At 47.7% G+C, this 42,492-nt stretch carries 43 protein-coding genes, 1 tRNA gene and 1 pseudogene; 9 read left to right on the top strand and 36 right to left on the bottom strand.

What is annotated here, in order from left to right; translation table 11 throughout:
* The 4 genes from ACTF7Q_RS02550 to dusB form a co-directional block, all read right to left on the bottom strand.
* The coding region (locus ACTF7Q_RS02550) for a histidine kinase dimerization/phospho-acceptor domain-containing protein (protein ID WP_438996286.1) at positions 1–1,689 on the bottom strand (1,689 nt) is incomplete at its 3' end.
* Between the two features lie 65 nt (positions 1,690–1,754).
* Complete coding sequence (ntrC, locus tag ACTF7Q_RS02555; protein ID WP_438996287.1) at positions 1,755–3,194, bottom strand: nitrogen regulation protein NR(I); 1,440 nt, start codon at positions 3,192–3,194, stop codon at positions 1,755–1,757.
* The gene (locus ACTF7Q_RS02560; RefSeq protein WP_438996288.1) at positions 3,194–4,363 is read right to left on the bottom strand and encodes a two-component system sensor histidine kinase NtrB; all 1,170 of its coding nucleotides are present in this window, start codon (positions 4,361–4,363) and stop codon (positions 3,194–3,196) included. Before ACTF7Q_RS02560 ends, ntrC begins: the two co-directional genes overlap by 1 nt.
* 5 nt (positions 4,364–4,368) lie before the next feature.
* Positions 4,369–5,355 carry a tRNA dihydrouridine synthase DusB gene (dusB, locus tag ACTF7Q_RS02565; RefSeq protein WP_438996289.1) on the bottom strand — a complete coding sequence of 329 codons (987 nt, stop codon included), beginning with the start codon at positions 5,353–5,355 and terminating at the stop codon, positions 4,369–4,371.
* Positions 5,356–5,585: 230 nt separating this feature from the next.
* On the opposite strand from dusB, the gene ispF reads away from it, so the two are divergent.
* The 3 genes from ispF to ACTF7Q_RS02580 are packed head-to-tail and all read left to right on the top strand — an operon-like array spanning position 5,586 to position 7,836.
* Positions 5,586–6,860 (top strand): 2-C-methyl-D-erythritol 2,4-cyclodiphosphate synthase, encoded by a 1,275-nt coding sequence (gene ispF / locus ACTF7Q_RS02570; protein WP_438996290.1) that lies wholly within the window; start codon positions 5,586–5,588, stop codon positions 6,858–6,860.
* A complete protein-coding gene (locus tag ACTF7Q_RS02575) occupies positions 6,857–7,342 on the top strand; it encodes a phosphatidylglycerophosphatase A family protein (RefSeq protein ID WP_438996291.1) in 486 nt (161 codons plus the stop codon). The genes ispF and ACTF7Q_RS02575 overlap by 4 nt, the downstream gene beginning before the upstream one ends.
* Positions 7,339–7,836 (top strand): CinA family protein, encoded by a 498-nt coding sequence (locus tag ACTF7Q_RS02580; RefSeq protein WP_438996292.1) that lies wholly within the window; start codon positions 7,339–7,341, stop codon positions 7,834–7,836. The genes ACTF7Q_RS02575 and ACTF7Q_RS02580 overlap by 4 nt, the downstream gene beginning before the upstream one ends.
* 16 nt (positions 7,837–7,852) lie before the next feature.
* Here ACTF7Q_RS02580 and ACTF7Q_RS02585 read toward each other — a convergent pair whose 3' ends face one another.
* The 12 genes from ACTF7Q_RS02585 to tpiA all read right to left on the bottom strand — a co-directional run bounded on the left by ACTF7Q_RS02585 (position 7,853) and on the right by tpiA (position 20,312).
* Positions 7,853–8,302 (bottom strand): type II toxin-antitoxin system RatA family toxin, encoded by a 450-nt coding sequence (locus ACTF7Q_RS02585; RefSeq protein ID WP_438996293.1) that lies wholly within the window; start codon positions 8,300–8,302, stop codon positions 7,853–7,855.
* On the bottom strand, positions 8,302–9,255 hold the full coding sequence (gene lipA, locus ACTF7Q_RS02590) for a lipoyl synthase (protein ID WP_438996294.1): 954 nt from the start codon (positions 9,253–9,255) through the stop codon (positions 8,302–8,304). Before lipA ends, ACTF7Q_RS02585 begins: the two co-directional genes overlap by 1 nt.
* A 53-nt stretch (positions 9,256–9,308) precedes the next feature.
* Positions 9,309–10,721, bottom strand: coding sequence for a dihydrolipoyl dehydrogenase (gene lpdA / locus ACTF7Q_RS02595; RefSeq protein WP_438996295.1), 1,413 nt, complete (start codon positions 10,719–10,721; stop codon positions 9,309–9,311).
* Between the two features lie 34 nt (positions 10,722–10,755).
* Positions 10,756–12,078, bottom strand: a complete 1,323-nt coding sequence (locus ACTF7Q_RS02600; RefSeq protein WP_438996296.1) for a pyruvate dehydrogenase complex dihydrolipoamide acetyltransferase — start codon at positions 12,076–12,078, stop codon at positions 10,756–10,758.
* A 2-nt stretch (positions 12,079–12,080) separates the two neighbouring features.
* Positions 12,081–13,481 carry a pyruvate dehydrogenase complex E1 component subunit beta gene (locus ACTF7Q_RS02605; RefSeq protein ID WP_438996297.1) on the bottom strand — a complete coding sequence of 467 codons (1,401 nt, stop codon included), beginning with the start codon at positions 13,479–13,481 and terminating at the stop codon, positions 12,081–12,083.
* A gap of 2 nt (positions 13,482–13,483) precedes the next feature.
* Positions 13,484–14,554: a pyruvate dehydrogenase (acetyl-transferring) E1 component subunit alpha gene (gene pdhA, locus ACTF7Q_RS02610; protein ID WP_438996298.1), complete on the bottom strand. Its 1,071-nt coding sequence runs from the start codon at positions 14,552–14,554 to the stop codon at positions 13,484–13,486.
* Positions 14,555–14,745: 191 nt separating this feature from the next.
* On the bottom strand, positions 14,746–15,066 hold the full coding sequence (locus ACTF7Q_RS02615; RefSeq protein WP_438996299.1) for an FtsB family cell division protein: 321 nt from the start codon (positions 15,064–15,066) through the stop codon (positions 14,746–14,748).
* A gap of 171 nt (positions 15,067–15,237) precedes the next feature.
* Positions 15,238–16,515 carry a phosphopyruvate hydratase gene (eno, locus tag ACTF7Q_RS02620; RefSeq protein WP_438996300.1) on the bottom strand — a complete coding sequence of 426 codons (1,278 nt, stop codon included), beginning with the start codon at positions 16,513–16,515 and terminating at the stop codon, positions 15,238–15,240.
* Positions 16,516–16,585: 70 nt separating this feature from the next.
* A complete protein-coding gene (gene kdsA / locus ACTF7Q_RS02625; RefSeq protein WP_438996301.1) occupies positions 16,586–17,401 on the bottom strand; it encodes a 3-deoxy-8-phosphooctulonate synthase in 816 nt (271 codons plus the stop codon).
* Positions 17,402–17,410: 9 nt separating this feature from the next.
* Positions 17,411–19,039 carry a CTP synthase gene (locus tag ACTF7Q_RS02630; RefSeq protein WP_438996302.1) on the bottom strand — a complete coding sequence of 543 codons (1,629 nt, stop codon included), beginning with the start codon at positions 19,037–19,039 and terminating at the stop codon, positions 17,411–17,413.
* A 138-nt stretch (positions 19,040–19,177) separates the two neighbouring features.
* Positions 19,178–19,489, bottom strand: coding sequence for a preprotein translocase subunit SecG (gene secG / locus ACTF7Q_RS02635; RefSeq protein ID WP_438996303.1), 312 nt, complete (start codon positions 19,487–19,489; stop codon positions 19,178–19,180).
* A 79-nt stretch (positions 19,490–19,568) separates the two neighbouring features.
* A complete protein-coding gene (tpiA, locus tag ACTF7Q_RS02640) occupies positions 19,569–20,312 on the bottom strand; it encodes a triose-phosphate isomerase (protein WP_438996304.1) in 744 nt (247 codons plus the stop codon).
* 258 nt (positions 20,313–20,570) lie between these two features.
* On the opposite strand from tpiA, the gene ACTF7Q_RS02645 reads away from it, so the two are divergent.
* The 5 genes from ACTF7Q_RS02645 (at position 20,571) to ACTF7Q_RS02665 (ending at position 28,202) form a co-directional block, all read left to right on the top strand.
* Positions 20,571–22,433, top strand: coding sequence for a peptidyl-prolyl cis-trans isomerase (locus tag ACTF7Q_RS02645; protein ID WP_438996305.1), 1,863 nt, complete (start codon positions 20,571–20,573; stop codon positions 22,431–22,433).
* Positions 22,433–23,929, top strand: coding sequence for an anthranilate synthase component I (gene trpE / locus ACTF7Q_RS02650; protein ID WP_438996306.1), 1,497 nt, complete (start codon positions 22,433–22,435; stop codon positions 23,927–23,929). Before ACTF7Q_RS02645 ends, trpE begins: the two co-directional genes overlap by 1 nt.
* A 170-nt stretch (positions 23,930–24,099) precedes the next feature.
* Positions 24,100–25,275, top strand: a complete 1,176-nt coding sequence (locus ACTF7Q_RS02655; RefSeq protein WP_438996307.1) for a hypothetical protein — start codon at positions 24,100–24,102, stop codon at positions 25,273–25,275.
* A gap of 137 nt (positions 25,276–25,412) precedes the next feature.
* Complete coding sequence (locus ACTF7Q_RS02660; protein WP_438996308.1) at positions 25,413–27,188, top strand: AMP-dependent synthetase/ligase; 1,776 nt, start codon at positions 25,413–25,415, stop codon at positions 27,186–27,188.
* Positions 27,189–27,236: 48 nt separating this feature from the next.
* Positions 27,237–28,202 (top strand): DMT family transporter, encoded by a 966-nt coding sequence (locus ACTF7Q_RS02665; protein WP_438996309.1) that lies wholly within the window; start codon positions 27,237–27,239, stop codon positions 28,200–28,202.
* 30 nt (positions 28,203–28,232) lie between these two features.
* Here ACTF7Q_RS02665 and ACTF7Q_RS02670 read toward each other — a convergent pair whose 3' ends face one another.
* From ACTF7Q_RS02670 to ACTF7Q_RS02710, 9 genes are all read right to left on the bottom strand, one after another.
* The gene (locus ACTF7Q_RS02670; protein WP_438996310.1) at positions 28,233–28,667 is read right to left on the bottom strand and encodes a hypothetical protein; all 435 of its coding nucleotides are present in this window, start codon (positions 28,665–28,667) and stop codon (positions 28,233–28,235) included.
* A 15-nt stretch (positions 28,668–28,682) separates the two neighbouring features.
* Positions 28,683–29,690: a sulfite exporter TauE/SafE family protein gene (locus tag ACTF7Q_RS02675; RefSeq protein ID WP_438996311.1), complete on the bottom strand. Its 1,008-nt coding sequence runs from the start codon at positions 29,688–29,690 to the stop codon at positions 28,683–28,685.
* A 457-nt stretch (positions 29,691–30,147) separates the two neighbouring features.
* Positions 30,148–30,224 (bottom strand) — tRNA-Pro (locus ACTF7Q_RS02680).
* A 98-nt stretch (positions 30,225–30,322) separates the two neighbouring features.
* Positions 30,323–30,757 (bottom strand): MerR family transcriptional regulator, encoded by a 435-nt coding sequence (locus tag ACTF7Q_RS02685; protein ID WP_438996312.1) that lies wholly within the window; start codon positions 30,755–30,757, stop codon positions 30,323–30,325.
* Positions 30,754–31,047 carry an integration host factor subunit alpha gene (locus ACTF7Q_RS02690; protein WP_013045046.1) on the bottom strand — a complete coding sequence of 98 codons (294 nt, stop codon included), beginning with the start codon at positions 31,045–31,047 and terminating at the stop codon, positions 30,754–30,756. The genes ACTF7Q_RS02685 and ACTF7Q_RS02690 overlap by 4 nt, the downstream gene beginning before the upstream one ends.
* A gap of 130 nt (positions 31,048–31,177) precedes the next feature.
* Positions 31,178–32,161 (bottom strand): beta-ketoacyl-ACP synthase III, encoded by a 984-nt coding sequence (locus ACTF7Q_RS02695; protein ID WP_438996313.1) that lies wholly within the window; start codon positions 32,159–32,161, stop codon positions 31,178–31,180.
* Positions 32,151–33,197, bottom strand: a complete 1,047-nt coding sequence (gene plsX, locus ACTF7Q_RS02700) for a phosphate acyltransferase PlsX (RefSeq protein ID WP_438996326.1) — start codon at positions 33,195–33,197, stop codon at positions 32,151–32,153. The genes ACTF7Q_RS02695 and plsX overlap by 11 nt, the downstream gene beginning before the upstream one ends.
* Before the next feature lie 21 nt (positions 33,198–33,218).
* Positions 33,219–33,731, bottom strand: coding sequence for a DUF177 domain-containing protein (locus tag ACTF7Q_RS02705; RefSeq protein WP_438996314.1), 513 nt, complete (start codon positions 33,729–33,731; stop codon positions 33,219–33,221).
* Positions 33,732–33,838: 107 nt separating this feature from the next.
* Entirely contained in the window at positions 33,839–34,393 is a 555-nt protein-coding gene (locus ACTF7Q_RS02710) for a ubiquinol-cytochrome C chaperone family protein (protein WP_438996315.1), read from the bottom strand.
* Between the two features lie 67 nt (positions 34,394–34,460).
* On the opposite strand from ACTF7Q_RS02710, the gene ACTF7Q_RS02715 reads away from it, so the two are divergent.
* Positions 34,461–34,934, top strand: coding sequence for an outer membrane protein assembly factor BamE (locus ACTF7Q_RS02715; protein ID WP_438996316.1), 474 nt, complete (start codon positions 34,461–34,463; stop codon positions 34,932–34,934).
* Positions 34,935–34,945: 11 nt separating this feature from the next.
* Here the strand turns inward: ACTF7Q_RS02715 and ACTF7Q_RS02720 are convergent, their stop codons facing one another.
* The 11 genes and pseudogenes from ACTF7Q_RS02720 to ACTF7Q_RS02770 form a co-directional block, all read right to left on the bottom strand.
* Positions 34,946–35,428, bottom strand: a complete 483-nt coding sequence (locus ACTF7Q_RS02720) for a transcription antitermination protein NusB (RefSeq protein WP_438996317.1) — start codon at positions 35,426–35,428, stop codon at positions 34,946–34,948.
* A gap of 4 nt (positions 35,429–35,432) precedes the next feature.
* Positions 35,433–35,864 carry a 6,7-dimethyl-8-ribityllumazine synthase gene (locus ACTF7Q_RS02725; protein WP_438996318.1) on the bottom strand — a complete coding sequence of 144 codons (432 nt, stop codon included), beginning with the start codon at positions 35,862–35,864 and terminating at the stop codon, positions 35,433–35,435.
* Positions 35,864–37,015, bottom strand: coding sequence for a 3,4-dihydroxy-2-butanone-4-phosphate synthase (gene ribB / locus ACTF7Q_RS02730; RefSeq protein ID WP_438996319.1), 1,152 nt, complete (start codon positions 37,013–37,015; stop codon positions 35,864–35,866). The genes ACTF7Q_RS02725 and ribB overlap by 1 nt, the downstream gene beginning before the upstream one ends.
* Positions 37,016–37,017: 2 nt before the next feature.
* The gene (locus tag ACTF7Q_RS02735; RefSeq protein WP_438996320.1) at positions 37,018–37,614 is read right to left on the bottom strand and encodes a riboflavin synthase; all 597 of its coding nucleotides are present in this window, start codon (positions 37,612–37,614) and stop codon (positions 37,018–37,020) included.
* 31 nt (positions 37,615–37,645) lie between these two features.
* Entirely contained in the window at positions 37,646–38,800 is a 1,155-nt protein-coding gene (gene ribD / locus ACTF7Q_RS02740; protein ID WP_438996321.1) for a bifunctional diaminohydroxyphosphoribosylaminopyrimidine deaminase/5-amino-6-(5-phosphoribosylamino)uracil reductase RibD, read from the bottom strand.
* Positions 38,778–39,230 carry a transcriptional regulator NrdR gene (gene nrdR, locus ACTF7Q_RS02745; RefSeq protein WP_438996322.1) on the bottom strand — a complete coding sequence of 151 codons (453 nt, stop codon included), beginning with the start codon at positions 39,228–39,230 and terminating at the stop codon, positions 38,778–38,780. The genes ribD and nrdR overlap by 23 nt, the downstream gene beginning before the upstream one ends.
* Before the next feature lie 45 nt (positions 39,231–39,275).
* Positions 39,276–40,544: a serine hydroxymethyltransferase gene (gene glyA, locus ACTF7Q_RS02750; protein ID WP_438996327.1), complete on the bottom strand. Its 1,269-nt coding sequence runs from the start codon at positions 40,542–40,544 to the stop codon at positions 39,276–39,278.
* 151 nt (positions 40,545–40,695) lie between these two features.
* Entirely contained in the window at positions 40,696–41,145 is a 450-nt protein-coding gene (gene rpiB, locus ACTF7Q_RS02755; protein WP_438996323.1) for a ribose 5-phosphate isomerase B, read from the bottom strand.
* Between the two features lie 442 nt (positions 41,146–41,587).
* Entirely contained in the window at positions 41,588–41,824 is a 237-nt protein-coding gene (locus ACTF7Q_RS02760; protein WP_438996324.1) for a DUF1467 family protein, read from the bottom strand.
* A gap of 8 nt (positions 41,825–41,832) precedes the next feature.
* Complete coding sequence (mce, locus tag ACTF7Q_RS02765) at positions 41,833–42,240, bottom strand: methylmalonyl-CoA epimerase (RefSeq protein ID WP_438996325.1); 408 nt, start codon at positions 42,238–42,240, stop codon at positions 41,833–41,835.
* A pseudogene (locus tag ACTF7Q_RS02770) lies at positions 42,237–42,492 on the bottom strand (MBL fold metallo-hydrolase); the annotation flags it as partial. The pseudogene ACTF7Q_RS02770 and the gene mce, both read right to left, overlap by 4 nt.

The following is a 42,492-nucleotide window of genomic DNA, read 5'->3' on the forward strand; positions in this document are numbered from 1 at the left end:
AAATGATGAAAATTCGTCAACCATGCGGCCTATATCGTCAACCTGACGTGAAATAATCGACACATATTCCTCAAAACGATCCGCTTCGACGGCATCCTTGGGTTTGAATTTCCGGCGCAATCTATCGGATGCAAGCTGAATAGGTGTTAATGGATTCTTTATTTCATGCGCGATACGCCGCGCAATATCAGCCCAAGCGGCTTTGCGCTGCGCAGTTAATAGATCAGTGACATCATCAAATGTTACGACATAACCGATAACCCGATCATCAACCAGTTCGCTGGCGATCCGCGCACGCAAGGTTAAACGGCTTGTGGGGCGCTCTAAAACCACTTGTTCTTCTATAAAGCGGCGTCTTTTCTGCCCAACAATCGATAACAGGTTATTAAATTCTGGTACTAGATTTTCCAGTTTTTTGCCTATCATGTCAACATCGGTCAGTCCAAGAAGATTACGAGCCGCCGCATTGGGTAAGTTAATGCGCCCCTCTTTATCAAGACCAATTACACCTGACGACACACCACCCAGAACCGCTTCTGTAAATTCACGCCGCCGGTCAATTTGCATATTAGCCTGAACAAGTTGCTGACGGCTTCGCGCTAACTCATCCAACATATTATTAAAAGACAGGCCAAGGCGTGATATTTCATCAATATTGGCACCACCTGGCACACGTTCGCGCAAATCGCCTCCCCGCACTTTATCAGCCACATTGATAACCGCCGATAATGGCCCAATAATCGCTGTTGCGAGATTGAGACCAACCCATAAAGCCGAAATCAACAGCAACAGAACCACGACGCCAAACAAAACCGCAAAACTTAACTGTAAATCAAATTGCTGAATGCCTAATTGTTGGTAATCAGACGCAGCCAGACGTGTACGGTCAACCGCGGCCAGGACATTCTGGTCAATGAACCGTCCCACCAGCAAATAAGCATCGATATAGCTATTCAATTTAACCACGGCGCGTATTTTGTTTGTATCGTCGGCGCGCAGAACCACGACTTCACCAGCGCGGGCTTTCTCAACCCAATCTTCATCAAGATTTGTGAAGGTCACAGCAAAGGCGAAACGTGACTTTGCAATCACCTCACCTGTACCATCGAGAATGATAGCCTCCGACAAATTACGCAAGGCAGTCTGATTGCTCAGATATTGACCCATGATTTCGGTATTATCACCAAGCTTGAGCGCTTCGCGATTGACATCATTCGCGATCGTCAACACATCACCAGTCACCGATTGGGCATGTTCCTGAAAATAGGAATCAGCAACCTTAACTGACTCATTAATCGCAACAGAAATTCTGTCAGCAAACCATCCGCGTAATGAATAATCGACAACAAATAGTGAGAACAGCGCAATGATCAGAACTGGCAAGGTCGTGATCCCGCCAAATAATACCGCAAGACGCCAATGCAGTTGGTGTCCTGCCACTTGCTGGCGACGATCAGCCCATAACTGCATAATATGACGAACGACAAAGAAGCTGAGAACCACCAAGGCAACAACATCGATTGCCAACAACAATTTTAGCGCACGTGGCCCTTCAGATAGATAATCAACCCGCGAAAGTGTAAAGGCGGTTGCAGCTCCCATACAAACGGTGAATAAAATTGATATATAGGCAAGACGGTTTTCGCTGAACAGACGCCGCCCTATATGTGACTGTTTATCTGCACTCATCACGTGATCCTGCAACCAAGTTCTTGGATGAACGTCCACCAAAATATTTAACAAAGCCTAACACGTCATCGTCCTGCCGTAATCCCAAGTTCTTTGATTTTCTTACGAAGCGTATTTCGGTTCATGCCCAGAATGTCAGCTGCCTTGACCTGATTACCGCGTGTTATTTCCAAGGTTGCGGTAATCAGGGGTAACTCAACCTCGTGCAAAATACGCCCATATAGTCCGGGGGCAGGCAATCCGCCTTTCAAAGCATCAAAATAGCGTCTTATATGCGCATCAACCGACTGTGATAAATTATCACTTTCATGATATTCTTCATCACCTTTATCTTGCTGGGATAATTCAGTAGCTACGGCATCAACATCAATAATATCTTCATTATGTAGCACCAAAAGCCGATGCACCATATTTTGTAATTCGCGCACATTTCCCGGCCAGTGCCATGTTTTCAATAATCTTTTCGCATCAGCCGAAAACATCTTATGAGGCAGGCCATTTTCTGAAGATTTAGTCAAAAAGTGATTAACAAGCGGGGCGATGTCTTCCAAGCGATCACGCAAGGGCGGCAAACGCAACGGCACAACATTCAACCTATAGAAAAGATCCTCACGGAACAGCCCTTGATCCATCAGATGTTGAAGATTCTTATTAGTCGCTGCAATAATCCGCACATTCGATGTTACGGGCATCGTCGATCCCGATGGCACATAGGTGCCGTCCTGTAAAACCTGGAGCAGGCGTGTTTGCGTTTCCAATGGCATATCCCCCACTTCGTCAAGAAACAAAGTTCCACCTACCGCCTGCTCAAAACGTCCAGGGTTGCTCATGCTTACAATGGCTGATTTGTTTTCAACGCCAAAGAGCTCGGCATCGACCTTCTCATGGGGAATTGTTGCCAAATTTACAGCTACAAAAGGATTTTGCCGTCGGTCACCAAGGTCATGAACAGCTTTCGCAACAAGCTCCTTACCTGTGCCACTTTCACCTGTTATGAGGACTGTCAGGTCAGTGCTAACAACGCGCGCCACCGCCTTGAAAATATCCTGCATCGAACGAGACCGCCCGACAAGGGGCCCCCCGTCCTCAAACTGTGGTGGCATCTCGCTTTGTGGGGCACCTGAAGAGCCTGAAATAACGGCAAGAGCCCGGGCGACGACATCCACGAGATTGCGCAATTCAAAAGGTTTCGGCAAATATTCAAAGACGCCAATCTGCTGGGCTTTGACCGCTGTGAGCAAAGTTGATCGCGCACTCATGACAATGACCGGCAAATCTGGCCGTTTTTCTTTTATGCGCGGCAATAAATCAAGCGCATCACCATCTGGCAAGGCCACATCAGTGATCAGAACATCCCCTTTGCCAGCTTCAATCAGTTTCCATAATCCAGACGCATTGCCACTGGAATGCACCGTATAGCCTTGACGCGCCAATGCCTGTTGCACCACAAGTCGAACCGACTTGTCATCTTCAGCCACCAGAATATGTTTTTGCGTATCAGCCATTATATGGTCGTGTCTTCATTCTTGGGTAAATGCAGAGCCTGCTTAGACGTTGTGGCAGGAAAATTAAAACGGAAAACAGTTTCTCCAGGAACAGTTTCAACCTCCATCAGCCCGCCATGATCAGCAATGACGCTTGCCACCATCGCCAGTCCGAGGCCACTACCCCCCATGCGCCCTGAAACAAATGGGTCAAATAGATGGTCACGAATATCTTCGGGGATACCTCTGCCATTATCAATAACCTCGACCTGAATCGGCACATGTAATTGTCCAGCAATCGATGTTGTTGATAGCCGCCGCCCTGGGGCATATGATGTTCTTACAATCAATTCACCATTTTTATCAGTAGCTTCTGATGCGTTTTTAATAATATTAATAAATGCCTGAATAAGCAGATCACGATGCCCTTCAACAAAGGGCAAAGACGGGTCATAAGCACGTTTCATGTCAAGATGAACACCATATGAGGCGGCCGCCATCTCCAGACAGTGATCAAGCACTTCATGAATATTGACGCTTGTCATAACCACACTGGCACCACCTGCAAAGCCTTCCATACGATCCAGCAGGGCTGTTACCCGATCTGTTTCCTCGACAATCATGCGTGTTAAGTTGGTTTCACTGGCGTCAAGGTCAGCTTCCAGCAATTGTGCCGCCCCTTTGATGCCCGCCAATGGGTTTTTAACTTCATGTGCCAGCATCGCCGCCATTGATGTTACCGAACGGGCAGCGCCACGAAACAGGGATTGTCCACGCAACCGTTCAGCCAGAGCGCGTTCCTGCATAGTCACCAGCAAAGACCCATTATTTTCAAAAGGTGTGATTTGAACATTGACCAGTTTAAAGCCCACCCGTGGGCCCGCCAACTCAAGCCCCTGATCGGCGACTGAACGGTTCTGATCTCGAGCCCGGCTTAACATTGAAAATAACGGGGAATCGGACGCGATAAAGCTCTGTAAAGCCTGTGCAAAAATAATTGACTGGCTAGATTGGAAAAACATCTCAGCCGCATGGTTCAAAAATTGGAATTGATTATCACGATCCAGAATAAACACCGGATTGGGCAAACTGGCCAGTATTTGACTTGCAACAGGGTTGTCTTGCACATGCCGCGCATCATGGCTGATCTCGAAATCTTCACTTTTAAAATTATTGGCGATATCTGACATAATGCTTATGCCGCTTCTTGCTCGATAAGTGTGGCGAAAAAGGCGTCAACCGCGGCAAAAACCTCGGTGCTATCTGTTGTGTTATTGGCCACGTCTCGCAGTTCTGCTGACCCTGGCAAGCCATGCGCATACCAAGCGATATGTTTACGGGCAAGGCGCATCGCCGCTGACCCATAATGTGTAAGCATATCCTCAAGATGCGCCAACATGAATTGATGCCGTATGGCTATGCTAGGCTCCGGGCGCACTTGTTGCCCATTCAAGAGATCGCCTGCTTGCGCGACAAACCAAGGCCTGCCCTGCGCACCCCGCCCAATCATGACGCCCGCAGCATGGCTATGGTCGAGTGCCATGCGCACATCGTCCAGCGTGCGGATATCACCATTGGCTATGACCGGAATAGAAACCGCCGCAACAACTTCGCCTATTTTCTGCCAGTCAGCACTGCCTGTATACATCTGACAGCGTGTGCGCCCATGCACAGCAACCATACGGATACCAACATCTTGGGCTATTTTTGCCAATTGTGGGGCGTTAAGGGACGCATCGTCCCAGCCAAGCCGCATTTTGAGCGTTACAGGTATATCGACAGCTTTGACCACCGCGTCAAGAATTGCTCCCGCATGATGTTCATCCCGCATCAAAGCCGAACCCGACTGTTTTCCTGTCACCTTTTTAGCTGGGCACCCCATATTTATATCTATGATGCTGGCGCCAAGATCGGCACTGACTTTTGCCGCATCAGCCATCACTGATGGTTCCCAACCTGCCAGTTGAATTGAAAGCGGGGCTTCGGTAGCGACTTCGGTTTTAAGCTTCCGCATTTCCGTTTTGACTTCGGCGAGCATAGCCGCACTGGCGATCATTTCAGTGACCACAAGCCCGCCACCCGCACGCCTTACAGCACGGCGAAAAGGCCAATCAGTCACGCCTGACATTGGTGCCAGAATGACAGCATGCGGCAAATCAATATCACATAGCTGAATAGCCACTTATGTCTCCATCACCAGCAAAGTCATATCGCGAATTCTGCCTGAAAATTAAGCAGAATTTAAATATCGCCCAAAAAATAAGCATCCTTAAAGTATGTTTATCGTGATCCTCTGGGTAAAGCAAGAAACGCCTAAGAAAATGACAGTAATGCACTACATATCGACATGCTCTGCGTAACATCAGAAAAAGACATAGACAAGCAGGCGCGCTTTGGTGATAAAGTTTTATCATGTCTGATCACGCGCCCACATCCGCCTCTCCGAGAGTTGCTGCCATTATTGTTGCAGCTGGTTCTGGACAGCGCATGATCTCTACAGACGCCTCGCATACGGAACATATTCCCAAACAATTTCGTGACTTAGGTGGTAAGCCGGTGATCTGCTGGTCGCTTGATGCTTTCACCAAGCACCAGAATGTCAGCAGCATCATTCTGGTTGTTGGCCAAGGACAGGAAGCGCAGGCGCAGGCCATCATTGACAAGCATTTTGGTCATTATGCCCATATTGTCAGCATCATCACTGGCGGAGCAACGCGCATGCAGTCAGTCCGCAATGGCATAGCCGCACTTTCCGAGGCTGGTTTTGACGGATTTGTTGCGATTCATGATGCCGCTCGCCCGCTATTAAAACACCACATTTTGGATAAGTTGATAGATCATCTAGCCACATCATCGGCACAAGACCTGGTTGGGGTTATCCCTGTTCTGCCTGTGTCTGACAGTCTAAAACAGATCAATGACAGTCTGATCACTGATGTCATTGACCGCGACAAGGCCAGCGCCGCCCAAACACCGCAACTATTCCGCTTACATTCCATTGCCGCGCTATATGACAATATAGCGCATGAAAATATCACCGACGATGCAAGCCTTGCCATGTCTGCTGGGTTAAATGTAGCCACCATCATGGGCACAAGGTCACTTATGAAGTTGACCTATGAAGAAGATTTCACAATTCTGGAACATCTATCACGCGCGGGTGGTAACAGGCAGAACATTGGACCGGCAATGGATATTCGAGTTGGAAATGGTTTTGATGTGCATAAATTCGGTGACAAGCCCGGCCCCATTACCCTGTGCGGCATTACGGTGGAAAGCGAATATGGGCTAACCGCACATTCGGATGGTGATGTTGGCCTACATGCTTTATGTGATGCCCTTTTCGGGGCGCTAGCCGATGGTGATATCGGATCACATTTTCCACCTAGCGACGATCAATGGAAAAATGCCGATAGCGCCAGATTTTTGGATTATGCGGTTGAACAATGCCACAATGCCAAAGCCAGCATCTTGCATCTGGATCTGACATTGATATGTGAATATCCAAAAATCACCCCACATCGTGATGCCATGCGCAAGCGGATAGCCGAGATCACTGGGCTGGATATAGGCCGGATTGCGGTCAAAGCGACAACATCCGAAGGCCTCGGTTTTACAGGTCGCCGCGAAGGCATCGCCGCACAGGCTACCGCAACCATCTGTTACAACGGTGCTGAGTCATCATGACGGCATATAATATCTGGCATCAGATCGCCACATTAGGCCCAATTGGGCATATGCGCCCTGCCCCTGGGACATGGGGATCACTTGCGGGCGTCATCAGCGGTGTCGCTTTCATACAGCTATCACCCTATCTGCTTGAATTTTCAATTCTGATTGTCATTTTCGTTGGGATCAAGGCTGCTGATATCTATTGTCGTGATACAGGCAAGAAAGACGCACCTGAAGTGATCATCGACGAAGTTGCCGGACAATGGTTGCCACTTCTTGTTATTCCGACCGATCTAGCCTGGCCTGCTTATTGCGCATGGGTGGCTCTTGCCTTTGGATTGTTTCGGTTTTTCGATATTACCAAACTTGGCCCCATAGCGATGGCTGAAAAGATTGCAGGCGGCACTGGTGTCATGGCTGATGATCTTGTCGCTGGTGTTTTCGCAGGGGTTGGTGTTCTGGCATTATATCACCTCTGGGAGGGGATAGCTGTATGAGCGCCATGACAAAAGATATCAATGCACATGCGCAGGCTGTCATCACAACAGCGCAAGATAAGAATGTTATGATTGCGTTGGCTGAATCCTGTACCGGCGGTATGGTTGCAGCCAGCCTAACCGATATTGCCGGGTCATCAGCCGTTCTCGACAGGGGCTTTGTAACCTATAGCAATAATGCCAAAATGGACATGCTTGGCGTTACTGGCGAGACGCTTGATGCGCATGGTGCCGTATCATCTGAAACAGCAATCGAAATGGTATCTGGCGTTCTCAAACATGCGCCAAATTCAAACATTGCTTTATCTATCACGGGCATAGCTGGCCCTGGTGGTGGTAGCCCCGACAAACCAGTCGGGCTTGTCTATTTCGGTATTCAATCACGCGGCAAGCCAGCACAATCTATAAAACAAATTTTTGAAGGTGATCGTGCAAACATCCGCAATAACGCTTCATTTTTTGCTTTAGATTTAATCATTAAAGAATTGAAATAATTTAATTTAATTTAATTCAATTTAATTTATTAGATTTGTTATATAATTCAGCAGCGCGTGTCTCGAACGCGCGTACCATCCGGCGCACAGCTTCGGTAAATAATGTTTCTATAACTGATTGCAAAAGACGCGAGTTAAATTCGAAATCAACATAGAAATCGATCTCACATCCGTCTTCATGCGGCAAAAACCGCCAGTTATTTGTAAGGTGCTTGAAGGGCCCTTCGGCATACCGCACGTTAATTTCGAGCTTGTCAGAGTCAAACTCTACATAGGATGTGAAAGTCTCACGGAACATGTTGAAGCCGATGATAAGATCAGCAGCTAATTCATATTCAGTTTGTGATTTAACCCGTGCAGCCAGACACCACGGCAAAAACTGAGGATATTTTTGCACATCAAGAACCAGCGCATAAAGCTGTTCAGGCGTGTGTGACACCACGCGTTTTTCAGCATGAACCGTCATTAAGCTGATGCAAGCGTGGCGTTTCGTGCATTTTGCAGGGCCGCAAAATCGGCATCGGCGTGATAGGATGAACGGGTAAGTGGTGTCGATGACATTAAAAGAAACCCTTTGGCCTTGCCCTGTTTTGCATAACGCGCAAATGTTTCCGGCTCAACAAACCGATCAAGCGGGGCGTGTTTTGGTGTTGGCTGTAGATATTGGCCGATGGTCATAAAGTCAACATCGGCAGAGCGCAGATCATCCATAATCTGCCCAACTTCTTCATCGGTTTCACCAAGACCAACCATGATGCCTGATTTGGTAAAGATCGACCTATCTATTTCCTTAATTTTTTGCAGGATAGACAGTGAATGAAAATAACGAGCGCCAGGACGAATGGTCGGATAAAGCCGTGGCACCGTTTCCATATTATGGTTGAACACATCCGGTCGGGCTTTGGCAACTATTTCCAATGCCCCGTCCTTGCGCAAAAAATCGGGGGTCAGTACTTCGATAGTAGTGTTAGGTGATGCTGCACGAATTGCCGTGATAGTCTGTGCAAAATGCAAAGCCCCACCATCGTCAAGATCATCTCGATCAACCGATGTAATTACCACATGCTGCAAACCCAGCTTGGCAACAGCTGATGCGACATTATCAGGCTCATGCGGGTCGAGCAGGTCAGGACGCCCGGTAGCAACGTTACAAAAGGCACAGGCACGCGTACAGACTGACCCCAAAATCATCATCGTTGCATGTTTCTGTGCCCAGCATTCACCTATATTCGGACAGGCGGCTTCTTCACAAACGGTTACCAAATTCAAATCACGCATCAAGGCACGTGTCTCTTGATATTCTGGTGAAACCGGAGCCTTTACACGCAACCATTCAGGACGACGCGGCTGTGGGCGATCCTCGTTTCGTCGCTTTTCTGGATGCCGTGCAGCACCTTTCGTGTGATTGACCTGGGGCATTAGACCTACCTTACATACATCTTTTAATCGTGGCCGATATGATAAACTCTAACCTACATGTGGATAGCGCGACCATAAGCGTCAAGGACTGACTCGTGCATCGCTTCAGAAAGCGTTGGATGCGGGAAGATCGTTTGCATCAATTCCGCCTCGGTAGCTTCCAATGTGCGTGCTATCGCATAGCCTTGTATCAGTTCGGTCACTTCGGGCCCGACCATATGGGCACCCAGCAATTCACCTGTCTTGTCATCAAAGATCGTCTTGACAAGCCCCTGATCGTCGCCCAGCGCAATCGCCTTGCCATTGCCGACAAACGGAAAGCGCCCAACCTTGATCTTGTGCCCTGCTTCTTTTGCCGCCGCTTCGGTCATGCCAACTGATGCGACCTGCGGGCGACAATAGGTACAGCCAGGAACCGCCCCTGCCCCAATCGCATGGACATCTTTTTGACCCGCTATCTTTTCAATACAAATGATACCTTCATGGCTGGCCTTATGAGCTAGCCATGGTGGGCCAGTCACATCACCAATGGCATAGATCCCAGCCTCGCCAGTCTCTGCCCATTGATTGGTTGAGATATGGCCACGATCGACTTTGACTTTGGTGCCATCCAGACCCAGATTTTCGGTATTGCCGACAATGCCAACCGCCAGAATGGCGCGGTCAGCCGTGACAGGGGCTTCATCCCCTTCAAAGGTCGCAGTAACGCTTTTGCCGTCGCTTTTCAAAGACGCCATTTTGGCACCGGTAATCACCTTCATACCGCGTTTGACAAAAGCCTTTTGCACAATCGCCGATATCTCTGGATCTTCAACCGGCAGAATACGATCCAACGCCTCGATCAATGTCACCTTAACGCCCATATCATGATAGAAGGACGCAAATTCGGAACCAATAGCCCCTGACCCGATGATAATCAAAGATGTTGGCATGGTTTCGGGAACCATCGCCTCTTTATAGGTCAGGATAGTTGTGCCATCCGGCATGATATCGGGCAATGAGCGCGCCCTGGCACCGGTGGCGATAATCACATGCTTGGCGTCGAGTATTGTGCCATCTGCAAGCGTAACCGCGCGCATATCGCCCTTTTTACTGCCAATCTGGGCTTCGGATTCAAATACTGTAACCTTGTTTTTCTTGAGTAAATGCGACACCCCCATCGACAGGCGACCAGCCACCTTGCGCGAGCGTTTAACCACTGTTGGCAAATCGATACTAACCTCACCCGAAATAGTGATTCCAAATTCCTTCATTTCATCAATAGAATGGCGCAATTCAGCCGCCCGCAATAATGCCTTGGTAGGGATACAGCCCCAATTCAGACAGACACCACCAAGATGTTCACGCTCAATAACAGCTGCTTTCATGCCCAGCTGGGACGCACGGATCGCCGCGACATAACCACCTGGCCCCCCGCCAATCACGATGATATCAAAAGACTTAGTGTCAGATTTTGTTTCAGCCATTGTAATCCCTCAAAGTCGGTATTCGTGACAGAATTTACAGCAACATCGTTACTGGATTTTCAATAAAGCCCTTAAAGGCCTGTAGCCATTCTGCACCAACTGCACCATCAACCGCACGGTGATCACATGACAAGGTCACGCTCATCATCGTCGCCACGCTTAAGTTTCCATCGATCACCACCGGACGTTGTTCGCCCGCACCAACCGCTAAAATCGCGCCTTGTGGCGGGTTAATCACTGCTGCAAATTCACGCACCCCGAACATACCAAGATTAGAAATGGTAAAACTGCCCCCAGTAAATTCTTCGGCCGCCAGCTTGCCATCACGTGCACGCAATGCCAGGTCCCGGCTGATCGTCGATAATTCAGACAGGCCTTTGCTTTCAGCAGCCCAGATCACCGGCGTGACCAGACCGCCATCAACCGCCACCGCCATGCAAATATCAGCATGATGGAACAGACGTGTGTTATCACCTTCCCATGACGCGTTTGCCGCTGGCACCTTCATCAAAGCCATTGCCGCCGCCCGGATCACCATATCATTGACCGAAATCTTAATACCTTCGCCAGCCAACGCGTTCAGCGCCTTGCGTGATTCGAGTAGAATGTCGATATTGCAATCGACCGTTAGATAGAAATGTGGAGCTGTCTGTTTGGATTCCTGCAGACGTGACGCGATGATCTTGCGCATCTGATTGTTCGGCACTAGCGTGCTTGCCCCATTTTCAGCAGTGGCCGTAACAGCTAATGACGGAGTTGTGCCTACAAGCGATGCCGGCATCGATGCTGGCGCACCCTCAACATCACACCGTAAAATACGGCCATGCGGGCCACTGCCAGTCAGACTAGCCAGATCAACACCCTTATCCGCTGCGATGCGCCGCGCCAGGGGACTGGCGAAAATACGAGCAGCACCAGTAGCAGATACTGAAGACACAGTTGCTGATGCAGTTATGGGCGTGGGTGCGTCTGCATTAGGTGTTTGTTTTGCAGATTCTGCATGAGCAGATACATCTTGAGCTGTTTCGACTTCAGCCGGTTTGGTCGCTTCAGGGGCGCTAGCTGGCGTTGAAACAGCGTCTGGTGTTGCCGATGATACGGCGGCAACATCTTCATCATCTTCGGCAAGCAATGCAATCACTGTACCTACAGGTACATTATCGGTGCCATCGCCAACAGCGATTTGCGCCACTTTACCATCATCAACCGCTTCGACTTCCATCGTCGCCTTATCGGTCTCAATCTCAGCGATCACGTCTCCCGAACGCACATCATCACCAACAGACACCAACCATTTTGATAATGTACCAACCTCCATTGTTGGCGATAAAGCTGGCATTTTGATTTCAATAGCCATGATTACGCTCCTTTGAAGCCTTCGCATGTGGCAAGCGCCGTCGCGACGACGTCATCCACCTGCGGTAATGCCAGTTTTTCTAGGTTTGCGGCATAAGGCATCGGCACATCCTTGCCAGTCACGCGGGCAATCGGTGCATCAAGCCAGTCAAAGGCCTGCTCCATAACCTGCATTGCCAATTCAGAGCCAATACCAGCGAAAGGAAAGCCTTCTTCACAGGTCACTAAACGCGATGTTTTCTTTACCGAGGTTACAATCGTATCGATATCAAGCGGACGGATTGTGCGCAGATCAACCACCTCGGCGCTAATGCCCATTTCAGCCAGCGTATCCGCCGCCTGCAAAGCACGACCAACCATAATTGAAAAGGCAACCAATGTTACATCACTGCCTTCGCGGACGATTTTGGCCTTGCCGATTGGCACAGTCCAATCATCGTCATCTGGCACATCAAAGGACTGACCGTACATAACCTCATTTTCCAGAAAAATCACCGGATTAGGATCCCTGATGGCTGATTTCAACAGACCTTTGGCATCCGCCGCTGACCAAGGTGAAACTACCTTTAATCCCGGACAATGTGCATACCAACTTGCATAACATTGCGAATGCTGGGCAGCAACGCGGCTAGCAGCACCATTTGGCCCCCGAAACACGATCGGACATCCCATCTGCCCACCTGACATATATAATGTCTTGGCGGCTGAATTTATGATCTGGTCAATGGCCTGCATGGCAAAGTTAAAGGTCATAAATTCAATGACCGGTCGCAATTCACCAAAGGCCGCACCAACCCCAAGGCCGGCAAATCCCTGTTCGGTAATAGGCGTGTCGATAACACGGCGGGCGCCGAATTCATCAAGCAGTCCTTGCGTAACTTTATAGGCACCCTGATATTCAGCCACCTCTTCACCCATGACAAACACATTTTCATCACGACGCATTTCTTCGGCCATGGCATCACGCAGGGATTCACGAACGGTGATTGATGTTGATGTGCCTGTCCATTCGGTTTCTGCAATAATCGCGGGGGCTGCAGGTGCTTGTGGCGCTTTGGACGGCGTATCCGCTGCTGGTGCATCGGTACTGGCAGGTGATGTTTCAGCTGGCAGCGTTTCAGAAGGCGTCGAGATGTCAGGCGGCGCGGAGTCAGCCGCATCACCCTCTTCAAGCAAAATAGCAATCGGCGCATTCACAGCAACATTTTCGGTGCCTGCGGCAACAAGTATCTTACCTAGCGTGCCATCATCTACTGCTTCGACTTCCATTGTCGCCTTATCGGTTTCAATCTCGGCGATCACATCACCAGAGCGCACATCAGCCCCTTCTTCAACAAGCCATTTGGCCAATGTTCCTGTTTCCATCGTTGGCGACAAAGCAGGCATTTTGATTTCAATAGCCATGATTACGCCCTCACCGTGTCTGTTGTTTCGGATGGTAAAGGCAGTAAAATGTCGGTGAACAGTTCTGAAGCATCCGGTTCTGGGCTTGTCTGGGCAAATTCAGTCGCGTCAGTCACAATAGCCTTTACCTCAGAATCGATAGCTTTCAGTTCTTCATCCTTCACATTCTGATTTTGTAATATTTCGCGCAGCTGATCGATTGGATCATGTTGCTTGCGCATAGTATCAACTTCCTCGCGGGTGCGGTATTTTGCCGGATCAGACATCGAATGACCACGATAACGATAGGTTTTCATTTCAAGGATATAGGGACCTTTGCCAGAACGGCAATGTTCCAAGGCCTCAAGCGCTGCCGCACGAACAGCCAACACATCCATACCATCGATCTGTTTACCTGGAATACCATAGGCCATGCCGCGATCAGCTAGCGCCCGACCAGCCGCCGCACGGTTAACGGCTGTGCCCATTCCATATTGGTTGTTTTCAATAATGAAAAGACATGGCAAATCCCACAAGGCCGCCATATTAAAACTTTCATAAACCTGACCCTGATTGACAGCGCCATCACCTAGATAGGTCATGCAGACGTTTTTCTGATCTTTATATTTGTGCGAAAAAGCCAGCCCGACACCAATAGGCACCTGCGCTCCAACAATTCCATGACCACCAAAAAAATTCTTTTCACGGCTAAACATGTGCATCGAGCCGCCTTTGCCACGCGAATAGCCACCTTCACGCCCCGTCAACTCAGCCATGACGCCATCAGCCTCCATGCCACAAGCCAGCATATGTCCATGATCACGATAAGATGTCACTACCGTGTCGCCTTCCACCGAGGCTGATTGCAACCCAACAACAACAGCTTCCTGACCGATATAAAGATGACAAAAACCACCTATCTGACCCATGCCATACATCTGACCAGCTTTTTCTTCAAAACGCCGGATCAGCAACATATCACGAAACATTTTGACCAGATCATCCGTTGACGGCATGTCATTCACACCCGTTCCAACTGACTTGGGCGGCCTACCTGGGCCTTTTTTGCGTTTGCTTTCAGTATTAGTGGCCATCTTAAGCTCCATCTTAATTGGTCGCATTATCCCGCAACCGTTAAGCATGCAACACATCAGTCGCGCCTCACGGTATAAACACTAAGATTTAGCCAAAATGAATTTTTTGCAACTATTTTATTTAATTGTTTTTATTTGATTTTATTTAAATAAACTAAATTACAGTTAACATTAAAGCGCTTCTATAAGACTTAAAATTTCAATTCGGACATATCAATTGAAACAATCACATCATTCTGCGAATAAAGCCCAAGATCGGCGCGCGCCGTTTCTGCCAGCATATCGGCATCTATAGCATCATTTTGCATCAGCGAAATGCGTTGACGCAGATGAGATTGATGCTTTTCAAGCAAAGCCAGCTGTTCTTCAGCTATCAGGATTTTGCGTTCAAGTTCGGGCTGAGCCAGAATACCACGCTCGCCTGCAATGGTATGAAACATGAAAAAAGAAGCCATTGTGGCAAGCAGAAGAAGACTACCAATGAAAGCAAATGACTTTTTCATAACATACATAATCTAAACACCTATATAGTTACGTCCACCAAGACGGCATGCCCTTAATTGAGGTTTATTGAATCAGAGCTGTTTCACCGCGTCAAGTGAAATGCGAATCGCCAGAAAATATGATATTTCCAGCATTAAGCTTCAAATAGGTGAGAGAGCATCAAAGCTGATAAAATCAGCTTAGCCACGTAAGATTGACGCACCCGCATAAAGAGCTGTGCGATCAAGCTCTTCTTCGATACGCAAAAGCTGATTATATTTTGCCAGCCGATCTGACCGGGACAATGAACCGGTCTTTATCTGACCCGCATTGGTTGCTACCGCCAAATCAGCAATGAAGCTATCTTCGGTTTCACCCGAACGATGTGAAATAACAACGCCAAAACCGGCTTTTTGCGCCATTTCAATGGCCTGCATTGTTTCCGATAGTGTTCCAATCTGATTGACCTTGATCAGAATGGCATTCGCTGAACCATCCTTAATGCCACGAGACAGACGCTCAGGGTTCGTAACAAACAAATCATCACCAACAATTTGCACAGCACTGCCAATTTTGTCCGTCAAGGCCGCAAACCCATCCCAGTCATCTTCATCAAGCGGGTCTTCGATGGATGTGATCGGATATTTACCGGTTAATTCAGCCCACATGCTGTTCATCTCATCACTGCTAAGCGAGCGTCCCTCACCTTGCAGATGATAAGCACCATCTTTGTAAAATTCACTTGCGGCGGCATCAACGGCAATCATCACATCGTCACCAGGCTTATAGCCAGCCGCTTCAATTGATTTGGTGATATAGCCAAGAGCTTCATCCGTTGAATTGATTGCTGGGGCAAACCCTCCTTCATCGCCAACTGCCGTTGACAAACCATTGTCAGACAGAAGCTTTTTAAGAGCATGAAAAATTTCGGCACCCATTCGCAAACCATCATTGAAATGCGTGGCGCCTACAGGCATGACCATAAATTCCTGCGCATCAAGCGCATTGTCGGCATGCGCACCACCATTGATGATATTCATCATCGGCACAGGTAGCAGATGCGCATTCACACCCCCAAGATACCGCCATAACGGCATCTCAGCCGCGTCAGCAGCAGCGCGGGAAATAGCCAATGACACGCCCAGAATGGCATTGGCGCCAAGGCGACCCTTGTTAGCGGTTCCATCAAGTTCGATCATATCCTGATCATTACCAGCCTGATCAAACGCATCAGCCCCGGCAAGAGCATCAAAAATTTCAAAATTAACCGCATCGACGGCCTTTAGAACGCCCTTGCCATTATAACGATCTGCATCCCCATCGCGCATCTCGACGGCTTCATAAGCGCCGGTTGAGGCACCTGAGGGCACAGCAGCACGACCCGCGCTTCCATCTTCAAGAAATACATCAACCTCGACAGTTGGATTTCCTCGTGAGTCAAGAATTTCACGGGCTTGAATATCGACTATGCTGGACATGTTTTTGCTTTCTGATCAATCTAGTGGTTTGAATTTAAGCTCATTTTTTTCTTTATCTTTATCTTAATCGTCACCCGCGCCGTGCCGCATCAATACGCATCAAGGCGGCAAGAACGTCTGGCATAGTGTCAAGTGGTAACATATTTGGGCCATCTGACGGTGCATTGTCAGGATCCTGATGACTTTCCATAAACAGGCCATTGACGCCAACAGCAACCGCCGCGCGCGCCAATACGGGAACAAATTCGCGCTGACCTCCCGAACTACCACCCTTACCACCAGGTTGTTGCACGGAATGGGTTGCATCAAAAATCACAGGATGTCCCAGCGATGCCATTTCCGGCAAGCCACGCATATCAGATACTAATGTATTATAACCAAATGACGTGCCACGCTCGGTCAGCATGACACGATTATTGCCTGCGCCTGTTACTTTTGCAGCTACATGTTTCATATCCCACGGCGCTAGGAACTGTCCCTTTTTAATATTCACTACGGCACCTGTTTGGGCAGCCGCCAACAATAAATCAGTCTGCCGACATAAAAAGGCCGGAATTTGCAAAATATCCAGCACTTCGGCAGCGGTTGCACATTGATCTGGCAAATGTACATCGCTCAGCACCGGACATCCAAAAGTATCTTTGACCTTGGCCATAATAGCCAGACCCTCATCCATGCCAATACCGCGTGCCGCGCCTGCTGAAGTGCGATTCGCCTTGTCATAGGATGACTTATAAACAAAGCCCATTCCGGCATTCGCCGCCGCCTGTGACAGCTTTTCAGCACAGAATAGCGCGTGATCAAGACTCTCAATCTGGCATGGCCCAGCTATGAGCAAGAGAGGATGGTTATCACCACAAGACACATTGCCGATAGATATGTTCATACATACCTCCTATACGAGGCGGGACTTTTCCATTGAAGCCGCCACAAACCCAGTAAAGAGTGGATGCGGATCAAATGGTTTGGATTTTAATTCCGGATGAAATTGCACCGCTACAAAGAATGGATGATCTGGCCGTTCAACAATTTCTGGCAAGCCCCCATCCGGTGAAAGACCAGACATTATCATGCCAGCTTCAGCCAAGGCATCTTTGTAGGTGACATTGACTTCATAACGATGCCGGTGCCGCTCATTAATAAGATGCTCGCCATAAAGCTGGCTTGCAAGTGAACCCTCGGTAAGCAGACACTCATAGGCACCAAGCCGCATTGTTCCCCCAAGATCATCTTCGGCACTACGCTGTTCTTTTGCATTACCTGAAGTCCATTCAGTCATAAGACCTACTAGTGGTATTTCAGTTTCGCCAAATTCACTTGAACCCGCACCTGTCATGCCGCACAGATTCCGCGCTGTCTCAAGCACGGCCATCTGCATGCCAAAACAAATACCAAAATAGGGAATATTATTCTCACGGGCGAATTGAATAGCGTTAATTTTGCCAGTTGATCCGCGTTCACCGAATCCACCTGGCACAAGAATACCGCTGACATGATGAAGCGACTCAACCGCCGCGCCTTCCTGCTCAAACAATTCAGAGTCAATCCATTCGATATTGACCTTTACCCCATTGGCAATACCGCCATGGGTCAACGCCTCACCAAGTGATTTGTAAGAATCCTGTAACGAGGTGTATTTGCCTACAATGGCGATGGTTACTTCGCCTTCTGGATTAGCAACGGTGTTACATATGTTCTGCCAACGTTCGAGTGGCGGTGCAACATCATCAAGTCCAAAATGCCGCATAACTTCACGATCAAGACCTTCGTCGTGATAGGCAAGCGGCACCTGATAGATATTGCTTACATCACGAGCCAGAATAACCGCCGATTCACGGATGTTACAGAACAGGCCAATTTTGCCCCTTTGTTCTGCTGGCAGTTCATGTTCTGTCCGGCACAAAAGGATATCAGGCTGAATTCCAACTGATTGTAGCTCTTTGACCGAATGCTGTGTTGGCTTGGTCTTTAACTCGCCAGCAGCCGCAATATAAGGCAGTAACGTCACATGCAGAAAACATGTTTGTTCGCGGCCTAGCTGGTTACCTAATTGCCTGATCGCCTCAAGAAACGGAAGTGATTCTATGTCACCAACCGTGCCGCCAATTTCGCATAGGATAAAATCTTCATCATCTATATTTGACAAGACAAAGTTTTTAATAGCATCCGTCACATGCGGAATAACCTGAATTGTCGCACCCAGATAATCACCCCGACGTTCTTTTGCCAGTACATCCGAATAGATGCGGCCAGCCGTTACATTGTCACTTTGCTTGGCATGAACGCCTGTAAACCGTTCATAATGTCCAAGATCAAGATCTGTCTCGGCGCCATCGTCGGTGACAAAAACTTCACCATGCTGAGTAGGCGACATCGTGCCAGGATCGACATTCAAATAAGGGTCAAGTTTACGAAGGCGAACTTTATATCCGCGAGCCTGCAACAAAGCAGCAAGAGCGGCCGCGCCAAGTCCCTTTCCAAGGGACGAAACCACACCACCAGTGATGAAAATAAAACGAGGCATGGCCAAATTTAATACCTTATTGATGGGCACTTGGTAAGTGTCAAAATCACCATTTGGGTCAATAAAATTTAATTGTTAGGATTGACAATCAGCTTCGTGACTATTCTGACGTTGAAATCACTGAACAGTCACGCATGTCTATTTGTCAGTTGGTACAGCTGGGCCGCTTACAGGCGCTGGTGTGTTATTGATAACATCATCAACAATAGACACTGATTCTTTACCAGCACCCGCCAAGATCGCAAGAATAATTGAAGTCGTGAAAAATCCTGCCGCCAGAACGGTTGTTACACGTGTCATAAGATTTGCCGTGCCGCGTGCGGTCATAAAACCGCCACCTGAGCCACCACCACCGATGCCAAGACCTCCACCTTCACTTCGTTGCAATAGAACAGCACCAACAAGGCCAAGGGCAATCAAAATATGTATGGTTAAAACCAAGGTTTGCATCATTATTTTCCTGCATTAACACTTAATGGCGCGGTTATAGGGCGAAACCGCGATTATTTCAACAAAATACTCATAATCGCTATGTAACATTAGATGCAGCTTCACAAATGGCCTCAAATCCATTTGCATCTAGGCTAGCACCGCCGACCAATGCCCCGTCGACAGCCGGTAATGATAGAATTTCAGTTGCATTGCCAGGCTTTACCGAACCGCCATAAAGCACCGGAATATGCGTATCACTTCTGTTCGGAAATGCCGAAGAAAGCCAATTGCTGATGTTTTCGTGCATTGCCGCAATATCTTCTAATGACGGCACCAAGCCAGTGCCAATCGCCCAGACAGGTTCATAAGCGACAATCAACCTAGTCGGATCCATAGCCAAGGGGATCGAGCCTTGCAATTGTGCAAGCACAACGGTTTCGGCATTACCAGCCTCCCGAGCATTGCGGGTTTCGCCAACACAGATCATAACATCCAGATCACGCGCAAGCGCTGCATTGGCCTTGGCCATAATGAGTGCATCAACTTCACCATGATCGCTACGCCGTTCAGAATGTCCAACTAGAACCATTTTAGCACCACTGTCGCGCAACATGAGTGCCGAAACATCACCTGTGTGGGCGCCAGAATCGGCGGTGTGGCAATCCTGTCCGCCAAGCGTTATGTCACTTTGTGCAAGCCTTATTGACATGGGGATGATATATGGGTGCGGCGCAAACAAAACACGCTTTACATTGTTAAAGGAAATAGCTGCAAAGCGGCTAGCTAGCATCCCGGCCGTTTCAAGGTCAGGATTCATTTTCCAATTTGCTGCTATAATCATCGAGCTAATTCCATTTTTGAGTCATTATTAAAAAACATTATAATAGCAGTAATTTGCTGGTAAAGACTTAGAAAATGTTGAAAAGACCACTAACATTCGTAAAATCATGCTGTTTTTATGGCGTATTGTTCAAATCAAGTTGCCGATAGTCACGTCAACAAGTATTAATGGGACAAGTTCAACAATAATGCGTTCATGCGGGGCGCGGCTTGCTGTATGGCATGACGCATCCCTCACCAACTAAAGATAGAGATTAATATGCTTCAGGCCATGCGTAGCGGCGCTAAATCCCCTATAATGAAAGCTTTCCTTGTGTTTCTTGCAGGCGGTTTTGCGCTCTGGGGCGTTGGCGACATAACAACCGGCCTGATCGGCGGTAGTGATAAAGCTGTGTCAGCAAGCGAAGAAAGCCTGTCACCCCGCGAAGTGGCGCTTGAATTTGAGCGCGCTCGTCGTAATTATATGCCAAATGCATCAACTGGTGAGGCGTTACAAACCGGACTTTTATCAGAAATTGTTGGTTCGCTGTCCCGTGCAGTCATCTTCAACGCTGAAAATAATGCGCTTGGCCTGACTGTTACCCGTGCGATGCAACGTGACGCTGTTGCCAATGAAACCAATTTTCAAGATGAAATGGGAAACTTTTCCGAAGGGCGGTTCATGCAGACACTGGCCAGCGCCGGCATCAGCGAAGCTGAATATCTAGGCCGCGTCGATAGTGCATTAAAGCGTGGCCAATTGACCCAAGCCCTTGCTGCGGGTGTTGTCTCTAACAAAGCCGCTGATACTTTGCTGACCAAATATGAGCTTCAGCAACGGGTGGTAAAGATGCAAAGCTTTGCTGTTGACGCTGACAATATTGGAACACCATCCGACGCTGATCTCGATACATATTTTTCCGAAAATAAATCCAGCTACGATGCTCCTACAGTTCGTTCGGCACGGGTTGGTTTTATTTCAGCCACGCTGATCGAAGCTGATGTCGAAATTTCAGAAGATATGGTCAAAGACGCTTTTGGCACGCGTATTGATGAGTTTTCCACGCCTGAAACACGTGTTGTGCGCCAAATGGTATTTGAAAATGCCGAAAAAGCTAACGAAGCGCTTGAGCGCGTTGATAAAGGCGAAGACTTTAACGCAGTCGCTGCTGATATGCTGAATTGGACGGATACTGACGTTATGCTGGGAACCGTGACGCGTGATGGGCTTGATGGTGCAATCGCCGATGCCGTATTTGATGCCAGCGTCAACGTTGCGACCGGACCGGTGGAGACATTGTTTGGCCAACATATATTGATCGTCGATGACATTACCGAGGGTGGAAACGCAACACTTGAAGATGTTCGTGACGAGATCACCAGTACGTTACGTAGTGAAGAAGCTATTGATCTGCTTTATGAACGCGCCAATCTTCTCGAAGATGAGATTGCTTCGGGTGCCAGCCTTGACGAAGCGCTTGGCAAGGTCGGCGGCAAGATCGTGACGATTAACGATATTGACCGCAATGGGCTTGATATTGATGGTCAGCCGATAGTGGACGATTCCGAAATCGTCCAAGAAAGTGCCATCATCGAAGCTATATGGACGAATGATGTCGGCACGTTAAGTGTCTTGCAGGAAGCCAGCGCAGATATTTTCTTCATGGTGGATGTGACTACAGAAACTGAGGCAAGGCCTCGTTCGCTGGATGAAGTGAAACAACGTGCAATCCAAGATTGGAAGCTTGTACAGGCTATAAAATCCGCACGTGCTGCAGCTGATGCCGCCATTGCCGATCCCGCTAGTTTTGACAATATTGCGGCAAGTACAAAATTCCGTCGCAATGGTCTTGGCCTTGATCACGAAGCAGCACGGCTGATCGCTAACACGGCTTTTGCGCAGGCAAATGGTGATTTTGGTATTGTGGAAACAGGCACCGAAGCTATCGCTGTGATGACAAGTGAAATCATTGAGGCAGAGCAAAGCGAGATTGACGACACCAACAAGATGGTTGCCGATATAATGAAAAATGCGATCACAGAAGATGTCATCAGCTTTATGGCCATCAACCTATCTCAAGAGCATGATCTGCAAATCAACATTGAGCCAGTTCGGCAATTGTTGGTGGGAAGTCAGCAGTAATGTCGGATATATCCGATAGCTTTGACAGCTTTGTTGGCCGTTTTGAAGCTAATAAACCGTCTTTGCTTCACCGCGTCTTTATTGCCGATACCCAGACACCTGTCTCGGCCTTTTTGAAGCTGGGCAATGACAAGCATAACTGTTTCCTGCTCGAGTCAGTTGAAGGCGGTGAAGTACGGGGACGCTTTTCAGTCATCGGCATGAATCCGGATCTGATCTGGCGTTGTCGTGGCAATGTGGCCGAATGTAACCGCGACCCGGCGAATAGCGATCATTTTGTCGCTGACAGCGCAGCACCACTTAGTTCTTTACGCATGCTTCTAGCTGAATCCGCCATGGATGATACGGGCGACTTGCCGCCAATGTCAGCAGGTCTATTCGGCTATTTCGGCTATGATATGATCCGGCATATCGAAAATATCCCCGACCAGAATGATGCGGCGTTTGATGTCTATGATTCCGTCCTGTTACGCCCTTCAATTGTCGCCATTTTTGACCGCTTGAAAGACACAATCACATTGGTCACACAAGTGCGCCCATCCGAATGGACAGATGCACAAGCAGCTTGGGATGCCGCGCAGAGCCGCTTGCAAGACGCGGTAAAAGCACTTGATGCACCTATACCACAAACCGAGGATGGCGATGCTAATGCCAGTTTGCCTGCGCCTGAAACAAATATGGTGAAGTCGGCCTTTCTCGATATGGTGCGCAAAGCCAAAGAACATATTAGAGCAGGAGACGTCTTTCAGGTTGTTTTATCACAGCGCTTTACAATCCCGTTTCATCTGCCAGCAATCAATCTTTACAGATCATTGCGTCGTCTGAATCCCTCACCTTTCCTGTTCTTCTTTGATTTTGGCAATCTTTCGATTGTTGGTTCAAGCCCCGAAATTCTGGTGCGTCTTCGCAATAAAGAAGTCACAATCCGCCCAATAGCAGGCACCCGCAAACGCGGCCTGACACAAGAAGAAGACGAAGCCAACGCTGCCAGCCTTATGGCTGACGTCAAAGAACGGGCAGAACATTTGATGCTTCTTGACCTTGGCCGCAATGATGTTGGACGCGTGTCCAAGCCAGGTTCAGTCAGGGTTAAATCAAATTACGATGTCGAATATTACTCGCATGTCATGCACATAGCCTCTCAAGTCGAAGGCACAATACGTGACGATCTTGATGCTCTTGATGCCATGATTGCCGGATTTCCCGCTGGCACTGTATCAGGGGCGCCAAAAATTCGGGCGATGGAAATCATCGATGATATGGAGCCTGATCGGCGGGGCATCTACGCAGGTGCGATCGGTTACATTTCGGTCGCTGGAGAACTTGATACATGTATCGCGCTTCGCACCGCCGTGATCAAAGACCAGAAAATGCACGTACAGGCTGGCGCTGGTATTGTATATGACAGCGATCCTGAGGCTGAATATGAAGAAACGCAAAATAAAGCCCGCGCTTTGATAAGGGCGGCTGGTGAGGCACTACGCTTCAAAAAATAAATAAGAGCTAGTCAGCGTCTCTCTTAAATTAATATAATCTAATATTATGTTCAGCCTAAAGGTTAATGGCGGCACAATAGTTTGTTTGGTGCCGAAGGTGCCTGCTATGTAATGGAAAGCTATCTGTGCGCCGTCTTATTTTGATTTTTCATATCGTTATAGTGGCCATAATGCCGTTACGCACGGCAGTTGCCGAATTACGTCTTGATACATGGAAAACATACGGTGCCATGGCTGAACAAGGAAGTGTATGTGCGGCTTTTGCCCGCCTGATGGAGTTACAATCCACAATCGATGCAAAACATGGCGCATTATGGTTTGAGCGCCGCAAATTTGCCGGGTCACTTATTCGACAGGCCAGCACTCTTGAGGGGGTGTCAATTGCTGGACAAGATGATATCAATGCTTTGGTAGACAGCTATGCAAGTTGGTTGATTTCAAATCTCGGCAACCAAGGCACCACGCAAAGCCTAGATAACGAAGCTCATTCGGCGGCAAGCGAAATGATCAAAGACGTTTGTTCTGATCTTTATGCACGTGCAGATAAAAGCATCATGCAAGCACATCCAGAGCTGGCCACTTGCCCTATTGTAGAAACACCCGATCCACTGGTCTGTACGTCGGGATCAGTAACAGAACCGATTAATGTAAAGGCTACAGATATGACCCATGATGCACATGAAATCAAACGTGCCCGTGACGAAGTCGCCATGCTGACAGCACAGAACAAATCATTAAGAGCAAAATTACGAGCTTTACGGGCATCCACATTAGAATTTGAAATGGCAGCGCGCACATCAAACGACAAAATGCCCATGAATATCGAACATGATAAAGCCTCGCCAGATTATACAAATCCAGATTATACAAATATTGCCGCATCTGAACTGATCACAGATACGAAATTAGGCAGGAATATAAACATTGAAACCGACCTTGACGCCCGCACCGCATTGGCAGGCAGAAACAAATATACAACACCTAATTTTGACAACGTGATACCAGATAAAAGCCAGCAGCAAGATGAAACTGCGACTATAGATCAAATAACGAAATCGCCGGTTAGGGCTAAGGTGACGCGCAATCGGAATATATCTAATCTATTTGTAGCGCAACTTGGATCCTACGCCTCTTCCCAGCAGGCCAATGACGGCATCCATTATCTGAAAACCACTTTTAAAGATACTTTCAAGATGCTCGAACTAACCGTCGTTTCCAAAACCTCGCGCACTGGTCAACAGGTTTATGATCTTGTTACCGAAAAAAGCGATCGCGCAGACATAGAAAATATCTGCAACTCACTGTGGGAACAGCGTTTTGGCTGCTTCGTGACATCTGCAAACTGAATGACGTAATTACATGTCTTGGTCGCTTATATGAATACAGATGATAGGATAAACCATCTGGTTTCATTTAATTTGCAAAGAATAGGAATTTAGATATTGTAAATGATCTTGCTCAGTTTTGAGGAAAAATTAAGCCTATGTCAGCCGCGCCGACCTCGGATCATTATGTCACATCAGCAAATTTGCCAGCCGCCTTTTTTAAGGCCGCACAACAATCGCCAGACAAACCCCTTTTATTTCACAAAGCTGGTGGAACATGGCATGGACAAAGCTGGGCCGAAATCTCAGAACAAGTGTGTAAGCTTGCCAGCACATTAGTCAAACAAGGTGTAAAATCAGGTGACCGCGTTGTGGTATCGGCTGAAAACCGTCCCGAATGGGCGATTGCCGATATTGCCATTATGTCAATCGGTGGGATCGTTGTCCCTGCCTATACGACGAACACCGAACAAGATCATCATTATATTATAGATCATTCATCGGCACATATTGCGATCACCTCATCTGGCAACCTGGCCCTACGTGTGGGTATGGCGGCGGCCCGGACGTCTAATTTTCATACCTTGATCGTTATGGATAAAACCACCACCCTGCCAGATATGGGTGACGCCGATGTTCTGTTTTGGCAAGACATCATGAAAGAGTCAACGCCGCTGGCTGATATCGACAGCCGTATTCATGCTATAGATACTGATGACGTATGCTGTTTCATATATACGTCAGGAACCGGCGGTCGCCCCAAGGGGGTAATGCTCACACATCGATCGATTCAGGCTAATATTGACGCGGCAATTGAACTGCTTGCCGAAGGTAATGTATCGGAAAACCAGCGTTTCCTGTCACTTCTACCACTATCTCATTCTTATGAGCATACAGCAGGCATGCATTTACCATTCCAGAGCAATTCTGAAGTCTGGTATTGCGAAAGTACCGATCAAATAGCGGCGAATCTTGTTGAAGTGTCGCCAACCTTGATGACGGCGGTGCCCAGGCTTTATGAAGTATTATATGAGCGCATTACACGCGGGGTCAGGATCAAAGGTGGCATTTCGGCAAAGCTGTTCGACATGGCAGTTAAGCTAGGCCGTAAACAGCTTGAAGGGCGGCTATTAATGCCGCATGAATTTTTGCTTAACCGGATATTGGACAGACTGGTAAGGCAGAAAGTACATGCACGGCTTGGTGGCAAGCTAAAATATTTTGTGTCAGGCGGGGCGGCATTGAATCCTGAAATCGGATCTTTTTTCATGGCATTGGGGGTTAAATTGCTGCAGGGATATGGCCAGACCGAAGCCTCGCCGCTTATTTCTGCCAACCGTCCCCAGAATATCAAAATAGAAACTGTTGGACCTGCTGTCAGCGGGGTCACAGTAAAACTTGCCAGTGATGGTGAAATTCTGGTGGCTGGTGATTTGCTGATGAAAGGTTATTGGCGGGATGAAGCCAGCACAGCCGCCGCCATTCGTGATGGCTGGCTTTATACAGGCGACCTTGGCTCCATTGACAAGGACGGCATGATCACGATCACCGGACGCAAGAAAGATATCATTGTCAATTCGGGTGGTGAAAATATCGCCCCTGGGCGCGTCGAAGCCTTGCTATCGATTGAACCTGAAATCGAACAGACGATGGTCGATGGGGATCGTCGCCCATGGCTTTCCGCGGTCATTGTTCCGTCGCAAGATACCTATGATATGGCAAAAGACCCTGAGCATTTAAAAACACTAATTGCCAATGCTGTTGAACGTGCCAATAGCCGCCTATCACAAATTGAACGCGTGAGACGGTTTGTCATTGCTGATGAAAGCTTCACCACTGAAAATGGTTTGATGACAGCCACTTTAAAAGTTCGCCGCCATATGGTGCGTGATATTTATGGTGAGCAGATCGATGCGTTATATGGCAAAAGATAGCTATCGCGCACGATATCACAAGCACCCTGTCGTGGGAATGTTTGGGCAATGAAAATAAAGCTTCTTGAACGACCAACTGAGGATCGTCCTGTCACCGCCATGGTCCTCGTGTTAAGTGGTGTTCTGATCCTAGCCTTACAGGATTCACTGGTCAAATATATGGCGTCAGAAACGTCATTCTGGCAATTTCAGACGTTACGATCAATGGGCAACGGGTTTTTGCTGCTTTGTCTATGCGCTCTTGGTAGCGGTTTTGCCCTGCTCATTCCGCTGAACCCGCGTATGGTTTTCTTACGCGCAGCAGTTATGACAATGTGCATGTTCTGCTTTTTTGCCGGCGCACCTTTTCTGTCTGTCGCACAGATGGCAGCAGGACTTTACACCTATCCATTATTCGTCACTTTACTGGCGGCACCGGTTCTTGGTGAGCGCGTTGGTATATGGCGCATTATTGCTTTGCTTCTTGGGGTCTGTGGCGCGATGACGATTTTACGACCATGGACTAGTAGCTTCACATTAGTCCAGCTTTTGCCGATCTGCGCTGGTTTGTTATATGCCATAAATATTCTGATATTACGGCGATATTGCCGGGGCGAGAGCCCAGTTGCGCTGACCTTTGCGGTGGCGCTGATGTTCATTATTTCAGGCGCCATGGGCAGTCTGTTACTGACCGTATTTGCGCCTGAACAAGCCCTTCAGGACGCTATGCCCTTTGTGGCTATTGGCTGGCCAGTTCTAACGCTCACCGTGTTGCTTTTCGCAGCCGTCTCATCCGTCTTGAACCTGTCAGGCAATATCTTTCTGAATAGAGCCTACCAGACTGCCGAAAGTAGCCGACTGGCTCCACTTGATTTTTCATACCTGCTTTTTGCCATTATTTGGGGCAAATTACTTTTTGGGAGCTGGCCAAGCGCTTTTACAATTGCCGGCATGGGCATGATCGCATCGGCCGGTGTTTTGACGGCATGGCGAGAGCATGTAAATGCCAAATCACGAAAGCCAAAGCTTGTTTAAAGATACGTAATTTAAAGGCTAGCTAAACGCCTAGCCGATAGGCAGAGGGATAACCCCAACCATAGAAGTGATGGTGATAAAGGCAGCCGCAAGTGCCAATCTGGCGAAGAAACGGTTATTGGAACGCCATAAAAAGAACGACGAAATAAAGGTGCCAGGGATAATACTGAATACACCCAAAGCCAGCCCGGCAGTTGTCATACCCTCACCGCTTGACAGGATAGACAGATACCAATGACCATTTGGCACAGCACCCATTGGTGACCCCATCCAAATATCGGTCACTGATTGGCCGCTTAACACCGCATCCAACATATAAGCTGGCGGCAAGGCACTATGCGGTTCGATAAAGGTTTTAATAGTTCCAAATAGAACCACAATGGCTGAACTGATGGTCGTCCAATAAATGATTTCACCATAAACAATACCAGATAGTGGAATCAGCGTTCTTTTGAATTTAGCCATTCTATTCGTTTCCTATCAGAATATAGGTATATCTATACTTAATAACGTCTCTAATCCACGAACCATTAATTTCACACTGGTCATCAACAAGAGAATGATGAGAAGGTTGCGCACAAAACCAGCTTTGATTGATACCAGAATATGCGCACCAATGATGCCTCCAATGACCTGACCAAGCATCCAAGGTGCCGCCACCAGACCAATCAATGCACCCGCATTAATGTAAGGCCAGATTGCTGCTGCATTACCCATGGCCAGCAAGACGCCGCTTGATGCCGCCGATACTTTCAACGGCACCGCCATAACAAGATTCAAAACAGGCACAACAGCCCAGCCGCCGCCAAGACCAAAGAAACCTCCGGTAAAGCCGACAACAAAAAACAAAAAGCCGCCAAGTTTTACATTGACGGCACGATAGCGAACATAGGTGTTTAGGGACTCTTCCCAGTAGGTATTGCGGAGTTTTAGATCATTGCCAAGAGTGTCAAATTTATCAGTTTGAGGATATTCATTATTGGAGCCGCTGAAAATAAAAAGCAAAGCGATCAGTATCAGGGTAACCCCCAGTAAAAGACGCACAATCGCATCGCCGGTCTCACCAAGATAGCGCGCCAGTATAATCGCGGCAAAGGCACCACCTAATCCACCAATGATAATTGGCAATGCGCCAAAGAATACAATTTTAACGTCAGCTAGGCCTTTGCGCATAAATGGCCCAGTGGAAACCAAGCCGCTAAACATCGCCACGACAAGCCCTGTCGATCGAATAACCAACGTATCGATTGAAGTAAAGGCAAGCATTATGGGCGTGAAGATAACGCCGCCACCAACACCAGCAATCACGGCAATAATCGCTATCGCCATGCTGATGACGAAAGACAGCACAATCATATCAACGCTGGACAGTGATGACCCGATTGGCGTGTTTCCAACCACTGCCGCATATTCAACATAAGTGTAGGCAATGATTGTCAGTAGCAAGAGCAATGAAAGCTCAGGAATTTTTGTTAATAGGCGAGGCACCACTTTCCTCCTTAGCGGCGACCATGACCAGACGGTTGCTTTAACAATCTTAAATCCGGTAATGACGTTATTTATTAATAGCCCTTTATTTGTGTTCGCATAATAGGACTTATCTATCCTCATACAGCTATACCCTATAAAGGGAAAATCACTGCACTTAACTCAAATGCTTTGGGGGATATGAATGACAAACATATGACGAACTAGCCACTAGGTGCAAGTCTGACAAAACTTCAGAAATTCAACGCACTTCAGGATTACCTGACGAACTAAAGATAAAATCAATCAAGTGATTCATAAAATTTCAGTTTATGCTGGCGTTAAAAGAAAAGAATCGCCTCTCACCAGCATGGTAAATCCCTGTTACATTGGCGTTAAAACAAGTGATCTTTACAGCATCTTAAACAAAAACACGCCTGTATGTCTTTGTTTTATTGATATTTAATGAGTGTTGAAATGGTCGGAGCGGCGGGATTCGAACCCACGACCCCTACACCCCCAGTATAGTGCGCTACCAGGCTGCGCTACGCTCCGGACCATACTCTTTATATAACCATGGCAAGGTGTCAGCGCAACGCTGTTTTGATCGACACCAAAGCGTCGCACATAAACCAAAATTCGCATTACATAATTTAAAACGCGATTGCCAATTTCAGTCTGGCAATATCGCTTCTGGCATCTTGTAAAAGTGCCAGCGCAGCAACCAGAGCCACATGAGCATCTTTGCCAGTCTCAGTCGCAGTCGCAGTCTCAGTCGCATTCTCGGTATCTGTAACAACGCCACCAGCCTGACTAACCAGACTATCTAGATCATGTGGCGATTCAGTTTTGCTACGCAAAAATTTTTGCGCACCCTTGATGGTGAACCCGTCTTTATACAGTAAATCACGAATGCGCTCTAATAAGGCCACATCGGTTGGGCGGTAATAGCGGCGTCCCCCGCTTCTTTTGAGCGGTCGAAGACTACTGAATTTTGTTTCCCAGAAACGCAAAACATGTGCTGGGATGTCCAGCATTTTGGAAACTTCGGAAATCGTCCGGAATGCGTCGTCAGACTTACCTGTCATTGCGATGCATCAACACGATTTTTCAGAATATGTGACGGCTTGAACGACAGTACCCGTCGCGGTGTGATCACAGCCTCAACGCCTGTTTTGGGATTGCGGCCAACACGCTCAGTCTTTGATTGAACCGAAAATGTACCAAAGGAAGATAGTTTGACCTCTTCATTTGATTCAAGACATGAACATATTTCTTCAATCACAGCCTCCACCAGATCGGAGGATTCGTTTCTTGAGAGTCCGACGCTTCTGTAAACAGCTTCGGTAAGATCAGCGCGTGTTAGGGTCTTTGACATTACTAAAAGCTACTTTCTTTCATAGTGAGGGTCAATTCGGCAAATAACTATATGACCATTTTTCTAATTTTGTAAGGATATATAATCAAAAAAATCTCACCATTGCACGAAAAAGATAGCAAAAATTTATCTATTGTTGCGGGCGTCCATATTTTACAAGGGCGGCACCCCACACAAGACCACCACCTATGGCTTCGAGTGCCAGCACATGTCCGTTCTTGATTCGTCCATCCCTAACAGCCTCTGCCAAAGCCAATGGTATTGAGGCAGCCGATGTATTTGCATGCCGGTCAACGGTACGGACAACGCGATCTTGAGGCAGATTCATCTTACGCTGCATACCGTCAATGATACGAATATTTGCCTGATGCGGCACCAACCAATCAACATCAGCTGCGGTCATATTGGCCGCTTCCAGCACCTCATCCATCACCGCTGACAGCTTTTCAACCGCGTGACGAAAAACCTCTTTGCCTTCCATGCGCACATGGCCTACGTCATTTGTACTCGATGGCCCACCATCAACATAAAGGATATCGCGATAATTTCCATCTGCATGAAGAATCGACGATTTGATGCCAAAATCCCCAGCGTCGGACTCGACCTCAAGAACAACTGCACCGGCGCCATCACCAAACAACACACAGGTTGAACGGTCATTCCAATCAAGAATTTTTGAAAAGCTTTCGGCACCAACAACGAGGGCGCGTTTACCACGACCCGATTGGAGCATCGCATCGGCAACATCCAAGGCATAGATAAAGCCTGCACAAACCGCCTGAATATCAAACGCAATCGCAGTGGTAGCCCCAATTTGATATTGTAACTTGGTGGCATTTGACGGAAAAGTATCATCCGGCGTAGATGTGGCAACGATGATCAAATCAATATCAACACCTGTTAAACCTGCATTTTGCAAGGCTTCAAGGCTAGCCTTGCGGGCAAGATCGGATGTCTTCTCATTCTCGCCAACAACATGACGCTGTGTAATGCCTGTACGACGGCGTATCCATTCGTCACTAGTGTCGACATAAGTTGAAAGTTCTTTGTTTGTAACTACCTTTTCAGGCAAATATGAACCCACAGATGTCATTAAAACGGACTTATTCGACATCAGACAGTTTCCTTTTTTCTCGTATAAGTGCAGCTTTTTCAATGGCGCTGCTTACATCAGGTATAAAGCCGTGATCGATCAAATTTGCCGCAACATCAATAGCATTTGAAAATCCTAACGCATCGGTTCCGCCATGAGATTTTACTGCGATGCCGTTCAGGCCAAGAAAAACCGCACCGTTATAAAGACGCGGATCCATTTTTCTGCGTAATTCTTTCATCGAAGAGCGTGCAAGAAGATAACCAAGCTTTGACAATATGCTTGAGGTGAAACTGCGCCGCAGAAATGATGATAACAATCGCGCCACGCCTTCAGCTGTTTTCAGCGCAATATTACCCGAAAACCCGTCGGCAACGACAACATCGACGTCCCCTTTAACAAGATCGGATCCTTCGATGAAACCATAATAGTTCACACCAAGATCAGGGTTGGATAGTTCCTGAGATGCCAGGCGCAGATATTCATGCCCCTTTTGTTCTTCCTCACCCACATTCAGCAAGCCAACAACCGGGCGCTCTTTTTCGGTCAAGCTATGATAGAAAGCCTGTCCCATAAGGGCAAATTGCACCATGTTTTCTTCATCAACTTCAAGATTTGCGCCCAAATCAAGCATACAGACAATATCTTTTTCTGACGGCAACAACCCGGCAATAGCTGGTCTTGTAACGCCAGGCATTGTCCGAAGCTGTAATTTCGCCATCGCCATTAGGGCACCTGTATTACCTGCCGAAACAACAGCGTCAGCGCGACCATCTGCAACTTCGGCAATAGCCAGCCACATTGACGTCGTTTTCCCCCTACGCACAGCCTGGGAAGCGGTATCATCGGGAGACACCGCATCAACCGCATGCAGAACCTCGGCATTACCCAGATGTTTTGTCTGTGCCAAAAATCCACGGATCTGGGCTTCATCGCCAACAAAAACGAGGTCAATATGTGGCAATCGTTGCTTAATGAGTTCAGCACCGTTGATGACAATCTCGGGCGCGTTATCGCCGCCCATGGCGTCCAGTGCTATTTTAATGTTCTTGGACAGACTGCTCTCCAGTTTACTCGGTCAATTTTTGTTGGTTGACTGTTTTATAGCTGACAACCCAGCAAATGGGTGATCACTCTTTACGGAATCAGGCTCGGTATATTCAGCCGCATCGGTTGCCCGCGGCCATGCTGTGACAGCTAACGCTAGCGACTGTATCACCATTTCGCCTAAATCAATAAAGCCGTTTTTTAGCGGTTCCACTCCGTCTAAATCAACTTCGACTGACGTTGTATCGTCAACAAGGCGAACATAACGTTCTTCTAACGTAAAATCCACACTTTCCGGTAATGGCTTCCCGGTTACGACACAGCTTTGCACCACATCGGCGGTTAATCTGCCCTGTATATCCCAGCAATCACGTGCCACTTTGCGGATTTGTAACTCGGCAACAAGATCATTGACAGCAATATATTCGAAGCGCGCCAGCAACATATCAATTTCATCTTTTGAGGGAATGACTTTGCATCGATAGGTAGCGTCCGGCTTGATCGTATCAGCGGCAAGCTCAGCAGATAGAGAAAAAACCGGCATTTCAAAAACCATTCATTAAAGCTATCAGGCGATCACATTATGGCGATGATGTTAATATCAAGCTATTATATAGCACCTAAGCTGTTATCCAATTGAAACTGTCTGATCTAGAGCTCAATATGCATCTGACCTGAAAGCATATCTTTAGCAGACACAGTATTAATTTTTTGCGCTAGGGTTTGCACGAAACCAACCAGACCGCTTTGTGCCACCTGATCCACCGCCTCTGGGTTACGCAGAAGGTTTCGAGCCAATGCCTTAGCAAGCATGTCATCATCCCCTGTATCAAGGGCTAACGCGTAATGTTCCAACCGCCCCATAAAACCTTCGGCCATGACACGGACACGTTTTGACACGCCAATGTCACCTGCACCCATTTCACGCAATGATAAATCCATATCAGCAAACATCGAATCGAAAAGATCCTGACTGATGTCCTTGCCCCCTTCTATGTCTTTAAGTCGGCGCATAACCAGCATCACAACCAGACAAAGGGCATCAAAACGACCATCAACGTCATCCGTCACACCATAATCGATATATAGTTTGGGTGTTCTGGCTATGGTAATAGCCTGCGCATACAGGGTTTCAGCAATCGTGTCCTGTTTTTTTCTACCAAAACCAAGCATTTGTTTTAGCCACCCATTTTCTTTACTGTTCATTTTACAAACATCTCGTTATGTTGGCTATCTATATGACTAAGCATGTCTATATCCTAGGAACGCGGCTATGACCAGACGAACATTTGCACACATGACTGTTTTACGCGCACTTTCTTCTGTAGCACTGTTAAGCATCGTAATGCTGAGCACTATTGGATGTGAGTCGCGCATCAGCTCTCATGGACATAACATCGATGAAACCGAACTGGCAAAGATTGAACTTGGCAAAAGCACAAAATCCGATTTGATTTTCATTCTCGGAAAACCTAGCTTTGAAGGTGCTTTCGAATCTGGCAAAACCTACTATGTTTCTCAAATAATGGAAGAGCCTGTTGCGGGCATCAACCAAACAACATCCCGGACTGTGGTCATGTTTACGGTGGATAAAGATGATATTGTCCGCGCTATTGACGTGCTTGATGAAAATTCAGGCATATCGATCGCCCATATTGATGAAAAGACACCAACACCAGGCAACACATATGGTGTGATCGATCAGGTGTTCAAGAATCTTAAGCGGCGGCGCGCAACCGAAGAATAGACTCCCAAGCTTTAAGCTGTACCCATCTCAACCGTTCGCACGATGCGCGATAAGCGGTCTAGTATCGCGTTCACAAACGCAACTTCACAGCCGCAGGCATCGCTGATAGCCGCATATTCACTAACCACAGCACGTGCAGGAATATGCGGCATGAACCGTAATTCATAAGCACCGCATCGTAACACAGTCAGCTCAATCAATGGCAGGCGCTCAATACTCCATCCACTTACCAAAGAATTGGCAATATCCTCATCTAACAGCGCCATTTCTTTTTCAACGCCTGTGTAAAGGGCATTCAAATGCTCGTGGTCAATATCTTTAACCCGAAAGGATTTTGACACATCCGGCGCATAATGCGTCAGATAATCCGGTGCAAAATCAATCGAGGTGCGTTCCGTAATTTGTGATTGATATAATATCTGTATCGAAGACACGCGTGATGCAGATCGTCGGCGAACAGGAACAGGTTTCAGTTCAGCATTTTCCTTTGCCATATGATCAGATACCTACGTCTTGTTTCAATTTTGCCATAGCCAGAGCCGCGCGTGCAGCGTCTCCACCTTTGTCTTTACGGCTTTTATCAGCACGTGCCCATGCTTGATCTTCATCTTCAACCGTAATGATACCGTTACCAATAGCCAGATTTTCTGCCAACGCCAAATCCATCAGCCCGCGCGCTGATTCATTACAAACAGTGTCATAATGGCTTGTCTCTCCACGAATAACACAGCCAAGTGCAACATAACCATCAAAGCGCTTGTCGCTGGATGCGTAAAAGGCAATCGCTGCTGGAATTTCAAGCGCACCCGGCACAGAAATGGTTTCATGCGTTGCACCCTCGGCTTCAAGGGCGGCTATGGCTCCTGCCCTCTGAGCATCCGCGAGCGCACCATAAAAGCGTGCTTCAACAATTAGAAAATGTGCTGACATTACTGCCCCTCTCCATTCAACGGCTTCCAGTCAACAATCTCCAGATCATACCCATCTAGGCTGATAACATTTGGCTTGGAATTTGATAACAGAACCATTTTGGAAACGCCAAGATCACCAAGAATTTGCGCACCTACTCCATATTCACGTAAATCATGCCCTGGATTATCACCGCTATTGGTATCTTGCATCACCCGCTGGCTTACCATTGATGACAGGCTGGTATTTGACGACTCACGAAGCACAACAACAATGCCTCGTCCATTCTTTTCAATCGTATGCATAGCTGTTTCCAACTCACGGCCATTCCGAAATGGAGACGCTTCGTCAAGCACATCAGACATCAAATCAAGGGCATGCATTCTCACCAGAATAGGGTCATCTCCGGAAATGTCCCCTTTCACAAGTGCTATATGCTCAACATCCGAGATCGTATTTACATAGATAATCATCCGCCATGAGCCGCTTGTCTGAGAAGCAAAGTCTGTTTCTACTGACCTTTGAACCAGCGTTTCATTCAAACGGCGCCATGCAATTAAATCAGCAATAGTGCCGATTTTTAAATCATGTTCTTTTGCAAAAGGCAGCAAATCATCAAGACGTGCCATTTCGCCATCATCTTTCATAATCTCACAAATAACACCTGATGGATTTTCCGAACCAGCTGCACGTGCGATATCAATAACTGCTTCGGTATGCCCTGCCCGTACAAGCGTTCCGCCATCACGGCCAATAAGCGGAAAAATATGCCCTGGCGTGGTGATGTCTTTTTCACTTCGTTGCGGGTCGATAGCTGTACGAATCGTATGGGCACGATCGGCAGCCGAAATACCTGTTGTAACGCCTTCACGCGCTTCAATCGAAACCGTAAACGCTGTCTGATGCCGCGATTCATTGCGGCGCTCCATCATGCCGAGCCCCAGTGCCTCTGTTCTTTCACGTGGCAAAGCCAAACAGATAAGTCCGCGCCCATACTTTGCCATGAAGTTAATATTTTCCGGGCTCACCCATTCGCCTACAACACACAGATCGCCTTCATTCTCACGATCTTCATCGTCAATCAGGATGAAAAGCTTACCTTGTTTGGCATCAGCAATAACATCTTCAATGGGAGATAATGCGGGCATATCTGGTTTACCGGACTGACTCATTATTACGCTTCCTTGTTAAGGCTATTCAGGCGCGCAACATAGCGTGCCAGCATATCTATTTCCATATTCATTTTCTGACCAACCGTCAGCACACCAAACTGGGTCACATCCCATGTATGAGCAATTACATTTATCGTAAAACTATCGTCAGTGACATTATTCACTGTCAGAGACACGCCATCTAATGTAACCGATCCCTTGGGCGCAACAAACATCGCCAAATCAGCAGGCACACTCAGGCTTACAATATGACTATCACCATCAGGCGTGATCGATAACACTTCGGCCAACCCATCGACATGACCGGACACAATATGACCGCCCAGCTCATCTCCCATACGAAGCGCACGTTCAAGATTAATTTTGTCACCTTTGTGCCAGTTACCAAGCGTTGTCACCGATATTGTTTCGGATGATGCCTCAACCTTAAAGCTATGCGCATCACGCGCGACCACAGTTAAACATATACCCGAACAGGCAATAGACGCCCCAATATCAATCGTCGCGCAATCCCAGTCACACCCAATAGTTAAATGCCGGTCGCCTGCATCGTGAATATCAAGAATATGGCCTTGTCCGGTAATGATTCCTGTAAACATCAAAACATCCGTTACTTATGATTACGCCAGTCTAAAGAGATTTAGCCAAAATGGTCAGGCGATCCCGTCCGATTTGCTGATGATGCGTCTCGGTATATCGCGTTTGCTCAGGCAAAGCCACTAGCTTTAGGGGTGATATAGCAGGAATAGCGTCACTGCCCAGTAAATGTTGGCTTTGCGTCCAATGGATAACATCGGCTAGGTCACTGGCAATCATACTGGTCACAATAGAGCTACCCGCCTCAACCAGCAGATTATTCACCCCCGCATCACCTAGATAACGTAAAACCTTTTTCAGATCGAGCCGCTTTGGCGACCCATCATCTGGTGTTTTATCCACAGCTATTGGCACAATCACGGCGCCAGACTTTTCAAGCGCAATCCGGGTATCAGATGACGCGGTATCAGCACAAAAGATCACCGTTGGCACAGCGTTATTATTTTGCAGAATCTTGGCATCTGGAGGGCAACGAAGCTGACTATCCAGAATAAATCGTGACGGGCTATCTTGTTCCAGCCCGGGCAACCGGCATGTCATTTCTGGATCATCTGCCAGAATCGTCCCAATACCTGTCAAAATTGCATCTGATTTGCTGCGTAGCAGGTGCACATAACGGCGCATTGGTGGTGATGTCAGCCAAATTTTCCGACCATCACCAAGTGCAATACCACCATCCAGTGATGTCGCTGTCTTGATAGTGACAAGAGGCAGTTTATGCACCATACGATGTAAAAACCCCTGCATGACAGAATAGGCCATATCACTTGCAATATCGGTGATAACGTCAATACCAGCCGCACGAAGCATAGCCACACCCTTGCCATTCACACGCCTATCGGGGTCTTGCCACGCTATGACAACCCGTCGGATTCCTGCCTCGATCAATGCCGTGGCACATGGAGGCGTTTGCCCTTGATGGGCACAAGGTTCCAGCGTGACATAGGCGGTGCCACCACGCGCGTGTTGACCTGCCATCGCCAGCGCCACAGTTTCGGCATGCGGCCGACCTGTCAGTGCTGTATGTCCAGCCCCGACAAGTTGACCAGAGGCAGCTATAATCACACAGCCAACCGGCGGATTTTCAGCAGCGCGCCCAACCGCCTTTCGGGCTTCCGAAATGGCGTAACGCATCCATTTTTGATCAATGTTTTTAGTCGGGATATTAATCACCAAGTTCTTTTTCAACAAAGGCTTCAAAATCTTTGGCTTCTCCAAAGTTTCGATAAACCGATGCGTAACGTATATAGGCTACATGATCGAGTTGGTTAAGCGCCGTCATGACCAATTCACCAACAAGTTCGCTTGGCACATCCCCGTCGGAGTGGCTTTCAAGTTGGCGCACAATCTGATTGATCGACCGTGCTTTATCGTCAGGGTCAACATCGCGTTTGCGCAAAGCAATTTCAAAAGACCGTTCAAGCTTTTCCCGATCAAAAAGAGACCGGCGTCCATTACGCTTTACGATCATAATTTCACGCAACTGTACACGCTCAAATGTTGTAAAGCGTGACTCACATTTACCACAGAAGCGGCGACGCCGGATAGCGGCGCCGTCTTCACATGGTCTAGAGTCCTTTACCTGCGTGTCTTCACTGGCACAAAACGGACAAATCATTTCCCAAACCCACGCTATATATTGACGTGAGAGTGATTGTACACACTATTGATAGATTGGGAAAGCCCGACATAGTCTGCGCACTTTTTCACGTACAACAGCCTCAACAGCACTATTGTCTTCTGGATTTTCTGCCAAGCCGTCAAAAACATCTCCGATCAGATGACCGATTTCGACAAACTCCTCACGCGCAAAGCCACGTGTTGTGCCTGCTGGTGTGCCCAGACGAACACCCGAGGTCACCATAGGTGGCTGCGGATCAAACGGAATGCCATTTTTGTTACATGTGATGCCAGCATGCTCAAGCGACACTTCAGTGATATCACCTGTCAGACCTTTTGGACGTAAATCGACCAGCGTCAGATGTGTGTCAGTACCTCCAGATACAATCGCCGCACCACGTTCGATCAGCGTTTCAGAAAGCACACGAGCATTTTCAACAACAGAGTCGATATATTGCTTAAACTCTGGCCGCATCGCTTCGCCAAAAGCAACCGCTTTACCAGCAATCGCATGCATCAACGGGCCACCCTGAAGTCCTGGGAAAACAGCTGAATTGAACTTTTTGCCCAGCGCTTCATCATTGGACAGAATGATACCACCACGCGATGCACGCAATGTTTTATGCGTTGTTGAGGTCACAACATGCGCATGAGGAACCGGGCTTGGATGCGCACCGGTAGCAACCAGACCAGAAATATGCGCCATATCGACCATCAGATAGGCACCAACCGAATCAGCAATTTCACGGAATTTGGCAAAATCGAGTGTTCTAGGATAGGCCGAACCACCAGCCAGAATCATCTGTGGTTTGCACTCTTCGGCAATTTTCTGCAACTCATCAAAGTCGATTAAAGAGGTTTCTGGATCAACGCCATATTGCACGGCATTAAACCACTTACCCGATAGGTTTGGCGCTGCACCATGCGTAAGGTGGCCACCTGCGGCCAATGACATACCCAGAATCGTATCGCCTGGCTTTAATAAGCTCAAGAATACAGCCTGATTAGCTTGCGCACCAGAATGCGGTTGCACATTTACAAAGTTACAATTAAACAGCGTCTTGGCGCGTTCAATCGCTAATGTCTCGACAACGTCCATATACTCACAACCGCCATAATAACGACGACCTGAATAGCCTTCGGCATATTTATTGGTGAAAATAGATCCCTGTGCTTCCATAACGGCCGTACTGACAATATTTTCGGATGCGATCATTTCAATCTGATCCTGCTGGCGCACAAGCTCATGCCCTAATGCAGCCGCTACTTCAGGATCGGTGTCCTTTAATGGTGCTGAGAAAAACCCGTCCATTACGAATGATGGTATTGTTCTTTTTAAATCGTCCATAATAATCTCCTTTGGTTAATGCGGTCGCAATGACCATTCCTCGACAGGGGAGCCGAATAATTACACATGTTACTGTCACAGTGCGCATCCCATTTGCGACACTATTTCGCTCAAACTAGGGCGAAAGTTTCGTCAACTTATCAACCCGCCTCGCATGACGACCACCCTCAAAGTCGGTAGTAAGAAACGCATCAATGCACGCCAGAGCTGTCTCCTGGCTTATCAGCCGTTCACCAAGCGCAATCACATTTGCATTATTATGTTCACGTGACAAACGCGCCGCCTCGGCAGACGTGACCAACGCGGCACGCACCCATGGAAAACGATTTACAGCTATTGAAATACCTATACCACTTCCACAGATAGCAACGCCACGTGCATCAACTTCACCAGATAGTGCCATAGCTAGCTTTTCTCCGTAATCTGGATAGTCGACTGAGCTGCCAGCATCTGGGCCAAGATCGACAACCTGCAAACCTTTCGCCGCAATATATGCGGCAACCGCACTGCGCAATTCAACACCAGCGTGATCCGATGCCAGATAAATTTTTGCATTCGTAGCCATGTATTGAATTTACCCGATCACCAAAAGTAACACTCGATTTCACAAGCAAAACATTTATTAAAAACCTGTAGCACATCAAAACATCATTCAACAATGTATTGTCTTTACGTTGCCACATTACCTCTAAATAGCTAATTCACTCTGTCTTGTTACAAATAATACATATGAATGACTATTTTATTAAAAAAAGAATAATTTTGTATCGACAAATGATGTTTTATTGCTTAGCGTAAATGTAACAGGTTGCAAAGACCGGGTTTAGGGAGTGAAAAAGCCAGCACAGATTGGCGACTGTTTGAAAGGCAAGGCGCGAGCCTTGCTTTTTCTTTTTGGTTTTGATTTTCGTATGCTCAGCCTAGTTTACAGAAGCCCCACACTGGCCGAAAAATTGCTAATCAAGACGCATTAAAACCATCTGCGACAGGTCGTCGCGGGGTGCGTATTAAAGCTTATCTAGCGATATCAAACCCGAATCAATTACCATGAAAACCATTATGAACAAAATCGCGGCGATAATTGTCGCCACCCCTACCTTACGCCAAATCAAAGGCCGTTCGGGTGCCGATGTTGCATGTCCGGTTTCAACAGTTGTTGGTGCCTTTACACCAAAGGGCAATGTCATCAAAAACACCCACCACCATAAAAGTATATATACGACGACTCCTGATACAATATCCATGACCTGCCCTAACGCACCTCTTCAAGTTCAATCAAAGTGCCATTGAAATCCTTTGGATGTAAAAACAAGACTGGATTCCCATGCGCGCCTTTTTTTGGTGTCCCATTACCAAGCACACGCGCGCCCTTGGCTGTCAAATGATCACATGCTGCGGCAATATCCGACACTTCGTAACATATGTGGTGCATACCACCATCAGGATTACGTTGCAGGAACATTGCAATTGGTGATGTCTCGCCTAATGGTTCCATAAGTTCAACTTTACCATTTGGGGCATTTACAAAAACGATACGCACCCCATGTTCGGGCAGGCTTTCGACCGCACTGACATCTGCACCCAGCACATCCCGCCAGTGCAACGCGGCCTTTTCAACATCAGGCACGGCAATCGCGATATGATTTATACGGCCTATCATGCCATCAAATCCTCTTGGTTCACCCGCATGATATGGACATGCGTAATCGGGCGCAATCCAAACATACTTCTTGCAACACGGCGCACAGCCTGTCCAGAAACTTCCTCAACCGAAGCATCATTTTTGCGGGCTGATTTACCAAGTTGCTCGACCGCATCCTCAACGGCTAAAGACGCCGCCGCGATATAATCATCAGCTTTGTCACCTTCGCCAAGCCCGGTCTGGCTTACCGCTGGCACCATGCAGATATTC

The organism is Puniceispirillum sp. (SeqCode) (assembly GCF_965657105.1).
GTDB lineage: Bacteria > Pseudomonadota > Alphaproteobacteria > Puniceispirillales > Puniceispirillaceae > Puniceispirillum.

Coding starts and splice junctions, on each gene's coding strand:
- ntrC (WP_438996287.1), bottom strand. CDS start 3,194: ATGGCTGATACGCAAAAACATATTCTGGTGGCTGAAGATGACAAGTCG.
- ACTF7Q_RS02560 (WP_438996288.1), bottom strand. CDS start 4,363: ATGTCAGATATCGCCAATAATTTTAAAAGTGAAGATTTCGAGATCAGC.
- ispF (WP_438996290.1), top strand. CDS start 5,586: ATGTCTGATCACGCGCCCACATCCGCCTCTCCGAGAGTTGCTGCCATT.
- ACTF7Q_RS02575 (WP_438996291.1), top strand. CDS start 6,857: ATGACGGCATATAATATCTGGCATCAGATCGCCACATTAGGCCCAATT.
- ACTF7Q_RS02580 (WP_438996292.1), top strand. CDS start 7,339: ATGAGCGCCATGACAAAAGATATCAATGCACATGCGCAGGCTGTCATC.
- ACTF7Q_RS02585 (WP_438996293.1), bottom strand. CDS start 8,302: ATGACGGTTCATGCTGAAAAACGCGTGGTGTCACACACGCCTGAACAG.
- lipA (WP_438996294.1), bottom strand. CDS start 9,255: ATGCCCCAGGTCAATCACACGAAAGGTGCTGCACGGCATCCAGAAAAG.
- lpdA (WP_438996295.1), bottom strand. CDS start 10,721: ATGGCTGAAACAAAATCTGACACTAAGTCTTTTGATATCATCGTGATT.
- ACTF7Q_RS02600 (WP_438996296.1), bottom strand. CDS start 12,078: ATGGCTATTGAAATCAAAATGCCAGCTTTATCGCCAACAATGGAGGTT.
- ACTF7Q_RS02605 (WP_438996297.1), bottom strand. CDS start 13,481: ATGGCTATTGAAATCAAAATGCCTGCTTTGTCGCCAACGATGGAAACA.
- pdhA (WP_438996298.1), bottom strand. CDS start 14,554: ATGGCCACTAATACTGAAAGCAAACGCAAAAAAGGCCCAGGTAGGCCG.
- ACTF7Q_RS02615 (WP_438996299.1), bottom strand. CDS start 15,066: ATGTATGTTATGAAAAAGTCATTTGCTTTCATTGGTAGTCTTCTTCTG.
- eno (WP_438996300.1), bottom strand. CDS start 16,515: ATGTCCAGCATAGTCGATATTCAAGCCCGTGAAATTCTTGACTCACGA.
- kdsA (WP_438996301.1), bottom strand. CDS start 17,401: ATGAACATATCTATCGGCAATGTGTCTTGTGGTGATAACCATCCTCTC.
- ACTF7Q_RS02630 (WP_438996302.1), bottom strand. CDS start 19,039: ATGCCTCGTTTTATTTTCATCACTGGTGGTGTGGTTTCGTCCCTTGGA.
- secG (WP_438996303.1), bottom strand. CDS start 19,489: ATGCAAACCTTGGTTTTAACCATACATATTTTGATTGCCCTTGGCCTT.
- tpiA (WP_438996304.1), bottom strand. CDS start 20,312: ATGATTATAGCAGCAAATTGGAAAATGAATCCTGACCTTGAAACGGCC.
- ACTF7Q_RS02645 (WP_438996305.1), top strand. CDS start 20,571: ATGCTTCAGGCCATGCGTAGCGGCGCTAAATCCCCTATAATGAAAGCT.
- trpE (WP_438996306.1), top strand. CDS start 22,433: ATGTCGGATATATCCGATAGCTTTGACAGCTTTGTTGGCCGTTTTGAA.
- ACTF7Q_RS02655 (WP_438996307.1), top strand. CDS start 24,100: ATGCCGTTACGCACGGCAGTTGCCGAATTACGTCTTGATACATGGAAA.
- ACTF7Q_RS02660 (WP_438996308.1), top strand. CDS start 25,413: ATGTCAGCCGCGCCGACCTCGGATCATTATGTCACATCAGCAAATTTG.
- ACTF7Q_RS02665 (WP_438996309.1), top strand. CDS start 27,237: ATGAAAATAAAGCTTCTTGAACGACCAACTGAGGATCGTCCTGTCACC.
- ACTF7Q_RS02670 (WP_438996310.1), bottom strand. CDS start 28,667: ATGGCTAAATTCAAAAGAACGCTGATTCCACTATCTGGTATTGTTTAT.
- ACTF7Q_RS02685 (WP_438996312.1), bottom strand. CDS start 30,757: ATGACAGGTAAGTCTGACGACGCATTCCGGACGATTTCCGAAGTTTCC.
- ACTF7Q_RS02690 (WP_013045046.1), bottom strand. CDS start 31,047: ATGTCAAAGACCCTAACACGCGCTGATCTTACCGAAGCTGTTTACAGA.
- ACTF7Q_RS02695 (WP_438996313.1), bottom strand. CDS start 32,161: ATGTCGAATAAGTCCGTTTTAATGACATCTGTGGGTTCATATTTGCCT.
- ACTF7Q_RS02705 (WP_438996314.1), bottom strand. CDS start 33,731: ATGCCGGTTTTTTCTCTATCTGCTGAGCTTGCCGCTGATACGATCAAG.
- ACTF7Q_RS02710 (WP_438996315.1), bottom strand. CDS start 34,393: ATGAACAGTAAAGAAAATGGGTGGCTAAAACAAATGCTTGGTTTTGGT.
- ACTF7Q_RS02715 (WP_438996316.1), top strand. CDS start 34,461: ATGACCAGACGAACATTTGCACACATGACTGTTTTACGCGCACTTTCT.
- ACTF7Q_RS02720 (WP_438996317.1), bottom strand. CDS start 35,428: ATGGCAAAGGAAAATGCTGAACTGAAACCTGTTCCTGTTCGCCGACGA.
- ACTF7Q_RS02725 (WP_438996318.1), bottom strand. CDS start 35,864: ATGTCAGCACATTTTCTAATTGTTGAAGCACGCTTTTATGGTGCGCTC.
- ribB (WP_438996319.1), bottom strand. CDS start 37,015: ATGAGTCAGTCCGGTAAACCAGATATGCCCGCATTATCTCCCATTGAA.
- ACTF7Q_RS02735 (WP_438996320.1), bottom strand. CDS start 37,614: ATGTTTACAGGAATCATTACCGGACAAGGCCATATTCTTGATATTCAC.
- nrdR (WP_438996322.1), bottom strand. CDS start 39,230: ATGATTTGTCCGTTTTGTGCCAGTGAAGACACGCAGGTAAAGGACTCT.
- glyA (WP_438996327.1), bottom strand. CDS start 40,544: ATGGACGGGTTTTTCTCAGCACCATTAAAGGACACCGATCCTGAAGTA.
- rpiB (WP_438996323.1), bottom strand. CDS start 41,145: ATGGCTACGAATGCAAAAATTTATCTGGCATCGGATCACGCTGGTGTT.
- ACTF7Q_RS02760 (WP_438996324.1), bottom strand. CDS start 41,824: ATGGATATTGTATCAGGAGTCGTCGTATATATACTTTTATGGTGGTGG.
- mce (WP_438996325.1), bottom strand. CDS start 42,240: ATGATAGGCCGTATAAATCATATCGCGATTGCCGTGCCTGATGTTGAA.